Origin of the sequence: Ruegeria profundi (assembly GCF_001507545.1) — a bacterium.
Classification (GTDB): domain Bacteria; phylum Pseudomonadota; class Alphaproteobacteria; order Rhodobacterales; family Rhodobacteraceae; genus Ruegeria; species Ruegeria profundi.
In genome coordinates, this window is record NZ_LQBP01000002.1 from 402,118 (window position 1) to 459,788 (window position 57,671).

At 56.3% G+C, this 57,671-nt stretch carries 49 protein-coding genes, 3 pseudogenes and 1 riboswitch (2 of these 53 only partly in view); of the genes and pseudogenes, 27 read left to right on the plus strand and 25 right to left on the minus strand.

Annotated elements, in window-relative coordinates; all coding sequences use genetic code 11:
- The 3 genes from AVO44_RS05320 to AVO44_RS05330 all read right to left on the minus strand — a co-directional run.
- Positions 1–252, minus strand: partial view of a DUF3141 domain-containing protein gene (locus AVO44_RS05320; RefSeq protein ID WP_068333621.1) — the 5' end (the start) only. 2,172 nt of this gene lie to the left of the window's left edge; the window shows 252 of its 2,424 coding nt (coding positions 1–252); it begins with the start codon at positions 250–252; its stop codon lies beyond the left edge, outside the window.
- Between the two features lie 11 nt (positions 253–263).
- Positions 264–1,028 (minus strand): enoyl-ACP reductase FabI, encoded by a 765-nt coding sequence (gene fabI / locus AVO44_RS05325; protein WP_068333624.1) that lies wholly within the window; start codon positions 1,026–1,028, stop codon positions 264–266.
- Between the two features lie 214 nt (positions 1,029–1,242).
- Positions 1,243–2,172 carry a GlxA family transcriptional regulator gene (locus AVO44_RS05330; RefSeq protein WP_068334053.1) on the minus strand — a complete coding sequence of 310 codons (930 nt, stop codon included), beginning with the start codon at positions 2,170–2,172 and terminating at the stop codon, positions 1,243–1,245.
- A gap of 96 nt (positions 2,173–2,268) precedes the next feature.
- Here AVO44_RS05330 and AVO44_RS05335 point away from each other — a divergent pair, with 96 nt between their 5' ends.
- The 3 genes from AVO44_RS05335 to AVO44_RS05345 are packed head-to-tail and all read left to right on the plus strand — an operon-like array spanning position 2,269 to position 6,230.
- Positions 2,269–3,429 carry an acyl-CoA dehydrogenase family protein gene (locus AVO44_RS05335; protein WP_068333627.1) on the plus strand — a complete coding sequence of 387 codons (1,161 nt, stop codon included), beginning with the start codon at positions 2,269–2,271 and terminating at the stop codon, positions 3,427–3,429.
- 2 nt (positions 3,430–3,431) lie between these two features.
- Positions 3,432–5,447: an acetate--CoA ligase family protein gene (locus AVO44_RS05340; RefSeq protein WP_068333629.1), complete on the plus strand. Its 2,016-nt coding sequence runs from the start codon at positions 3,432–3,434 to the stop codon at positions 5,445–5,447.
- A 3-nt stretch (positions 5,448–5,450) separates the two neighbouring features.
- Positions 5,451–6,230 carry a carnitinyl-CoA dehydratase gene (locus tag AVO44_RS05345; RefSeq protein WP_068333631.1) on the plus strand — a complete coding sequence of 260 codons (780 nt, stop codon included), beginning with the start codon at positions 5,451–5,453 and terminating at the stop codon, positions 6,228–6,230.
- Positions 6,231–6,234: 4 nt separating this feature from the next.
- On the opposite strand, the gene AVO44_RS05350 is transcribed toward AVO44_RS05345, so the two are convergent.
- From AVO44_RS05350 to AVO44_RS05365, 4 genes are all read right to left on the minus strand, one after another.
- Positions 6,235–7,476, minus strand: coding sequence for an acyl-CoA dehydrogenase family protein (locus tag AVO44_RS05350; RefSeq protein WP_068333635.1), 1,242 nt, complete (start codon positions 7,474–7,476; stop codon positions 6,235–6,237).
- Positions 7,477–7,680: 204 nt separating this feature from the next.
- Positions 7,681–8,349, minus strand: coding sequence for a PAQR family membrane homeostasis protein TrhA (trhA, locus tag AVO44_RS05355; RefSeq protein WP_068333638.1), 669 nt, complete (start codon positions 8,347–8,349; stop codon positions 7,681–7,683).
- A gap of 245 nt (positions 8,350–8,594) precedes the next feature.
- On the minus strand, positions 8,595–9,560 hold the full coding sequence (locus AVO44_RS05360; RefSeq protein WP_099045648.1) for a pyridoxamine 5'-phosphate oxidase family protein: 966 nt from the start codon (positions 9,558–9,560) through the stop codon (positions 8,595–8,597).
- Between the two features lie 67 nt (positions 9,561–9,627).
- A complete protein-coding gene (locus AVO44_RS05365) occupies positions 9,628–10,251 on the minus strand; it encodes a glutathione S-transferase family protein (RefSeq protein WP_068333642.1) in 624 nt (207 codons plus the stop codon).
- A gap of 125 nt (positions 10,252–10,376) precedes the next feature.
- Here AVO44_RS05365 and AVO44_RS05370 point away from each other — a divergent pair, with 125 nt between their 5' ends.
- The 3 genes from AVO44_RS05370 to AVO44_RS05380 all read left to right on the plus strand — a co-directional run bounded on the left by AVO44_RS05370 (position 10,377) and on the right by AVO44_RS05380 (position 14,027).
- Complete coding sequence (locus AVO44_RS05370) at positions 10,377–11,264, plus strand: LysR family transcriptional regulator (protein ID WP_068333644.1); 888 nt, start codon at positions 10,377–10,379, stop codon at positions 11,262–11,264.
- Between the two features lie 138 nt (positions 11,265–11,402).
- Positions 11,403–11,606, plus strand: a riboswitch (cobalamin riboswitch).
- 82 nt (positions 11,607–11,688) lie between these two features.
- On the plus strand, positions 11,689–12,942 hold the full coding sequence (locus tag AVO44_RS05375; protein ID WP_082677394.1) for an aromatic ring-hydroxylating oxygenase subunit alpha: 1,254 nt from the start codon (positions 11,689–11,691) through the stop codon (positions 12,940–12,942).
- A 5-nt stretch (positions 12,943–12,947) separates the two neighbouring features.
- Entirely contained in the window at positions 12,948–14,027 is a 1,080-nt protein-coding gene (locus AVO44_RS05380) for an FAD-binding oxidoreductase (RefSeq protein WP_068333647.1), read from the plus strand.
- Between the two features lie 220 nt (positions 14,028–14,247).
- Here AVO44_RS05380 and dld read toward each other — a convergent pair whose 3' ends face one another.
- Both dld and AVO44_RS05390 read right to left on the minus strand, forming a co-directional pair.
- The gene (dld, locus tag AVO44_RS05385) at positions 14,248–15,945 is read right to left on the minus strand and encodes a D-lactate dehydrogenase (protein ID WP_068333649.1); all 1,698 of its coding nucleotides are present in this window, start codon (positions 15,943–15,945) and stop codon (positions 14,248–14,250) included.
- 18 nt (positions 15,946–15,963) lie between these two features.
- The gene (locus tag AVO44_RS05390; protein WP_068333652.1) at positions 15,964–17,115 is read right to left on the minus strand and encodes an alpha-hydroxy acid oxidase; all 1,152 of its coding nucleotides are present in this window, start codon (positions 17,113–17,115) and stop codon (positions 15,964–15,966) included.
- A 371-nt stretch (positions 17,116–17,486) separates the two neighbouring features.
- On the opposite strand from AVO44_RS05390, the gene AVO44_RS05395 reads away from it, so the two are divergent.
- Together AVO44_RS05395 and AVO44_RS05400 are read left to right on the plus strand one after the other, a co-directional pair.
- Entirely contained in the window at positions 17,487–18,899 is a 1,413-nt protein-coding gene (locus tag AVO44_RS05395) for a GMC oxidoreductase (RefSeq protein ID WP_068333655.1), read from the plus strand.
- Positions 18,896–19,351, plus strand: a complete 456-nt coding sequence (locus AVO44_RS05400; protein ID WP_068333657.1) for a hypothetical protein — start codon at positions 18,896–18,898, stop codon at positions 19,349–19,351. Before AVO44_RS05395 ends, AVO44_RS05400 begins: the two co-directional genes overlap by 4 nt.
- Positions 19,352–19,729: 378 nt before the next feature.
- On the opposite strand, the gene AVO44_RS05405 is transcribed toward AVO44_RS05400, so the two are convergent.
- Entirely contained in the window at positions 19,730–20,623 is an 894-nt protein-coding gene (locus AVO44_RS05405) for a MurR/RpiR family transcriptional regulator (protein WP_068333660.1), read from the minus strand.
- A gap of 59 nt (positions 20,624–20,682) precedes the next feature.
- On the opposite strand from AVO44_RS05405, the gene AVO44_RS21235 reads away from it, so the two are divergent.
- Both AVO44_RS21235 and AVO44_RS05415 read left to right on the plus strand, forming a co-directional pair.
- Positions 20,683–20,919 (plus strand): hypothetical protein, encoded by a 237-nt coding sequence (locus AVO44_RS21235; RefSeq protein ID WP_068333663.1) that lies wholly within the window; start codon positions 20,683–20,685, stop codon positions 20,917–20,919.
- Entirely contained in the window at positions 20,916–22,226 is a 1,311-nt protein-coding gene (locus AVO44_RS05415) for a cyanophycinase (protein ID WP_157769931.1), read from the plus strand. The genes AVO44_RS21235 and AVO44_RS05415 overlap by 4 nt, the downstream gene beginning before the upstream one ends.
- A gap of 147 nt (positions 22,227–22,373) precedes the next feature.
- On the opposite strand, the gene AVO44_RS05420 is transcribed toward AVO44_RS05415, so the two are convergent.
- A complete protein-coding gene (locus AVO44_RS05420; protein ID WP_068333666.1) occupies positions 22,374–23,156 on the minus strand; it encodes an IclR family transcriptional regulator in 783 nt (260 codons plus the stop codon).
- Between the two features lie 168 nt (positions 23,157–23,324).
- Between AVO44_RS05420 and AVO44_RS05425 the strand changes: the two genes are divergently transcribed.
- From AVO44_RS05425 to AVO44_RS21730, 10 genes are all read left to right on the plus strand, one after another.
- Complete coding sequence (locus tag AVO44_RS05425; RefSeq protein ID WP_068333669.1) at positions 23,325–24,464, plus strand: TAXI family TRAP transporter solute-binding subunit; 1,140 nt, start codon at positions 23,325–23,327, stop codon at positions 24,462–24,464.
- 97 nt (positions 24,465–24,561) lie between these two features.
- Positions 24,562–26,520: a TRAP transporter permease gene (locus AVO44_RS05430; protein ID WP_068333671.1), complete on the plus strand. Its 1,959-nt coding sequence runs from the start codon at positions 24,562–24,564 to the stop codon at positions 26,518–26,520.
- Complete coding sequence (locus tag AVO44_RS05435) at positions 26,520–28,013, plus strand: class I adenylate-forming enzyme family protein (protein ID WP_068333676.1); 1,494 nt, start codon at positions 26,520–26,522, stop codon at positions 28,011–28,013. Before AVO44_RS05430 ends, AVO44_RS05435 begins: the two co-directional genes overlap by 1 nt.
- A 39-nt stretch (positions 28,014–28,052) precedes the next feature.
- Positions 28,053–29,237, plus strand: coding sequence for an acyl-CoA dehydrogenase family protein (locus tag AVO44_RS05440; protein ID WP_068333678.1), 1,185 nt, complete (start codon positions 28,053–28,055; stop codon positions 29,235–29,237).
- A gap of 3 nt (positions 29,238–29,240) precedes the next feature.
- A complete protein-coding gene (locus AVO44_RS05445) occupies positions 29,241–30,320 on the plus strand; it encodes an acyl-CoA dehydrogenase family protein (RefSeq protein WP_068333681.1) in 1,080 nt (359 codons plus the stop codon).
- On the plus strand, positions 30,317–30,703 hold the full coding sequence (locus AVO44_RS05450; protein WP_068333684.1) for a PaaI family thioesterase: 387 nt from the start codon (positions 30,317–30,319) through the stop codon (positions 30,701–30,703). Before AVO44_RS05445 ends, AVO44_RS05450 begins: the two co-directional genes overlap by 4 nt.
- 40 nt (positions 30,704–30,743) lie before the next feature.
- Positions 30,744–32,831, plus strand: a complete 2,088-nt coding sequence (locus AVO44_RS05455; RefSeq protein ID WP_068333687.1) for a 3-hydroxyacyl-CoA dehydrogenase NAD-binding domain-containing protein — start codon at positions 30,744–30,746, stop codon at positions 32,829–32,831.
- A 10-nt stretch (positions 32,832–32,841) separates the two neighbouring features.
- Positions 32,842–34,020, plus strand: a complete 1,179-nt coding sequence (locus tag AVO44_RS05460; RefSeq protein ID WP_068333690.1) for an acetyl-CoA C-acyltransferase — start codon at positions 32,842–32,844, stop codon at positions 34,018–34,020.
- Positions 34,021–34,400: 380 nt separating this feature from the next.
- Positions 34,401–34,673, plus strand: coding sequence for a hypothetical protein (locus tag AVO44_RS21725; RefSeq protein ID WP_068333693.1), 273 nt, complete (start codon positions 34,401–34,403; stop codon positions 34,671–34,673).
- Positions 34,670–35,089 carry a LysR substrate-binding domain-containing protein gene (locus tag AVO44_RS21730; protein WP_068333695.1) on the plus strand — a complete coding sequence of 140 codons (420 nt, stop codon included), beginning with the start codon at positions 34,670–34,672 and terminating at the stop codon, positions 35,087–35,089. Before AVO44_RS21725 ends, AVO44_RS21730 begins: the two co-directional genes overlap by 4 nt.
- A 116-nt stretch (positions 35,090–35,205) precedes the next feature.
- Here AVO44_RS21730 and AVO44_RS05475 read toward each other — a convergent pair whose 3' ends face one another.
- The 7 genes from AVO44_RS05475 to AVO44_RS05505 form a co-directional block, all read right to left on the minus strand.
- The gene (locus AVO44_RS05475; protein ID WP_068333698.1) at positions 35,206–35,760 is read right to left on the minus strand and encodes a hypothetical protein; all 555 of its coding nucleotides are present in this window, start codon (positions 35,758–35,760) and stop codon (positions 35,206–35,208) included.
- A 196-nt stretch (positions 35,761–35,956) separates the two neighbouring features.
- Positions 35,957–36,862 (minus strand): sugar kinase, encoded by a 906-nt coding sequence (locus AVO44_RS05480; protein ID WP_082677397.1) that lies wholly within the window; start codon positions 36,860–36,862, stop codon positions 35,957–35,959.
- Entirely contained in the window at positions 36,859–37,914 is a 1,056-nt protein-coding gene (locus tag AVO44_RS05485) for an L-idonate 5-dehydrogenase (protein ID WP_068333701.1), read from the minus strand. Before AVO44_RS05485 ends, AVO44_RS05480 begins: the two co-directional genes overlap by 4 nt.
- Before the next feature lie 8 nt (positions 37,915–37,922).
- Entirely contained in the window at positions 37,923–39,200 is a 1,278-nt protein-coding gene (locus AVO44_RS05490; RefSeq protein ID WP_068333704.1) for a TRAP transporter large permease, read from the minus strand.
- Positions 39,200–39,676 carry a TRAP transporter small permease gene (locus tag AVO44_RS05495; RefSeq protein ID WP_233421927.1) on the minus strand — a complete coding sequence of 159 codons (477 nt, stop codon included), beginning with the start codon at positions 39,674–39,676 and terminating at the stop codon, positions 39,200–39,202. Before AVO44_RS05495 ends, AVO44_RS05490 begins: the two co-directional genes overlap by 1 nt.
- Before the next feature lie 88 nt (positions 39,677–39,764).
- A complete protein-coding gene (locus tag AVO44_RS05500; RefSeq protein WP_068333710.1) occupies positions 39,765–40,742 on the minus strand; it encodes a TRAP transporter substrate-binding protein in 978 nt (325 codons plus the stop codon).
- Positions 40,743–40,762: 20 nt separating this feature from the next.
- Positions 40,763–41,491 (minus strand): GntR family transcriptional regulator, encoded by a 729-nt coding sequence (locus AVO44_RS05505; protein WP_068333712.1) that lies wholly within the window; start codon positions 41,489–41,491, stop codon positions 40,763–40,765.
- Between the two features lie 98 nt (positions 41,492–41,589).
- On the opposite strand from AVO44_RS05505, the gene uxuA reads away from it, so the two are divergent.
- The 4 genes from uxuA (at position 41,590) to AVO44_RS05530 (ending at position 47,075) form a co-directional block, all read left to right on the plus strand.
- On the plus strand, positions 41,590–42,798 hold the full coding sequence (gene uxuA, locus AVO44_RS05510; protein WP_068334063.1) for a mannonate dehydratase: 1,209 nt from the start codon (positions 41,590–41,592) through the stop codon (positions 42,796–42,798).
- Positions 42,782–44,266, plus strand: a complete 1,485-nt coding sequence (locus tag AVO44_RS05515) for a mannitol dehydrogenase family protein (protein ID WP_082677398.1) — start codon at positions 42,782–42,784, stop codon at positions 44,264–44,266. The genes uxuA and AVO44_RS05515 overlap by 17 nt, the downstream gene beginning before the upstream one ends.
- Positions 44,267–44,864: 598 nt before the next feature.
- Positions 44,865–45,278 carry a universal stress protein gene (locus tag AVO44_RS05525; RefSeq protein WP_068334067.1) on the plus strand — a complete coding sequence of 138 codons (414 nt, stop codon included), beginning with the start codon at positions 44,865–44,867 and terminating at the stop codon, positions 45,276–45,278.
- Positions 45,279–45,323: 45 nt separating this feature from the next.
- Positions 45,324–47,075, plus strand: a complete 1,752-nt coding sequence (locus AVO44_RS05530; RefSeq protein ID WP_068333718.1) for a BCCT family transporter — start codon at positions 45,324–45,326, stop codon at positions 47,073–47,075.
- 666 nt (positions 47,076–47,741) lie between these two features.
- Here the strand turns inward: AVO44_RS05530 and AVO44_RS05535 are convergent.
- The 5 genes and pseudogenes from AVO44_RS05535 to AVO44_RS05555 form a co-directional block, all read right to left on the minus strand.
- The gene (locus AVO44_RS05535; protein WP_068333721.1) at positions 47,742–48,074 is read right to left on the minus strand and encodes a GYD domain-containing protein; all 333 of its coding nucleotides are present in this window, start codon (positions 48,072–48,074) and stop codon (positions 47,742–47,744) included.
- Between the two features lie 438 nt (positions 48,075–48,512).
- Positions 48,513–49,478, minus strand: a pseudogene (locus tag AVO44_RS21525) (AMP-binding enzyme).
- A gap of 37 nt (positions 49,479–49,515) precedes the next feature.
- Entirely contained in the window at positions 49,516–49,965 is a 450-nt protein-coding gene (locus AVO44_RS05545; RefSeq protein WP_068333724.1) for an OsmC family protein, read from the minus strand.
- Positions 49,966–49,993: 28 nt separating this feature from the next.
- The gene (locus AVO44_RS05550; RefSeq protein ID WP_068333727.1) at positions 49,994–51,136 is read right to left on the minus strand and encodes a glycine cleavage T C-terminal barrel domain-containing protein; all 1,143 of its coding nucleotides are present in this window, start codon (positions 51,134–51,136) and stop codon (positions 49,994–49,996) included.
- Between the two features lie 499 nt (positions 51,137–51,635).
- Positions 51,636–51,875, minus strand: a pseudogene (locus AVO44_RS05555) (transposase); the annotation flags it as partial.
- A 404-nt stretch (positions 51,876–52,279) separates the two neighbouring features.
- Between AVO44_RS05555 and AVO44_RS05565 the strand changes: the two are divergent.
- The 3 genes and pseudogenes from AVO44_RS05565 to AVO44_RS05575 form a co-directional block, all read left to right on the plus strand.
- On the plus strand, positions 52,280–53,464 hold the full coding sequence (locus tag AVO44_RS05565; protein WP_068333737.1) for a M24 family metallopeptidase: 1,185 nt from the start codon (positions 52,280–52,282) through the stop codon (positions 53,462–53,464).
- Between the two features lie 3 nt (positions 53,465–53,467).
- Positions 53,468–54,625 (plus strand): acetylornithine deacetylase, encoded by a 1,158-nt coding sequence (argE, locus tag AVO44_RS05570; RefSeq protein WP_068333740.1) that lies wholly within the window; start codon positions 53,468–53,470, stop codon positions 54,623–54,625.
- A 374-nt stretch (positions 54,626–54,999) separates the two neighbouring features.
- Positions 55,000–55,428 (plus strand): annotated as a pseudogene (locus AVO44_RS05575) (GntR family transcriptional regulator); the annotation flags it as partial.
- Positions 55,429–56,195: 767 nt separating this feature from the next.
- Here AVO44_RS05575 and AVO44_RS05580 read toward each other — a convergent pair.
- Both AVO44_RS05580 and AVO44_RS05585 read right to left on the minus strand, forming a co-directional pair.
- On the minus strand, positions 56,196–56,963 hold the full coding sequence (locus tag AVO44_RS05580) for a citryl-CoA lyase (protein ID WP_068333745.1): 768 nt from the start codon (positions 56,961–56,963) through the stop codon (positions 56,196–56,198).
- Positions 56,960–57,671, minus strand: partial view of a CaiB/BaiF CoA transferase family protein gene (locus tag AVO44_RS05585; protein WP_068333748.1) — the 3' portion only. 473 nt of this gene lie beyond the right edge of the window; 712 of the gene's 1,185 nt are visible here — the last part of the coding sequence; the start codon falls outside the window, past its right edge; it ends in the stop codon at positions 56,960–56,962. The genes AVO44_RS05580 and AVO44_RS05585 overlap by 4 nt, the downstream gene beginning before the upstream one ends.

A 57,671-nucleotide genomic window follows, 5' to 3' on the forward strand; every position in this document is an offset into this window, starting at 1 on the left:
AACCGAAGCCGAGCTTGCGATACGGTGTGAGACATCTGTTAAGCCTTCCATCAAATCCCGCGACCGCGCGGCATGGGTTTCGGTCATCCTTGCCGATTGCAACTGGGCCGATCGGGCCAAAAGGTTCCATTGGACACGTGACCGATCCGTTAGACGGGCCGCAATATCAGCCGTTCGGTCAGTTACTTCGGCCGCGCTTTCAACCATTTCAGAGCCAAGTTTAAACGAGGTCTTCTGTGCATTGGAAATCATGAGCCTCTCCTCTACCCGACGATGTTGTAACCGCCGTCAATCAGGTGAATACCGCCGGTGACATTGAACGCCTCGGGGCTGGCAAGGAATGCGGCGTAAGCCCCGACATCCTCGATCGTCGCCAGATGATGGGTCGGTGCCCGCGCGGCGGCATCATCCAGAAGGGCGTCAAAGTCGGATAAACCCGAGGCAGCCCGTGTCCGGAGCGGTCCGGGTGACAGCGCGTGAACGGATATTCCTTTGGCCCCCAACTCGCTTGCGGCATAGCGTACCGACGCCTCGAGCGCGGCCTTCACTGGACCCATTATGTTGTAGTTTTCGATGACGCGGGAGGCCCCAAGAAACGACACAGTCATGCACGTACCGCCCTGCCCCATCAGCGGTTCTGCCAGTCGTATCATCCGCAGGAAGGAATGCACCGAGATATCCATGGCCAGCGCAAACCCCTTAGGTGACGTGTCGATGACACGCCCATGCAGATCGTCGCGCGAGGCAAATGCGATTGAATGCACCAGCGTATCCAGCCGACCCCAACGATGGGTGATCTCGTCAAACAGAGCCTTTGCTTGGTCCGGGTCACGCACGTCCAGCGGCATTACAATCGGCGCGCCGATCTGTTCGGCAAGTACCCGCACATGAGGCTCGGCCTTTTCGTTCAGAAAAGTCAACGCGACTTCTGCCCCCTGCGCGTGCAAGGCGCGCGCAATTCCCCACGCGATGGACTGGTCGTTGGCGACGCCCAAGACGACAGCTTTCTTGCCTTCCAGCCTGAACATTCCACCCGTCCTCTGCAGTTTTCTGCGTCGCAGCATAGCTTGTTTCACAATGATACTCAATTTTATTGCTGCAACGCCGCATAGCAGCGAAATGTAACATGTAAATTTGGACAGATGGTCTAACGACAATTAGCATCGGTTCATTACAGACGGGCACGTTTATTAAACTAAACTCCTGACCCAGCCCTCCGATCCAGCACCAAACCTTCGCCGCCTACATCGCGTTTGGCAGACCTTTGCGAAATGTGGTCGGGGTCCGGCCAAACTCCGCCTTGAAGGCCCGCGTCATCGCGCTGGCATTCTCGTACCCGCAGCGGCCTGCGATTTCCGCAATGGATTGCTCGGTCTCTTCTGTCAGCTTTCGCGCAAGGTTCAATCGCAACCGCCGGTACAAAGCTTGCGGCGTGGTGCGCAGCTCGGCCCGAACCCGCATCTCAATCCGTTTTTGAGAACAGCCGATTTTTCGGGCAAGGCTTGCAATCGACAAAGGCGTCTCAAGGTTGTTCTGCATAACCGCCAGCGCGCGGTTTACTAGGGTGTCTTCGGATTTCAATGGAAGAACATAACGGTCTGCGGCGTTGCGGCTCATCAGCAGATGCGCGACTTCCATCGGCAGCAGCGGGCCATGGTCCCGGCGTATAAGGGCCAGAGCCAGATCAAAAGCCGCCATCGCGCCCGTACAGGTCAAGCGGTTGTCGTCGATGACAAAACGTTCTTGCACGGCATCAACCGATGGAAAGGCTTCTTCAAACCGCATCAACTCATCCCAATGGATTGTCGCGCGGTGATCATCAAGAAGGCCCGCGCGCGCCAGCAGCCAGCTTCCTGTGTCCAGCCCGGCCAATTGCGTATGGCGCCGGGCAGCCGCAAGCAACGCCCGAACAGTTTCCCGCGTGTCCAGTGCCAAGTAACCGTAGGAGGGCATAACAACCAGCACATCACCACTCTGATCGCGCAAGGTCCCATGCGGTGAAACTTCCAACCCGCTGGAACTTTGGACCGGACCACCGTCCAGAGAACAGTAGTGCCACGAATACAATCTCTGCCGCGACAATGTGTTTGCGGCACGCAGCGGTTCAACCAAGTTTGCAAGGCAATGGTTCGAGAAGCCGTCAAAAAGCAAGATGTTGTAGCGGCAATTCATTTTTTCCAACTCTGCACGGAAATCGACCAATACTGCATGTCGTCAGCTTGAGCTTTGACGTTTCATTCGTCAACCACAAACCCAGGAAGATGCGCTATGCAGTTTGGTCTGTCAGAAGAACAGGAAATGATCGTTTCGACGGTCCGTAGTTTCGTCGAAAATGAAATCTACCCCCACGAAGACGCTGTTGAGCGCAGCGGACAGGTTCCGCATGAACTGGGGGAACAGATCAAGCAGAAATGTATCGATCTAGGCTTTTATGCCTGCAACTTTCCCGAAGACGTCGGGGGGGCGGGGCTGTCCCATCTAGATTTTACGTTGGTCGAACGTGAATTGGGACGCGGATCTATGGCGCTGACGCATTTCTTTGGCCGCCCGCAGAACATCCTGATGGCTTGCAACGAAGAGCAGCGGGAACGCTATCTTCTACCCGCAGTGCGGGGTGAGAAGATGGACGCCCTCGCCATGACCGAACCGGATGCAGGATCGGATGTGCGCGGAATGAAATGTCAGGCTGTGCGCGATGGCGGCGACTGGGTCGTAAACGGCTCAAAGCACTTTATCTCGGGCGCCGAGCACGCAGACTTCTTTATCGTCTTCATTGCAACCGGCGTAGACGAAACTCCGAAAGGCCCGAAAAAGCGGATCACAACCTTTCTGGTGGATCGCGGCACGCCGGGGTTCGAAGTGCGCGAGGGGTATAACTCGGTCAGCCACAAGGGCTACAAGAATTACATCCTTTATTTCGATAATTGCCGCCTGCCCGATGCGCAGGTCCTGGGCGAGGTCGATGGCGGCTTTGCTGTGATGAACGAATGGCTTTACGCCACGCGCCTGACAGTTGCGGCCTTTTCGGTCGGGCGCGCGCGTCGCTGCTTTGACTATGCGCTGAACTATGCCGCCGAACGCAAGCAATTCGGCCAGCCGATTGGCAAGTTTCAGGGCGTCGGGTTCCAAATTGCCGACATGATCACCGAGATTGACGCGGCTGATTGGCTGACGCTGTCCGCGGCATGGCGTTTGGATCAGAAACTGCCTGCAAACCGTGAAATCGCCTCGGCCAAGCTTTATGCCTCAGAGATGTTGGCACGGGTGACAGACACGACGCTGCAAATCTTTGGCGGCATGGGTTTGATGGATGACTTCCCGATCGAACGGTTCTGGCGTGATGCGAGGGTTGAACGCATATGGGATGGGACCAGCGAAATTCAGCGCCATATCATCAGCCGTGATCTTCTGCGTCCGTTGGGCGCCTGAACATGAGCAAAGACTTAACCCGGCTGCTGCGCCCAAATTCCATCGCTGTAATCGGCGGCGGGGCATGGTGTCAGCAAGTCATCTTACAAGCTGAACGATTGGGATATGCCGGTCAAATCTGGCCGGTTCATCCCAAGGCACCTGATATCGGGGGGCACGCGGTGTTCACCCGTCTCGAAGACCTGCCCGAAGCCCCGGATGCCGTGTTCATCGGCATCAACCGGCACGCCACAATCGAGGCGGTGCACGCACTGTCAGCCATGGGCGCTGGTGGGGCCGTCTGTTTCGCCTCGGGCTTTTCCGAGGCGGTGGCCGAAGACACCACGGGCGGTGACCTGCAGGATCAGCTGATTGCCGCCGCGGGGGACATGCCCATTCTCGGCCCGAACTGCTATGGCTTTATCAACGCGCTGGACGGGGCACTGTTGTGGCCGGATCAGCATGGCGCAACACGGGTGGACAAGGGCGTCGCGGTCCTGACCCAAAGCTCGAACATCTCGATCAATCTGACCATGCAGAAACGCGCCCTGCCCATAGCTTATATGGTCGCCTGCGGAAACATGGCACAGACCAGCCAGGCTGAGATCGCATCAGCCCTGATCGACGACCCGCGCGTGACAGCCGTTGGTCTCCATATCGAAGGCTTCAAAAATATTCGCGAATGGGAGGCACTGGCTGCAAAGGCGTATCAGAAAGGTGTGCCACTGGTTGCCCTCAAAGTTGGCGCGTCAGAGCAGGCGAAAGCCGCTACCGTTTCACATACTGCGTCGCTGGCAGGCAGCGATGCAGGCGCGCAGGCTTTGTTGGATCGGTTGGGAATACCGCGTGTGACGGCCCTCCCCGACTTTTTGGAAACGTTGAAACTGCTGCATTGCTACGGCCCTCTGCCAGGTGGCAACATTGCCTCGATCAGCTGTTCCGGGGGTGAGGCCAGCCTGATTGCAGATATGGCTGTCGGCAGCGGCCTGACGTTTCCAAGCCTGAACAATGATCAACGAACCCAACTGCGCGCGGCACTTGGGCCAATGGTTGCGTTAAATAACCCGCTGGACTATCACACTTATATCTGGCGTGACGAAGGTGCGATGGCGCAGGCATGGGCCGGAATGACGGGCGACAACGTTGATCTGACCGTATCTATTGTTGACTATCCCACCACCGACCCTTCGGATTGGGTTTGCACAACGCGGGCTGCCCTTAATGTACACGCCAGCACGGGCGCGCGATTTGCAATTGCCGCCACACTGCCAGAACTCCTGCCCGAAGACATCGCGCAGGAGTTAATGGCCGGGGGCGTCGTTCCCTTGATGGGATTGCGCGAGGCTCTGTCCGCGATCCGCGCCGCCAGCCAGGTTTCTGCACCAGTAGACGACCCCGTTTGCCTTCCGGGCAGGGCCAAGGCATCCACCACTCTGACCGAGGGCGAGGCAAAGCAGGCACTGGCGGCATTTGGGTTATCAGTCCCGCGCAGCCAAACGGTGCGCAGCCCGGCAGCGGCTTTAGCCTCTGCGCAAGAGATGACGGCGCCTTTTGCTATCAAAGGCGTTGGGCTTGCCCACAAATCCGAGCATGGCGCGGTGCGCCTGGGGGTCTCCGCCAAGGATGTCACGGATGTGGTCGCCGATATTGGAACGGATGAGGTTCTGATCGAAGAAATGGTCACTGGCACCGTGGCCGAAGTTCTGGTTGGAATTGTCCGCGACCCGGCACACGGATTTGTCCTGACCCTTGGGGCGGGCGGTGTCCTGACAGAGGTGCTGCGCGATACCGTGTCTTTGTTGGTTCCCAGTTCGGCGAGCGCGATCCGAGCGGCCCTGACAAAGTTGAACATTGCGCCTGTTCTGGCGGGCTATCGCGGTCAACCCGCGGCTGATATGGATGCAATCGTTGCTGCAGTGCAGGCCATTCAAGCCTATGCCATTGAAAATGCCGACACGCTTGCCGAGCTTGAGATTAACCCGCTTCTTTGCACGCCGGACAAGGCCGTCGCAGTGGATGCACTCATTAGAAAGGCCTGAGAAATGGACCCGATCAAAACCCGGCGTGACGGCGCCATTCTAGAGGTCACGCTGGATCGACCGAAAGCCAATGCCATTGATTTGGCGACCAGCCGCATCATGGGAGATGTCTTTGCCGAGTTCCGCGATGACCCGGAACTGCGCGTTGCCATCCTGACCGGTGCGGGTGACAAATTCTTCTGCCCGGGTTGGGATCTGAAAGCCGCCGCCGATGGCGATGCGGTCGATGGTGATTATGGTGTCGGTGGATTCGGCGGTCTGCAGGAACTGCGCGACCTGAACAAACCGGTTATTGCGGCGGTCAATGGTATCGCTTGCGGCGGCGGCCTTGAACTGGCTTTGTCTGCTGACATGATCCTTGCCGCAGAGCACGCCACCTTTGCCCTGCCCGAAATCCGCTCAGGCACGGTTGCCGACGCGGCCAGCGTCAAACTGCCCAAGCGCATCCCCTATCACATCGCAATGGAGCTGCTGCTGACCGGGCGCTGGTTCGACGCGGAGGAAGCCAATCGGTGGGGGCTGGTGAACGAAATCATCGCCGCTGATCAACTGATCGACCGCGCGTGGGAGGTGGCCCGTCTTTTGGCCTCGGGTCCCCCACTGGTCTACGCGGCGATCAAGGAAATCGTCCGCGACGCCGAGGATGCCAAGTTCCAAGATACCATGAACCGCATCACCAAACGGCAGTTGCGCACGGTCGATGCCCTGTATGCCAGCGAAGACCAGACGGAAGGGGCGCGCGCCTTTGCGGAAAAGCGCGACCCGGTCTGGAAAGGCAAGTAATCGATCAGCGTTGCGGCGGTGTTAGCCACTGTGCCGACATGCCATAGTTGGTGCTTTTCAGTTCTTGTTTCGCAATGGCTTGCAAGTGCACCTCATCCGGCCCGTCGGCATAGCGCAGCGCCCGTGCCCATGTATAGCTATCGGCCAATGGCGTATCGGGTGTCATCCCCATGGCACCAAATACCTGCATCGCGCGGTCAGTGACGGTCGCGTGTACATTGGGTGCGACAACCTTGATCAGCGAAATCTCACGCCGCGCCGCTTTGGCGCCCACCTGATCTATTTTCCAGGCGGCCTGTAACGTCAACAAACGGGCCTGTTCGATCTCAAGCCGCGATTTCGCGATCCATTCGCGGATCACGCCCTGTTCCGAGAGTTTCTTGCCAAAGGCCGTCCGCTCTTGCGCCCGTTCAACCATAAGCGACAGCGCCATTTCCGCCGCCCCGATCGAACGCATACAGTGGTGAATGCGGCCCGGACCAAGCCGCGCCTGCGCCAAGGCAAAGCCGCTGCCTTCTTTGTCCAACAGATTCCCGGCAGGTACGCGTACGTCCTTGAACAACAGCTCGGCGTGACCTTCGGGGTCATGCATGTTCAGGATTGTTGGGTTGCGGATAATCTCAAGACCCGGCGTATCCCGTGGAACAATGACCATGCTTTGTTGTTTGTGGCGGTCGGCGCTGGGATCGGTCTTGCCCATCACAATGAACATCTTGGTATTCGGATGGCAGGCATTAGTGATAAACCACTTGCGGCCATTGATAACGTACTCATCCCCCTCGCGCCGGATCGAGGTCGTGATATTAGTCGCGTCCGAGCTGGCCACATCGGGTTCCGTCATCGCAAAAGACGACCGAATTTCACCGTTCAGCAGCGGCACCAACCAATCTGCGCGCTGCTCGGGCGTTGCGAACATATGCAACAATTCCATGTTGCCAGTATCGGGCGCATTACAGTTGAACACTTCTGACGACCAGCTGACCTGACCCATCAGTTCGGCCAAGGGCGCATATTCCAGATTGGTCAATCGCGTACCGGGCTCATCATCGCGCAGCGACGGCAAGAATAGATTCCACAGCCCCTCGGACCGCGCCAAAGCCTTCAGCTCCTCCATGAAGGAAACAGGGAAGATACCCTCTTCGATCTGTTCTTTGTGATCGCGGATGCGCGGATAGATATGCGCTTCCATAAAACCTTTGAGCTGGTCGCGGATTTCCACGGCGCGCTGTGATGGGGCAAAATCCATGACGGTCCCTTTTCAGACTGGTGCAACAAGACGTTAGCTTGCCGGTACCCTAGCCGCGTCCCTTGCTTTTGTGAAATCGACTTATGCAATCTCAGGCTAAAAAATTACATGGAATCACTGTGTCGGGAAAAACCCTTTGAGTTCCAAGGTTTTATTTCCGCAGTTTTTGAATGAGAGAGCCAAGCGAGTACACAAAATCGCTTTTCAGGAAATCGTGTGTGGCACCCAGACGATCCGAACAAAGATCGCAAGAAAGAACAGCACGCTACCCGTCAAAACGAACACATGCCAAATAGTGTTATGAAACGGCAACCGCTCCAGCAAGTAAAACCCAACGCCCGCTGTATACACAACGCCACCCGCGATGATCAACCAGACTACCGTGGGTGAAAGCTCGGCCAGCATGGTTTGCCCGGCCCAGACAATCGCCCATCCCATCATCAGGTATAGAAACAAGCCAAACCACCGGAAACGGCTTGGGTCGATCAGCTTTAACACCGAACCGATCGTTGCCGAAGACCATAAACCGACCAACAGCCCCGGAGTTTGCCCTGCTGATAGCAGAACAAACGGCGTGTAGGTGCCAGCAATCTTCACGTAGATGCCCGAGTGATCAAGGCGCCGCAACACATCAGACCATCGATCGCTTTCCACCATGTTATAAAGCGCCGAAAACGTCAGCATCATAACCAGTGTCGCGCCATATATCGAGACGCCCAAAACAGCCTCGGGCTCGGTCCTGAGAAAGGCGGTGATCGTGATCAGAACCGGCACGGCCATAAGCGCCAACGCCACGCCTAATATGTGCACAACCCCGTCGCTGACACGTTCTGCGCGGGTATAGGCCGGACGGATGTCTGTGAAACGCCACATACTTTAAAAGTAGGCCCGGAAACCGACGCGGGCAAGTTCAACGCGGGTGAATACAGGAAATCGGATTTTTTACCTGCTTGGTCAAACCTGACTGTCTGGACCAGTTTCTTTTTCCAGAGCAGTTCACAGATGCGGTCCCCGATTGCCGAGGTCATCGAAGTCAGCGTGCGAATTGCCGGGATAGACATACTTGAAACGCCCTATCCGCAGGCGTGACATAGCTGGATCGTTCGGCCAAAAGCCGTCTAGATCGCCTTCCAGCTATCCCCCATCAGGCTGTAGGGTGAAAACTCAAGGAACTCCGCCCGGAACGGCAGCGCGTCATAGATGCGCAGCCCATGGTCCAGATGAAACCGCCAGCCCCTGTTTGCACCTTTAAAGCCCGCGATATCGGGGTGGCCATCGGCCAAAACCTCTACAGTGCCCGTCAGCATCAGGGTATCTCCGGTCTGATAGTCCGGAAACAGCAGACCTGCCTTTGGGTTCAATAGAAAATTGCCCAGAGTATTGAAAAAGTTGTTGCCGGCAAAGTCCGGCACCAGCAAGCTGTTGCCCTCAACCTTGACGAACCCGGCCCGTCCACCCCGGTGCGAGACATCAACGCCTGCCTGATCCGGCGTGTTTGCGTGGCTTGCGACATAGAATGAATTGGCACCTGCAATCGTATCCCGCGCCTTCGCATCCAATTCAACAAAGCGGTCGTTTGCAGGGCGGTCTATGACGGCCTTTGGATCGCGGACGAACGAAACGTCATGCGTTTGAATATATTTTGGGCAATTGCCGAAGGACTGAACCACATCCAGCGAAAACCCATGATCCCCGACCGTACCCACAGTCGCGGTGGCTCGGTTGCGACGGCGTGTGGACAGCTCAATCCCAAGAACACCGATCGGTGCTCCGGCCTGTAATGCGGCATTGAGCGGGTCGTCCGCCAAGGGTCGCGCATCAAGGTCCAGGCGTCTTTCGTGTGGCGTCTGTATGAACCCCGAACGGCCCGAGATCATTGACGCCCACGGCCAGCCATCGGCGTCGACGCTGCCTAGGACCAGAAAGGGAAGCTTGCCAAAGAACTCTCGATGCTGGTCGGGCATGAACGGACGAATGAACTTGCGACCGAATTCCTCGATCCTGTCGCGCCTACCGACGCGGGACTGCATCTCACGCTCGCCAGCATGAAAAGGCGATGTCATTTCAGTGGCTTGATCGTTCATGGCAGACCTCTTGTGTTGTGGGATTGAAGGCCAGTCGCGGGTGCGACTGGCCAATTGCATAGCAGGATCAGGCTGCGTTCAAGCCAACTGCGGTGCTTGGCATGGGGACAAATCCATCCAGCGCCTCGACATTGGCCAGAAGGCGACGCACATTCGCATAAGGCTCAAGCGAGATGCCACCCTCGGGCGCGTGTGCTGTGTAGCTGTAGATTGCAACATCCGCGATGGTTGGCGCATCACCGACCAGCCAGTCGCGGCCCTCCAAGTGGTCATCCAGCTTTTTCAGAACATTGGCCGCAGTGGCGTGGGTAAAGTCCATGTTCAAGGGTGCGTTGAACACGTTGATCAGACGCGCTGCGGCAGGGCCGAACGCAATCTCACCCGCAGCGAGGGTCAAAAACTTCTGCACCTCGGCTTCACCGGCAGGATCAGAAGGCAGGTAGGAAGGCGCGTATTTTCGTGCCAGGTAGACCAGAATGGCGTTGCTGTCGCTTACAACCACGTCGCCGTCTTGCAATACGGGCACCTGACCCGCCGGGTTGAGCGCCAAGAACGGCTCGCGCTTGTGCTCACCACCAGCAAGATCCACGTCGATAACGTCGTGTTTAATCCCGGCAAGGTTGGCGAACAGACGGACCCGGTGCGAGTGACCGGACAGAGGGAAGCTGTGAATTTGGATCGTTTCGGACATCTGGAAACTCTTTCTCTGATTGAGGGGTTAGGCTGTTGATCAGCATCTGTGCCACAGACATAGTTTGCTTTCACTTGGGCGATAATATACCAATTTGGTGAATTACTATGAACGTGGCGTAGACAATGGATACGATTCAAGGCATGCGAGCTTTTGCGGCGGTGGCAGCACATTCGTCATTTACAGAAGCCGCAAAACAGATCGGTATCAGCACCAAACTGACCAGCAAATATGTTGGCCAGTTGGAGGATCGTTTGAATGCGCAGCTTTTCAACCGGACCACGCGAAGCGTCACCCTGACCGATACTGGGCGATCTTACTACGAACGCTGTCTGCCCCTGCTAGAGCAGTTCGATGAACTGGAAAGCCTTGTCCAAAAACGCCAGACAGAATTGGCGGGGCGCATACGGATTACTGCGCCGACGGGCTTTGGTTCGGCTGAATTGATCCATCTGCTGAAACCTTTTCAGACCGAGCATCCAAAGGTCTCGATTGAACTGCACCTGTCAGATCATCATGTTTCGATGGTTGAAGAAGGCTTCGATCTGGCCATTCGGTTCGGCGTTTTGAAGGAGTCGAACCTTGTCGCACGCAAGCTGACGGACATGCGGATTGTATGCTGCGTATCACCCGAATACCTGGCACTGCACGGGACACCTAAAGAACCGGCAGCACTGGCAACCCATAATTGCCTGCTTCAGACCACCGGCAGCTTTTCTGACCACTGGGCGTTCAAAGCAAAAGGTCGAGAATACACGGTTCCGGTTTCGGGCAACTTCCGCGCAAACTCACCGCGTGCGGTTGCACATATGGCTGCGGATGGACTGGGGATCGGGCGGATTCCGCTTTATACGGCGCAGTCCTTTTTGGACACAGGAAAACTGCAACTTCTATTCGAAGAGCAAGAGGCTTTATCGCTGGGCCTTTACGCGGCCTACCCGCAAAACCGCCACCTGACCGCACGTATTCGTGCGTTGATCGACCATCTTGCGGCGCAGTTTCGCGGGGTTTGAAAACGGCGTTTCGATTGTAACCCTTCGCATCGGTACTCAAATCGCACCGTAGGCAGACATTTTCACCAAGCAGTTCACCGGCGTGTCTGTTTCAGAACGGAAAATGTCGCAAGTATTTCAGCGCCGGATTGGGCTTGAAATAACTTACGGCCACGAGGTGCCGCCATTTGATTCTCAGGTGGCGGAGAATTGGGAAGCCGGTGCAAATCCGGCACTGCCCCCGCAACGGTAACGAAGGTCAGGCTCAGCAATCAACCACTGGGAGGAGGATCCCGGGAAGGTGCTGAGACCGGGCGCAAGCCCCTTCCAAGTCCGGAAACCAGCCTCGCTGATATGTCAAACTGCGGGTGGCGGTGGGGGCACGGGTTTCGGACGCGATCCTCACGCGCCTCCGGACTGGTCCCTCTTGTCATCTGCCCAAGCAATGCCGCGGGGCGCGGCAGGAGAGCCCGAAGTGAACAGAATTCAAAGCCTGTTGGCGCGTCGAAATCCGGCTTATGCCCTGGAACAGGCATTCTACACCGACCCCGAGATTTTTCGGACCGACCTTGAAACAATCCACTACCGCGACTGGCTGTTTGCCATTCCGGCATGTGAATTGGTCAAAGCAGGCGACTATGTCACCTATAACGTCGGTGCCTATCGCGTGATCATCGTGCGCGGTGCAGACAATCAAATCCGGGCGTTTCATAACACGTGCCGTCATCGCGGCTCGGTGATCTGCAAAGCGTCCAAGGGCAATACGCCCAAGCTGGTCTGCCCCTACCATCAGTGGACTTATGAACTTGACGGCTCTTTGCTGTGGGCGCGCGACATGGGTGCTGATTTCGACCCCAAGCAGCATGGCTTAAAGACAGTGCACTGCCGCGAGCTGGCCGGTCTGGTCTATATTTGTCTGGCAGAGGACGCGCCGGACTTTGATACGTTCGCCAATATCGCAGGAGCCTATCTCGAGCCACATGACCTGGGCAATGCCAAGGTGGCTTTCGAAAGCTCGATAATCGAGAACGGGAACTGGAAGCTGGTTTGGGAGAACAATCGTGAGTGTTACCACTGCGGAGGGAACCACCCCGCGCTGTGCCGCACTTTCCCCGATGATCCGACCGTAACCGGCATCGAGGGGGGCGCTCTGCCAGCGCATTTGCAGACCCATTTCGACCGCTGCGAAGCCGCAGGGCTGCCGTCACAATTTTACCTGCACGAGGATGGGCAGTACCGTCTGGCCCGGATGCCCCTGAAGGAAGGGGCCCAGAGTTACACGATGGATGGCAAATCCGCCGTGCGCCGCTGGTTGGGCCGATCACCCTTTGCTGATGCGGGATCGTTGTTGAAATTCCATTATCCGACCACGTGGAACCATTTTCTGGCGGACCATTCCATCGTTTTCCGCGTGACACCAATCAGCGCCACGGAAACCGAAGTCACGACGAAATGGCTTGTTCATAAGGATGCCGTCGAAGGCGTGGACTATGACCTGAAACGCCTGACCGAAGTTTGGGAAGCGACCAATGATGAAGACCGCCGGGTGGTTGAGGATAACCAGCAGGGTATCAACAGTCCGGCCTATGTGCCCGGTCCCTATTCTGCGAAACAGGAATCCGGCGTTTTACAGTTTGTCGATTGGTATTGCGCAACTCTGACGCGCCGATTGATCCCTGACGCTGTAGCTGCGGAGTGACGGTTATGGACGTTGTGACCTCGGCAGCAGCCGTCTGGCAGGACAGTGAAAGTTTGGAATGCGTCTCGGTCGTGCCCGAAATGCCAAATACTGCCAGCTTTACATTTAGGGCCCCTTCTGGCGCCCTTTTCAGCTACGAGCCCGGACAATTCCTGACGCTGGAAATTCCGGCACCGGGTCAGCCGGGCGGCGTTGTTCATCGCACCTATACAATCTCGTCATCGCCTTCACGACCCAGATCGATCACGATTACGGCCAAGGCGCAGTCCGACAGCATCGGCACGCGCTGGATGCTGGACAACCTGCAACCCGGCATGCGGATCAAAGCCATTGGCCCGGCAGGTTTGTTCACGAATGCCAAGAGTTCCTCTGGCAAATACCTGTTCATCTCGGCCGGTTCAGGCATCACACCCTTGATGTCGATGACAACCTGTATGTGGGATGAAGGGCGCGCGCTGGACGTTGTGTTCATCAATTGCGCCAAACGGCCGTCAGAAATCATCTTTCGCCAGCGGTTAGAGCAAATGGCCAGCCGGACACATGGGCTAAACTTGAAATTTGTCGTCGAGGAACCCGACCCGTACCGCCCCTGGACCGGGTATCAAGGCCAGTTTAACCAGCTGATGCTGGGTCTGATGGCACCGGACTATCTGGACCGCGAGGTTTATTGCTGCGGCCCCGAGCCTTTTATGCAAGCCGTGCGCGATGCGCTGGCCGGTCTGGGCTATGACATGGAAAACTACCACCAAGAGAGTTTCGGCGCACCTGTAGAGACCGAGGCGCAGCAACCGGAACTGGATGATGTTGTTCCCGACGACGACACCAGTGCCGAAATTCTTTTCGCAAGCTCAGGCGTCACGGCGAAGGTGGCCGAAACCGATACGGTTCTGGCGGCTGCACGGTCTGTTGGTCTGAATATCCCATCAGGCTGTACGTTCGGTGTATGTGGAACTTGCAAGGTCAAAAAGCTTAAGGGTGACGTCCACATGGTCCACAATGGCGGCATTTCAGAAGGTGATATTGAGGCCGGGTACATTCTGGCCTGCTGCTCGAACCCGATCGGAAAGGTCGAAGTCGAAGTCTGACAAACAATAGTAGCGCGGGCGTCTTGAGACGCCTCCGCCAATTGGCGTTGCCCGAACTGTGAATACCGCCTGAGAGCGGGATCGCCCGCAACACGCCAGCTCTGCGACTGCATTCCCAAGCCGAAGCTGGTGCGCGGGTTACAACCACTGCTGCGTTCATCACCTGTGTTACGGATGCACTGCGAACAGCTTAACGTGCGCCCAATTCACGCGAAAACGCTTACGCAGCGTTTTCTTCGCCGTAATTGCGCGCCTTGGACATTTTACCAATCCCCGGGTTGAACGAATTGGTCGGATCGCACCGTTTGTAATGGGCCGCCAGATCGGGCTTGGCCTCGTACAGGTGGCCAACATTATGTTCTGCCGGGTATTCCGCTCCGCGTTCATCCAGAATTTTGAGCATAGCAGCCTTGATCTTTTTAGGGTCACATCCCTTTTTGACGATATAATCCTGATGCATCACATGGCACATCAGGTGGCCGTAGTAGACTTTGCCCAAAAGCTGATCCGTGATCTCGGCGGGCAGAGTTTCGAACCAGTCACGATCATTGCGGCGCAGCGCGATATCCAGCGCCAGGATCTCTTCGACCTCAGCCGCATGAACATGGCCATACCGCACGGCGGCACCAGCGGCGGCAAACCGATGCAATCCAGCAATCTTGGCTTCGCGCGGCGTGCAGGTGACAAACTTTGCACCGCGGTTTTCGAAGAAACCGGGCAGAAACCCAGATGCCTCTTCGATACCGCCATCGTGCATTTTCAGGATGAGGTGGTGTTCGTACTTGTCACGAAACTCATGCAGGAATTTCGGCAGATGCTCGGGCCATAGACGCGAGGCAATCTGCATGAATTTGTCCGTAAACCCTCGGGTCAAGGCGAACTTGTTCAGACGCGAGTCCACCGCGCCCTTTAATGCAAAAAACATCGGAAGCCGGTCGGTTCCCAGCTTGTCGATCATCACCAGCGTGTCCTTGCCGTATTTCGCGGCGATGTCGAAACACTCGCGGTGTACGTATTCGGCTGAAACCGGCAAGGTTTCGAAGTTTTTCAGGATGTGACGCCGCAATTCTGTCAGGTCAGCGGGATCGTTTGTTCCGATGTAGAAAACCTGCTCGCGGTCATAGGTCGGGAATGTGTCAAGCCGGACTGCGAAAACCGCCAGCTTGCCCGCGCAGCCGGACGCCTCAAACAACAGGCGATCATCGTTGTTATAGCGCGAAGGTGTATCCGCATCGACATCTCGCAAGATCGTGGTGTAATCCGGGTCCGAGGCATTGCGGCCCTCGGGCGTGGGGGCGTTCTTGTCGAAATCTCCAGCTTCAAGCCGCGTCAGGATTTCCTCGGGAGAGTTGCCCAGATCCAGACCCAGATGGTTCACCAGCGTCAGTTCGCCCTCTGCGGTAATCTGGGCGAACAATGCAAGCTCGGTATAGCTGGGGCCGCGTTCGCATAGTGAGCCGCCCGAGTTGTTGCAAACCCCGCCCAGAATCGAAGCGCCGATGCTGGACGAGCCGATCACGGAATGAGGTGTCCGCCCCAACGGGCGCAGCTGCTTTTCCAGCTCAAACAGTGACGCGCCCGGAAAACTAAGCACCTGCTGCCCACCTTGCAAAAGGTGCAAAGCATTCATTCGGCTCACGTTGATTAAAACAACGTCGCGGTCATAACCGCCTTTGGGTGTGGACCCTTCTGTCAGGCCGGTATTTGAGGCTTGCATGATGACGATCTTGTCGGCTGCGACACAGGCCTGCAGCACCTTCCACTGTTCCAGCAGGCCACCGGGTTGAACGACACACAGCGCCTGACCCGCGCCCGAGCGAAAGCCGCGCCGGAACCTTTCTGTGGCGCGCTCTCCCGTCAGGACGTGGCGCGATCCGACGATCGAGCGAAAGAGTTTGATCAATGCGTCATTGGTCATTTCGGCTCTTGCCTCTGACTAGGTTGTTCGAAAGCGGATATTTTCGCGGCTCAGTTGGTCGACGCTGGTGACGCCCATAAGTTTCATGTCGCGTTCAATCTCGGCACGCATCAGACCCAAGGCCCGCTCTACCCCCGCCTGACCTGCCGCAGCCAAAGGATAAAGATAATGCCGCCCAACGCCAACTGCTTTGGCCCCAAGCGACAGTGCTTTCAGAACATGGGTTCCGCGTTGCACACCGCTGTCCATCATCACGTCCAGCTTATCACCAACCGCGTCCACGATCTCGGACAGTTGATCAAAAGGCGTGCGTGACCCGTCAAGCTGACGGCCACCGTGGTTTGAAAGGATGATACCGGTGCACCCAATCTCGGCTGCACGCTTGGCATCTTCGACAGTCATGACACCCTTCAGGCAAAACTGTCCATCCCAATCGCGCACCATCTGGGCCACATCATCCCAGTTCATCGACGGGTCCAGCATATCGGTAAAATACCCACCAATAGAACTGGCACCACCGCCCATATCCACATGCTCTTCCAACTGCGGCAGGCGGAATTTCTCATGCGTTACGTAGTTGATCCCCCACATCGGCTTGATCGCAAACTGAATCATGCCGCCCAGCGTAAGGCGGAACGGGATCGAGAAGCCGGTGCGTAGGTCACGCTCGCGATTTCCACCAGTGATACTGTCGACGGTCAGCATCATGACCTCGACCCCGGCCTCTTTCGCGCGTTGCATCATGGCCGCGTTCAAACCGCGATCCTTGTGGAAATAGAATTGATAGACCTGCGGGTTCTTGTGTTTTTGCCGAAGTTCCTCAAGCGAGACTGTACCCAACGAGGAGACGCCGAACATAGTCCCGTACTTCTCGGCCGCTGCCGCAACGGCGCGCTCCCCCTGATGGTGGAACAGGCGTTGCAATGCTGTGGGCGAGCAATAGACCGGCATATCCAGTTTCTGCCCCATCACGGTAACGGACATGTCCACATCCGACACCCCACGCAAGACGGAAGGCAAGAGATCGCAGCGTTCAAACGCGTTGGTATTTTCGCGGTATGTCACCTCATCATCCGCGCCACCGTCGATATAGTTGAAAATTGGCCCCGGCAGCCGCTGCTTGGCCAGTCGCCGAAAGTCGTGGAAGTTATGGCATTGGCTCAGACGCATATTTCACGCTCCGTAACAGGCGACCCAAGGCAGCCGACTGGCAAGGAATGGCAAGAGAAGGGCCAACGCCAAACCGACCAACTGCGGCACCACCAAGGGTATGACGCGTTTTTGCACACGCATCAACTTGATCCGGTGCTGGCAGAGGCATTTCACCAATAGTGACACAAAGCGAACCGGCCGCGCTTGCGACTTGATCCGTTGCTGTAAAAGTCTGAGACAACAATCTGCGCGGCGTCAGTCAATTGTCTCGTAAAAATTCGACATATCAGTGTGATTTGACAAACCACAGTTGCAGGGTAGGCTGGTGTCACGAAGGCCGTTGTACGATTGATTTTGTTTTGCGCCTCTTCAGAGGCTTGGGTGTATAGATGAATCGCATTGAACTTGCGGAGGTCGCGTCCCGCGAATGGGATGTGATCGTTGTCGGTAGCAGTTTTGCTGCAATGTTTTTTGCACATGCTTTGCCGCTGGATTTGGACGTGCTTGTCATTGAAAAAGGTGCGTTTCGTTCTCACGAAGCGCAGCTTCGGGATGGCTGGGGCGCCAGGGAAACAATCGCGCAACGCAACACTTCGGGTTTTGAAAAAAAATGGCTGAGTTTTTCAGTCTTCGGCGGAAATTCCAACTATTGGCATGGGGACACGCCGCGATTTCACCCAGATGATTTCCAGATGAATTCACTGTTTGGCGTCGGGATGGACTGGCCATTCGGTTACGATGATCTTAGCCCTTATTATGAGCGGGCCGAAACTTTGATGGAGGTTGCTGGCGGCAAATCAAACCACATTATACCGCGCGCCAATCCGCATCCCTATCCGCCGCATCCAATGTCCCGTTCCGACAAGGTTCTGCGGAATTACAGCCCGTCGTGGGTTCCGCTGCCGACCGCGCGCGCGAGTGGTGGAACGCGGCCAAATTGTTGCGCGAACGGCGTATGCCGTATTTGCCCGGCAGGCGCAAAGTTCACGATCCTGAACGGTTTTGATCAGCTTGCACATCCGCGGGCCAGCTACGTCTTGGAAACAGAGTTCCGGGAGTTGGTGATCGAAGGTGGTCGGGCAACATATGGCATATTGCGTGGACCAAACGAGCAAGAGATCAAGGTCAAAGGCAGCATGTTCGCGCTGGGGGCCAATGCCATCTTCAACACTGCCATTCTGCTACGCTCCGGTGTGACGTCACCGGCGCTGGGACGGTATCTGCATGAGGAAGCCTCTCAGAGGGTGGTTGTCGATACGGCCACGATCAAGAACTACTTTGGCGGCACCTCTGAAACCAGCCACGGATATCATTTCTATCACGACACCGACCGATCGGAAGCCGCCGCTGTGCTGATCGAAAGCACGAACGCGATGCCCGACATTCGCGAAGAAGTCGGCAAATGGACCAACAGGTTGGTTCTGACCCTTGCGGCCGAGGATTTGCCTCTTGCCGAAAACAGGGTTCTACTTGAAAATGACGTTCCGGTCGTCGAGTGGACGGGCCACCATCCTTATGCATACAAGGGATTGCAGCGCGCGTTGGAGGGTCTGCCGGGCATCATTCCGGACACTCTCGACGGTATGACAGTCAGCGGCATTTTACCCAGCCAGGCCCACATCCAGGGCACGCACCGCATCAGTACCGACCCTGCAGAAGGGGTCGTGGATGAATATCTAAAGCTGCACGAGGCTCCGAACGTCTTTGCTTTGGGCGCCGGGGCGTTTCCGACCTGCTCACCGGCAAATCCGTCCCTGACTCTGTCTGCATTATCCTTACGCGCGGCGGAGGTAGTACGATGATAATTTCAAGACGTAGCGCATTGCTTGGAGGCGTATGTCTGGCAACCGTGATCGGCGGGCTTCGGTTTGCCCTTCAACCGGGCGCGATCAAAGCCCACGCGCAGCAGGTCATCGCGCGCGTTTATGGCCCGGAAATCGCCGAAAAGCCTGCAACTGAGGAGTTCACAAGCGCCTATGAGAGCTTTTTGATCAACAAGGGTATGCCCGGTCACGTTGCCAATGCAATCTTCAACCTGAAGGGGGGAAATCTTCCCTACGTGGATGACGAAAAGGCGAAACTGGATAGAAGTATTGTTGTCAAATTCGCGACCTCAACCAATGTCGTGCTTTCAACTGAGACCGGATCTGACCTGGAGTTTTTCGGAATTTTCCACCCAATCACGAATAGCTGCATCAATCAATTGTCACACAATGGACTGGTCTGGGCAGAACCGATCGCACAATCCGGGTGAGCTCCGCCAGATTGCGGGATGCTCGGTCAAGGCCATATCTACGCGGTACTGTCGAGAAGGTTCGACAGTATCCGCCACATCGACAAGAAACGGTGGAACAATCGGACTGCAAGCAAATATGCAGCGTTGAAAGGACTACCGAGTATCTTCGGAGTTTTCGTCCCCTAAACTCCGCCGCATAAACTCCGCATGTCCTTGGGGCCATCCGCACAGTCAAGAACCACCTTATCCACAACATGAAAACAGACGCTCAGGAAGAGATCGAGCTTATGTACAAAACGTTCGCTCTGGCCGCATGAAACCTATGAAATCGGAAACCACGCGACCAGAACGCGTTCACGTAATTGTCCGGATTAGTCAAAGCTTGGCTTTTTGGTTCTACCCCGAGACAAAGCACGCCAATGCTGTCGCAAGCTTTTCTGACCGCTTGATGTTTTCCACGTCAGAAATGATGAACTCGCTGACCAATGCCTCGATCAGGGCCAGGCCCGGCAACGATGAGGAGGACAGGACAGGGTGTGCGGCTGGGGCGAGAAGCAGCTCGCTGCAGTGCGGAACAATCGGGGCCACCCTTGCGTCGGTCAGGCCCAAAACACGCGCGCCGTTTTCCTTGCAATACCGCGTTAATGGCACAACGTCTGCGGAATACCGGGGGAAGGTGATCGCAATCAGAAGATCAGACTCTGAAACTGCCACAAGCCGGGCTGCGGCGGCCTCGGTTCCGCCAAGGTCGACCACGCTGTGCACGCCTTCACGATAGGGTTGCAGCCCGAGACTGAGTATCGCAGCCAGATGTGCGCTCAGACCAAATCCCATCACCCAGACCTGCCGCGCATCTGCGATCAACTTGCACGCGGTAGAAATGGCACGAAGCATCTCGGCATCAGTTAGCAACTGCATTTGCGCATGGGCCGAGGCCAGGCTTTCGCCAGCTGCCCCCGGACCCGGACCCGGCGCGCTAAACCTAAGCCCAAGCTTCGACACCGGTACGATCAGCTCATGCACGGCTTCAGCGACTTGGGCGCGAAACTGGGCATAGCCGTCGACGCCAATCTCCTTCACATAACGGCTGATCGTCGCGGCCGAGATTCCTGTCGCCGCCGACAAATCTTCGATACCGCGCGTCGCAACAAAGACCGGATCTTGAAGGATCAGGTCCGACAGCCGACGCTGCGACGCCGACCCTTCGGTCTTTAGCACCGTGATGCGCCGCCCGATTTCAGACTCTGCGAACTTCTGGTCAGCAGAGACCGACCAGGCTTGAGTTGACATTTTTTCTTTCATTTTGTATTCGATGAAAAATAATCAATCATACTATAAACCAGCGACCAATGGCACTCAAGAGCCGACGCCTGGTGGATGCGTACCGTAGTGGTGCCATCAAACAGGGCCTCAAACACGTAATCAAGACAATGGGCACCCGCCATGCGTATGCAATGGCGCTCTGGCAGGGGTTAGCGGACGTAACGCCTGCGCCCGTTGTCACAACGGGGTCACTTTGGGCGCGGGACGACTGGAACCATCGCCGCCGGGCGTATCCCGGCTACTTAAGGGAGAGAAGACCGTGACAACTACCATAAATATCATCCAGATGACCGGCCCTATGGCGCGTCGCAGCATTCTGGCAGTCGGCCTGGCCGCAACTGCGGCCCTGGCTTGGATGCCTGCTGCGCCTGCCTTGGCCGATAGCAATTCTGGCGGCGGTCTTTTACTTGTCGGCGGCGCGCTCCGCGCATCCAACACGGCCGTTTACGAGCGTTTCATTTCGATGGCCGGTGGCGTTGATACTGCACGTATCGGAGTGATCCCGGCCGCATCGGGCAAGCCTTATCGCAACGCTCGCAAATTCCTGGATGAGATGGCCGCGTTGGGTATTTCCGAGGACCGGCTGACCCTTTTGCCAATTTCCGTCAAAGACGACAGCAAAACTGACGAGGACGAATCAACTTGGGTAGACAATGGCGACAACCCAGAGGTCGTGGCCCAGATAGACGGGCTAAGCGCGATCTGGATGATCGGCGGGGACCAGATGCGTTTGCGCCAAACGCTTCTGAACGCCGAAGGCAAAGCACGACCCGCGGCCGAGGCGATGTCACGCGTTCTGGCACGCGGCGGTGTGATCGGCGGCACCAGCGCTGGCGCGGCGATCATGAGCCAGGCTATGATCGCCTCGGGCGACAGCTATTCCGCGCTAACGGTGGGTTTCGCCGATACCTACGGGTCATCCGCGGAACAGGATTATGGCCCGGTCTGGCTTGATACCGGTCTTGGCATCTTTGAACATGGCGTGATTGACCAGCATTTCGACCGCCAAGCCCGCTATGGCCGTCTGGTTGCAACCACCTACAAGCACCGCGACACCACACCGCTTGGGTTCGGGATCGAGGAGAACACCGCACTTGTCGTGACCGGCAACACCGCCGAAGTGCTCGGCAGCGGCGGAGTGCACGTGATCGATGTGCGCGGCGCTGAGCGCAGCGAGGATGGCAGCTATAACAACGTCCGCGTCAGCTTTTTCCAACAGGGCGACGGCTGGACCTTTGGCGAAGGCTTTGTGAACACCTCCGGGAAATACGATACAATTGGTGGCGACGAGTATTTCCAGACCCCCGATCCGGCCGTCTCTGGCGTTTTCAGCCGCAACGCCACGCTGAAGCACTTTGTCTCTTATGACCTGGTAGACAACGCCTCAGCCAGCGAAGTCGTGACGTACCTGTTCAACCCACGGATTTCCGACAAAGGGTTCGAGCTGCGCTTTAGCCAGGACGAGAGCACCAAGGGCTATTGGAAGGCGCTGGATGGACAGGCCGACAGTTATGCCTACACCAATGTGCGTCTCGACATCACGCCGGTCACGGTCGCGATCTCAAAGTAACCACGCAGGACCCCGGAGGCTAATTCCCGTCGCGCCGGGGTCCATCCCAAACCTTTTCGGGTTCGGCAGATCACTATGAAACAAGTCGGCTTTGCTGCACACGCCAAATGACGCTCTCAGCGCGTTGCCAGTAGCAGACGCGCGATGCTATTTGGACGAAAGCTGCTTACCCGCCACCATTAGCCGTTCCGCGTAGTCATTCTCCAACTCTTCGGGTGAGACAAGGAAAGACGGCCCACCGACGTTGAGGCCGTAGATCGTCGAGCCATCCAGCGACGTCACAGGAACCGCGATTGCGTTGATCTCTTTCTTCCAGTCGCCAAAGCTGCGCACATAGCCAAGTGTTTCATAGTCGCCTACGGCAATATCGACACTCGCCTGGATGCGGGCCTTTTGCTCCGGGAACTCCGCAGCCCCTAACGAAACAGCCGCTGCCCTTGCGTCTGGCTCAAGGCGGGCAAGTATGGCCCGTCCAACAGCCGAGTAAAAAAGAGGCAACCGCGCGCCGACATAAAGCGACAATGTCACCGCTTGGGTAGACTTTTGCGTTGCAACATAAATCGCTCGGTTTCCCACCTGCTCTGCCAGAGCAACGGTGACGTAGGGGTTGGGCCCGACGCTCAGCGCTTCCATTTCAGGCAGATAAAGTTCGCTGACACTCATGGCGGAAAGCGCACTGAATCCCAGTTGCAACACCTTTGCGCCCAGCCGGTATTCCCCGGACTCAGGGTTACGAACCAAATGGCCGGTTCGGGTCAAAGTGTGTGTAAGCCGCGACACGGTAGGTTTCGCGAGGCCTGATCGCGTGGCCAAAGCCGAATTCGAGAGATAACGGCTTTGGCCATCAAAGGCGGAGAGTATATCCAGCCCGCGCGCCAAGGCGGTCACAAATTGCCGATCAGTTTCAGCGTCGCCCTCAAATTTCTCCATACAACTTTTCTCCCAAATAATCGCGCCATCATTTCGCTATGCGAACCATATGTCAACATTTAGGCGCTGTTCATTTGTGCATCAGCAAAAAACATTGACTGAATTGTCATTTTGCGAAAGATACGTTCGCATAGCGGACCCAGTTCGCGCTCGAGGAGGATCAATTCTATGAAGTTTCTGACTGCCGTGGCCGCCGCCGCATTATTGGGTGTATCTTCAGCCGCAAGTGCTGCTGATCTGGATCTGCCGAAGCAGCTTTCCTGGACGGCCTACGGCACGGGAACCGCTGGCTACAATCAAGCTGTTGCCATTGGCGCTGCCCTGCAAACCGCCACCGGTACCAACCTTCGAATCTTGCCGGGGAAGAACGACGTGTCGCGGACAGAACCGTTGCGTCAGGGCCGGGTGCAATTCTCAGCCACAGGCGTAGGCGGCAGCTTCATGGCGCAAGAGGGCGTCTTCCAGTTTGGCGAGCAGAAATGGGGCCCGCAGCCCATACGCGTATTATTAGCCAACTCCGGTGGTGCCATTAACCTTACGGTAGGAGTTGCAGGTGACTTGGGAATTCAGGAATTCTCTGACCTCAAGGGCAAGCGTGTTGCCTGGGTTACCGGAGCGCCGGCGCTCAACGCAAACACGACGGCTTATCTGGCCTACGCCGGTCTGACTTGGGATGACGTCGAGCGCGTAGATTTCGGTAGCTACTCCGCATCCTCGAAAGGCTTGATCGAAGGTCAGGTTGATGCCGCTTTTGCTTCAACCAATTCGGGACCCGCTTACGAAGCGGCTTCTTCACCGCGCGGACTATTTTGGCCTGAAATTGATGAGAACAACACAGAGGGTCTTGCGCGCATGCAAGAAATCGCGCCGTTTTTCCAAACGAACACGGCCAAAGTTGGCGCGAATATCGACGGAACCGACGGTCACAAGGGCGCTGCGTATGCGTACCCGGTTCTCGTAACTACGGACGCGCAAGAAGATGCTCTCGTCTACAACATGACGAAAGCAATGATCGCCCTTTACCCAGAGTATGACGGTAAAGCGCCAGGCATCGGTGGCTGGTCCATCGACAACCAGAACTTCGAATGGGTTGTTCCATATCACGAAGGTTCCATCCGCCTTTTCAAAGAGCTGGGTGTATGGACCGACGCGGCCCAGGCGCATAACGACGAACTCCTGCGCCGGCAACAAGTTCTGCAAGACGCGTGGAACGAGTTGAAGGAAACAGGCGCTGACGACTGGACAACCGCGTGGGAAACCAAGCGTCGCGAAGCACTCAAAGCAGCCGGACTTCAAGTCGTTTTCTAATCGATCAGACTGTATCTGCCTGGCCCGACAGAAAAGCTGGGCCGGGCTAAAACAATTCTCTGCGGCGCGCTGAACGTGCCGACAAAAAGGTCTTGTTATGCAAGAACTCGAAAACGAAGCCGGAATAGCTGAAACCTACGATACCGGGCGCAATCTGGCGCTGATCATCGGCACAACTGGCGCAATTCTTCTTGTCGTTCACCAGTTGTTCAACATTCAGCTGTTCGGGATCGTTCTTTTGGATGGCAGGTATCTTGCCCTTCTCGCAGCCATCTTCCTGTCGCTGAGTTTTCTTGTCTTCAATCGTCGCGGAGAGCGCCTTGGGCCGGTCGCCTTTTATGACTGGATTCTTGCGACCCTCGCTCTTGCCAGCGGTGTCTATCTGGCTTGCGTGGCAAAGCTCAATCTGTCCGAAGGCTGGGAATACGCAGCCCCCCAAACAGCCCAATGGGTCGCCTATGTGTTCTTTGCCCTGGTCTTGGAAGCCACACGCCGAGCCGGGGGAAAAGTCCTGTTCGCAATCGTGGCCCTCTTTTCGCTTTACCCAACCTTCGCAGGACATGTGCCAGATCCGTTTTCCGGATTTCAGAGTACATTATCGGAAGCGATTGCCTATCACGTCTATTCCTCTGAAAGCATCTTTGGCATTCCTATGCGCGCGTTTGGGGGTGTGGTGATCGGCTTCATAATCTTTGGCGCCGTGCTTCAACACACGGGCGGCGGGCAGTTCTTCAACGATCTCGCCCTTGCCCTTGTCGGCCGATACCGCGGTGGTGCCGCTAAGGTTTCGATCTTTGCCAGCGGGTTCATGGGTTCGATGTCTGGCAGTGTGATTTCCAACATCCTGACAACTGGCGCGGTATCGATCCCGGCAATGCGTCGTACTGGCTTCTCAGCGAAGACAGCCGCAGCGACCGAGGCCTGCGCCTCGACAGGCGGTGTTTTAATGCCACCGATCATGGGTGCGACCGCCTTTGTCATGGCCTCTTTCCTGTCGATGCCTTATGTCGAGATCGCCATTGCCGCCGCGATACCATCCCTGCTGTTTTACTTTGGGCTTTTTGTTCAGATTGACGCCTATTCCGCACGCCTCGGTCTGCGCGGCATGTCCGGGCCCGATCTGCCTCGACTAAATGCAACCTTGCGGGAAGGTTGGCCCTATGTGCTGGTATTTGCAGTTTTGATCTTCATGATGGTCGTGCTGCGCCAGGAAACTGCTGCACCTTTCTATGCGACTGTTCTGCTGCTGATCGTCAACCAGATTTTCCCCCGTCACCGTCTTACGGTAGCTGGCCTGATTGACGTTCTGAAACAGGTCGGAACCGGTTTGACCGAATTGACGGCAATCATTCTTGGCGTCGGATTGATTGTCGGCTCTTTCTCGGCCACCGGCCTTGCAGGTACGTTGGTCAACGAACTGCTGGCCCTCGCGGGAGATAACGTCTTTATCCTGTTGATCGCCGGTGCCATGACAGCCTTTGTCTTTGGCATGGGTATGACGGTAACCGCCTGCTATATTTTCCTGGCTGTGGTTCTTGCCCCAGCACTGGAGGCTGGCGGCCTCAACATACTCGCTGTGCACCTTTTCATTCTTTATTGGGGCATGGTCAGCTACATCACACCTCCTGTGGCGCTTGGCGCCTATGCTGCGGCGACCATGGCGGGCACCAGTGCGATGAAGGCCGGATTGGAGGCCATGCGACTGGGTGGAGTTATCTACATCGCGCCGTTTTTCTTCGTGCTCAATCCTGCGCTCGTTGCGCAATCCCCGGCGATCGAAGTCTTTATCGCTGTAACCTGCGCCCTTTTGGGTCTGGCTTTGATCTGCATGGCGCTTCAGGGTTACGTTATCTTTTTAGGACCGCTTTCCGGCGCAGGCGAGTTTCCGTTGCGCATTGTCCTTTTTGTTGCGGGGTTTTTGATTGCCCTGCCAGAAATGGACTATGTGGGTATACCCTTCGGACCAAGCCTGATTGCTGGTATCCTCCTTGCGTTCCCACCCCTTTTCGTGGCCCTGCGGCGGCGCAGCACAGAGTTTGCAGGAGAAAACACCTGATGAACCGGATCCACGAAATCCTGACTGCGGCGGATCAAAACGCTATTGCCCTATCGGATTATGACGGTCGAGCCTACACATATGGCGAACTCAATGAGATGAGCCAGCAGGCTGCTGAACGCCTGATGGACCATGGCGTGCGTGCCGGAGACCGGGTGCTGCTTATCAGCGAAAACTGCGCGGCCTACCTTGTAGCGATCTTTGCGCTGAGCCGCCTTGATGCTTGGACGGTGCTGGTCAATGCACGCCTAACGGATACTGAAATCCTGCGACTTTCTGAACTGAGCGAGGCACGCTGTGCTCTGTTTACGCCGGATGCATCGCCAGCATCCGCGGCGCACGCTGATCGTATGGGCCGGGTTGATCTAAAACCTCTGGCTTGTGGCTCGCTTACTGTATCCGCTATCCGCGACGCACCGGTCGAGCCCGTCGAGCCTGACCGTTCGCAAACCGCGATCCTGATCTATACGACCGGCACCGTGGGTGAGCCAAAAGGCGTGATGCTGACTCATGGGAACCTTTTATTTGTATCCCAACTTTCTGCCGACGCCCGTCGACTTACGCCAACAGATGTGATGCTGGCGGTGTTGCCGGGCACGCATATCTTTGGGCTTTCTTCTGTTTTTCTTGGTGCTGTTCGTGGCGGGACGCGCCTGATCGTGCGCCCCCGTTTTGACGTGGATGATGTGATTGAGCAGTTGAAGACGGCGACGCTTTTCCCTGCCGTTCCCCAGATCTTTGCCGCAATCAACAAGCGTCTGCGCGAGCAGAAGGTCGAAAAAGCCGATCACAACCTGCGCTACATTTATGCTGGTGGTGCGCCTTTGGACATGGCGCTGAAAACGCAGACCGAGGACCTTTTTGGCCTGCCGCTCCACAATGGTTACGGGCTTTCGGAATGTTCACCAAGCGTGGCGCTTACACTGATGGACGCACCGCGCAATGACAGCGCCGTAGGCCCCCCGCTGCCGGGTGTTGAAGTCCGCCTTGAAAACCCAAATGACGACGGGGTCGGCGAACTATGTGTTCGCGGCGAAAACGTCATGAAAGGCTATTTCCGCAATCCTGAAGCCACACGCAAAGCCATGACAGACGACGGCTTTTTCCGCACCGGAGATCTGGCCAAGCAAGAGGAAGACGGCACACTGCATATCGTGGGCCGCGCGAAAGAGTTGATCATTCACTCTGGCTTTAACGTCTACCCGCCAGAGGTCGAGGCCGTATTGGCCGCGCATCCCGCCGTAACTTTAGCCGCAGTTGTGGGCCGCGCCCACGACAGAAACGAGGACGTGATCGGCTTTGTCAGCGCGCATGCAAAAGTATCTGAATCAGAGCTGCGTGATTGGGCCCGGGAACGCATGGCAGCCTATAAGGTGCCGGCGCGCGTGATCGTCTCTGATGCCCTGCCGCAAGCTGCCACGGGCAAAATCATTAAGCACAAACTGTTGTCGTACTTTGCCGATGTCTTGGACCGCGCACCCAATGCGGAGTGAATTTCAAAGCCAACGGACAGTGGCGCGAAAGGACATGAAATGAACCTGGATTACTCAGATACGGAACAAGCCTTTCAGGCCGAAGTTCGCGCCTTTCTGGCAGAAAACTTGCCGAATGATCTCGTTGCAAAAACGAGCTCGGGCCGAGAGCTGACAAAAGAGGATATTGAGCGGTGGCACGCGATCCTGAACGCGCGCGGTTGGCTCGCGGCGACTTGGCCAGAAGAATATGGCGGCACCGGCTGGACCGTTGTTGAACGCCACATCTTTGCGGAAGAATGCGCCCTTGCTGGTGCGCCACGTCTGCTGTCTTTTGGGCTTGCGATGCTGGGCCCTGTTCTGATCCGCTATGGCACAGACGAACAGAAGGCCGAATATCTTCCCCGTATTCTGGATGGCCGCGATTGGTGGTGTCAGGGCTTTTCCGAGCCGGGTGCCGGTTCGGACCTGGCAAGCCTAAAAACCCGCGCCGAGCGTGATGGCGATCATTACGTGATCAATGGTCAGAAAACATGGACAACCCTTGGTCAACACGCCAACCGCATCTTCTGCCTTGTGCGCACATCGCAAACGGCTAAGCCTCAGGAAGGGATCAGCTTTGTCCTTGTTGACCTGGACACGCCCGGCATCGAAATGCGCCCGATCCGTCTGATCGACGGTAGCCACGAGGTGAACGAGGTCTTTTTTACCGACGTGCGCGTCCCTGTCGCGAATATCGTCGGCGCGGAAAACGAAGGCTGGACAGTGGCGAAATACCTGCTGACCCACGAGCGTACCAACATAGCCGGTGTCGGCTTTTCGGCGCGTGATCTGGACCGCTATCATCAGATGGCAACTGATGTGCGTCGCGATGGCGTGTCTTTAGCAGAGCACCCGCTTTATGCGGCACAAGCAGTCGAACTTGAGGCTGATCTGGAAGCTTTGCGCGTGGCCAATCTGCGCGCCCTTGCGCGGACGCGGGATAGCGCAGCAAGCGGTATCGACAGTTCGCTGATGAAAATCCGCGGTACTCAGGTACGCCAAGGCATCCTGAGCCTCTATCGCTCGGCCCTTGGCCATGCGGCTGCGCCAGATGCAGAAAGCCTGTCAGACAATCAGATCGCCCTGCCACCCGAAGCCACCCGCGCAGCCCCCGTTTATTTCAACAACAGAAAGCTGTCGATCTACGGCGGCTCTAATGAGATTCAGCGCAATATCGTCGCAAAGACACTGTTCAGGGACTAACCGATGAATTTTGAACGCAGCGAAGATCACGCCATGCTGGCCGATATGTTCGGCCGGTTCTTGCAAGAAACCAGCACACCAGAGCGGCGCAACGACACGGCCTGGACAGCGCCTTTCTTTGATCAAACAGCCTGGTCGGAAATGGTTAAACTGGGGATACTCGGCGCATTTGTTTCAGAAGACCTTGGCGGATTGGGTGGCTCCGCCGAAGATGTTTCGGTGGTCTTTGAGGAAATTGGCCGTGCACTCAGTACCGATCCTTATCTGGGTACTCTTATGGGTCTGCGTCTTTTGGCCGAAAGCGGCGAAACCGATCTTGTCAAGCAGATCATGGCCGGTGCCCGCCGACCCGCCTTTGCTGTTTTTGAGCCGGAAATCTCGCAGGATCTTTCCCTAATCGGCACGGTCGCAGACGAAGATGGCAAGCTGACTGGCCGCAAATCCTCGGTTTACGGCGCACCGGGTGCCGACCTTTTGTTGATTGCTGCCCGAAACGATCAGGGTCTTGGCCTGTACCTGATAGAAGACGTCACTTCTGTTCAAGTTCTCGCAGCACCTATGCAGGATGGTGGCGGTATCGCTGACCTGCTGCTTGAAGGAACCCAGGCAAGGCCTCTAAAAGCAGCCAGCGAAGAACGTATCGAAGATGTGCTGGACTTGGGTCGCATCGCGCTTTGTGCCGAGGCCGTGGGCGCGATGGATGCACTTGTCTCAATGACAACAGACTACCTGAAGCAGCGCAAACAATTTGGCCGTAACATTGCCTCGTTTCAAGCCTTGCAACATCGTATTGTGGATATGACCATGTGGGTGGAACAAGCCCGGTCGATCACAATCCGTGCCGTTGCAAGCTATGGGACCGGAGATCAGCGTCGCCATACATCGATGGCAAAAAACCTGATTGGGCGCGCGGCCGAACTCTGCGCCGAAGAGGCTATTCAGCTACACGGCGGCATCGGTATGACGTGGGAATACCCGGGCGCGCACTACGCGAAACGCCTGATCATGCTGGATCACCAACTCGGTGGGCGTCACGATCACGCAATGCGTCTGATTGCCATGAAAAAAGAGAATGCGGCATGAACACAGATGACGAGTCCGCCGCACAAAGCTTTGTTGGCTATGAATCCAGCGTCTTCGGCGAAGGCAGCGGTATCTGCGCGCTGAACATTGGACCGCAACACCTTAACAGAGTGAACGTTTTGCATGGCGGTTTCGTAGCCATGCTTCTGGATAATGGGTGCGGTCTGGCCGTTCGAAATGACAGCGGCGATCCCGATCGCGCGGTTCTCACCATGTCGCTGTCGGTGAATTACATTGCCCCTGCACGCTCTGGCCGGGTGGTTGCCACGGGCAATGTCACAGGTGGTGGCAAAAGCACCAAGTTTGCTTCGGCTGAACTGCGAACCGAGGATGGCACTTTGCTGGCGACGGCGTCGGGTGTTTTCAAACTGCTGCGAGAGTAAAACATTTTCACGCCATTGCGGCACATCAACAGGACACACCATGACCTCTGTTGTCTCTTATGACATTCAGGACGGTATCGCCGTCATTTCAATCGATAACCCCCCGGTGAATGCGCTTTCACAGCCCGTGCGTGCCGAGTTGCAGTTACTGGCGCGAAAAGCGTCCGATGAAGCGGCCGTTCAAGCCATTGTTGTGGCTTGCGCGGGCCGCACCTTTGTTGCCGGCGCTGACATTCGCGAATTTGGTAAGCCTCCCGTTGAGCCGTTGCTCCCGGATGTCATCAACGCGTTAGAGGCCATTCCCAAACCAACCGTTGCAGCCCTGCACGGTACGGCCCTTGGTGGCGGTCTGGAATTGGCGCTTGGGTGTCATTATCGCGTCGCCACCGCAAAGGCACGCTTTGCCCTGTCCGAAGTGACGTTGGGCCTTCTGCCCGGCGCTGGTGGCACCCAGCGACTACCACGCCTTGTTTCGTTTGAGACGGCGATCGAAATGATCACAACCGGCAAGCAGATTGGCGCTAAGGAAGCCGCCGCGCTTGGGCTTGTCGACCTCGTCACCGACGCGACAGATGTGACCGCCGCAGCCATCGCATTTGCAAAAGACCTGGTGAAGGATGGCAAAGGCCCGCGCCCCGTCTCGGCCCTGGACGTGACACGCCATGATCCGTCAGTCTTTGATACTGCGCGCGCCAAACTGAGCAAAACCCGTGCGGGGCAGCTTGCCCCCCTCGCCTGCGTAGATGCATTGGAGGCTGCGGCGAAACTGCCCTTTGCCGAAGGTCTCAGTGCGGAACGCAAGCTATTCCGAAAAATGATGGAAACGGATCAGAGAAGCGCACTGATCCATGCTTTCTTTTCGGAACGCAAAGTTGCAAAACTGCCGGACCTCGAAGGCGTTGACCCCCGGAACGTGGCACAGATCGGCGTGGTTGGTGGCGGCACTATGGGTGCCGGTATCGCAACCTCAGCCCTTCTCGCGGGTCTTAATGTCACTCTGATCGAACGAGATACCGAGAGCGCTGAACGCGCGCATCAGACTGTCGCGCGCACGCTGGAAGGTTCTGTAAAGCGTGGCAAGATTGATCGGGCGACGTTTGAAACGCTGATGTCCGAACGGTTCCGCGCTGAAAGCGACTATGCGGCCCTGTCTGAAACAGATCTGGTGATCGAAGCCGTTTTTGAAAGCATGGAGGTGAAGAAAGATGTCTTCACCCAGCTTGATCGTATTTGCAAACCGGGCGCTGTACTTGCCAGCAACACCTCGTACCTCGATATTAACGAAATCGCCCAAGTGACAAGCCGCCCGCAGGATGTCATTGGCCTTCACTTCTTTTCTCCGGCTCATGTGATGAAACTGCTAGAAGTTGTCGTCGCAGACCAAACGTCGCCAGTGGTCACCGCGACAGGCTTTGCCCTTGCAAAGACAATGCGCAAGATCGCAGTACGGGCGGGGGTCTGCGATGGGTTTATCGGCAATCGGATTTTGTCGCATTACCGAAAAGCCGTTGATGGCACCGTACTGGCAGGTGCAAGCCCATTTGCCGTTGATCGTGCCTTGAGGGAATTTGGCCTCGCCATGGGACCCTTTGCCGTAAGTGACCTTGCAGGTTTGGACATCGGCTGGGCCACGCGCAAACGCCTCGCCCCTACACGCGACCCGCGCGAGACCTATACCGAATTTGCCGATCGCATCTGCGAAGCAGGTCGTTTTGGCCGCAAGACCGGCCGTGGGTTCTATATCTACGGTGAGGGCGGTCCAACACCTGACCCTGAAGTAGACGTCATCATTGCGGAGGAACGTAAGGCCAAGGGCATCACGCCGCGCAAGCTGGGTGACGGCGAAATTGTGGATCGCTTTATGGCGGCGATGGTGAACGAAGCAGCACGCGTTGTCGCAGAAGGCATCGCCCGGCGTCCACTTGATGTGGACGTCGTCTTGCTCAATGGTTATGGGTTCCCCCGCTGGCGTGGCGGTCCTATGCACTATGCCGATGCTGTTGGCCCGGCAAAAATCCTTGAAGACATCCAAAGGTTTGCGAAAGAAGATGCGTTCCTTTGGCAACCTGCCCCCCTACTGGAAAAGCTTGCCTCCGAAGGCAAACTTTTTTCTAGCCTGAACGACTAAGGACATTTCCATGAAACAAGCAGTCATCGTCTCAACCGCCCGGACCGGTCTTGCAAAATCTTATCGTGGCGCCTTTAACGAAACCCACGGTGCGACCATGGCCGGCCACGCAATCGAGCATGCGGTAAAACGTGCAGGCGTCAATCCTGACCTTCTGGAAGATGCGTTCATCGGCTGCGGCTACCCCGAAGGCTGGACTGGCAGCAACATCGCGCGGCAATCCGTTGTCCGTGCGGGTTTGCCTGTAACCGTGGCCGCCACAACAATTAACCGTTTCTGTTCGTCGGGTTTGCAGGCCGTGGCGATGGCCTCTCATGCTATCGTTCAGGAAGGTGTACCAGCCGCAATTGCGGGCGGTGTGGAAAGCATCAGCCAGATGCCACCGTCCAGACCACCGCAAGCGCAGGAAAGCTGGATCGTCGAAAACAAGCCCGAGCTTTATTTCAACATGATCCAGACTGCCGACATCGTTGCCAAGCGCTATAACGTCAGCCGTGATGCGCAAGATGCGTTGGCCTTGGAAAGTCAGAAACGCACCGCTGCCGCGCAAGCCGCGGGAAAGCTGGAGGATGAGATCGTGCCGATCACTGTCACCCAGGCCTTTAAAGACAAGGAAACAGGCGAGGTCACCCGCAAGGATGTGACCTTCAGTATGGATGATTGCAACCGTCCAAATACCACGCTCGAGGGTCTTGCAGGTCTCGCTCCCGTGCGCGGCGAAGGCAACTTCGTCACAGCGGGCAACGCGTCTCAGCTGTCTGATGGCGCGTCTGCGCTTGTTGTGATGGACGCCGACGTGGCCGCTCGCGAAGGCATTGAACCGCTTGGCGCGTTCAAGGGATTTGCCGTTGCTGGATGCGAACCCGATGAAATGGGTATTGGCCCTGTCTTTGCCGTGCCGCGCCTTCTGGAGCGTCATGGCCTGAAGGTGAGCGACATAGACCTCTGGGAATTGAACGAAGCCTTCGCAAGCCAAGCGCTGTATTGTCGGGACCGCCTGGGAATCGACCCGGAAATTTGCAATGTTAACGGTGGCTCAATCTCTATCGGTCACCCTTTTGGCATGACCGGAGCCCGCATGACAGGCCACCTGATGATCGAAGGCAGACGTCGCGGTGCGAAGTTGGGCATTGTCACTATGTGCATCGGTGGCGGTCAAGGCGCTGCCGGGTTGTTCGAGATTTTCTGAACGGGCATTTCTGGCGGACTGTTGCACTGTTCCGCCGTAAGACTCTGGTCCGAGCAAGAAAGGCCTCAAATGACCCGTTAGCCCGCGTTCCAAAGTCAGCGTTTTCCGGCTGATGTCTACTTCGGGCGCGGGCAGACCATTCTGAAACATCGGGAAAAGATCAAACGGAGGACAATCGTATCCAGGCGCTTGCTTCACTGCAAATCCGCAGCATAGTCGGACCAATCGGATGGGCCGCAGCTTGTCGTCGAAGCTAATCGTAAAGGCGAACAGTGCACCGGCCGGAACCGCTGGCAGCATCAGAGGCAGGGTGAAAACCCGGTCATCGGGAAGCGTTTCTGCAAGTCACCTTACCGCTATCGCTGACCGATGCAGGCCGCTTGCTTTATCGTGAAGCTGTCGAGATCAACGAATCCGTGTTGCGTCTCTCGACCTTGCTACGAGACTTGACGGACGATGTTCAGGGCAACATGAAGATCGCAGTTGCCAGCCACGTCGTGTGCCCCGTGCTCGATGACGCTCTGGCCCGTTTTCATGCAAACCATCCCGCTGCAACTTTCTCACTCGAAGTACATTCCAGCGCCGATGCCATTGCCGAGGTCGCGGTGAAACAGACCGCCTCCTGGATGTACTGCAACCGGTCGCTGTCATGAGGGCTCGAGCCGAATTGGGGCAGAAGATCACCGGCGTCTCAAGCCATTTGGAAGAAGTCCGGCGCATGATTATGGCCGGTCTTGGTATCGGCCCTCTCCCCCTGCGCGTTGCGGCCCGGGATGTCCGCGATCAGCAACTTTGGCAGGTTTTTCCTTACGAAGGTCTGCCCGCCATCGACGTTCACGTTGTCTGGAACCCGGCCACGGTCAAAAACCGAGCTGAGGAATTGCTGCTGCAGGAAATCCTGACCGCAATTGAAACAACAGCGCGGGTGAGTTGCCACGTTAAGCGTCGTTCGATTGCTCCTGTTTTTATTTGGACGTGGGTGGCATCGATGAATTCATCGTCCATCAGCTATAAGAGGCACCGGTTTCCTTCTCAGATCATTGCGCAGGCGGTGCAGCCCCATATCTGACCATGTCAGCAGTTCCGTGTCTGGCTTCCCTGATCACGAAAAAAGTCGGCGTATCGAATCCGGACACGAACTAACTCATACCTTTTCTGACCAGGCGTCTTCGACGAAAAGAACGTCTATTCGATCAGGTCGCGAAGCCGGGATTGCTGCTGAAAATCTGCCCACGCACCGTCGAAGCCGTCCAACGGCCAATTCAGCTTACGAGACACACCATGCCTGTCGCGAAAGTCAAACAGAAAAGCACCGCCTTGTCTCATCTGACCGATCAAGTCATCGGCGTCATCTTCGTAGAAATCACACCCAAGCCCGGTGAGGCATCCGGGCCAACGAGTGCGCCAAACGGCCTCTCCTGCCCGCTCGATGCGAAACCCGTTGGGATGGAAAAAAGTCCCTGGCTCTATTCCAAATTCAACCTTGTATCCTGTGTCTTCCGGAACAATGAAGATAAATTGACCCGCGAAGTTTGGACGTGGCGAGAAGACGTCGACCCATCTTATGTAACATCGTTGAACAAGCTCGCCATATTCTACCCGCTCGTCACATATTGAGTTCCAAATGCCAAATCTGGCGTGATGCGTACCCTTCCAGTTGCTTGCAGTGTCATTACCCTGCAAGTCCTGAGCAGATGTCGCGGTGGCTGCCAACAGCAGTATGGCCAAGAGCTTTTTCATGCGTGTTAGGTGTCGTTGCGCGTCCAAATTATCAATTCACGATCATGAGAGGGCGTATCGCGAATTATCTCGCGCGTAATTGCCTTTTATTTCAATGACTTAAACGACTACACAAACAGTCGAATTCAATTTCATCGATCCAGCGGCCACCGCCATCTTCCGCATCCGGACACACCGCCAGCCGCAAAGCCTAATATCAAACCGGAATTATCGCACCTCGAAAACCAATAATTCTGCGCGCCAATTCGTGACCCTGATCAAGCGCCTCTGACTGGGACCGCCCCGACAGTTTTGCAGCCAGATAACCCCCGTTAAATCCGTCGCCAGCTGCTGTAGTATCCACTACGGTTCTCGCTGGTTCAAAGGAGGATGTGGTCGTGACTTCGTTGATGGATTTTGGCCCCAAGACACCCCGTTTCAACGCACCAACACAGCCCGTATAGCCGCTAAACCGGGTGAGGACTTCAGCCTCGTCTTTCTCGTGAAATACGGCCAACTCATCATCCACCGAAGGCAGGGCAAAGTCGCATCGGCGCCACGATGCCCCGATTATTTCGCGTGCTGCATGTTCCGACTCCCAGAGCTTGGGGCGATAGTTCGAGTCGAAGGCAAGAAGCCCCCCGCGCGCGCGATAGCTGTCAATCCAGTCCAGAAGGCAAAGCCGGACGTTCTGCGGCAGGATGGCCAGAGTAATCGCGGACAGGTAGATAAGATCGAACCCTGCAAGCATGTCAAAGCGTGGCTCTGCCTCTGCCTGAAACAACTGCCGTGCTGCTGAGTTCTGTCGCCAGTACTGAAAACTCCGCTCACCTGCTTCATCGGTGCTGATCGCATAAACTCCGGGGAGTTTATTTCTCAACTGTGTCAATCGAGACGTGTCGATGTTCTGCTCGGCTATGAACTTGACAATGTCATCGGACAGGCGGTCATCCCCCAGAAGGCTGACAAAACTCACGCTATGGTTCTCGGGCAACATACGACGCAGGTAGATCGCTGTGTTGAGAACATCCCCTGCCACCCCGACCTGCGCCGGCCCGGGGACCGTGGACACTTGCAATTCAAGCATCACCTCACCGACACATGCAATTTTCATGCCGCTCATAACTTGCGATCCTTTTTGAACGTAAGGTGGACTTTTATGGCCTGAGTTCTGTCCCCGGCAAGATCGAATGCCGCAGTGGCATCTTCGATGTTGAAGGATCGGCTAATTATTGGTTCGACGTTGATTTCACCACTGTCAATCAGCCGCACGGCCTCGGCAAATTCGGGATGAAACCGATGGGTGCCGACCATTCGGATTTCTTTGCTTACGATTACGTTCAGGGGCAGGCTGACCTCTCCGGCGACGCCAACCAATATCATGGTTCCACGTGGTCTGAGCATGGTCAATGCAGCGGCAATGGCAGCAGGCGATCCGGTACATTCGAACACCACGTCAAACTGCCCTTTGTTCTGGCGGAAAGGCTCCAATGCCTCGGGTCGATCGGCAACGTTGATTGTTTCAGACGCACCCAGCTTTTTTGCGACTGACAGAGGAAAATCGTGAAGGTCCGTCACGATCAAGTCGCGCGGATTTTTTCGAGCAACAACCGAAGTCATCAGTGCACCGATCGGCCCCGATCCGGTAATCAAAACGGTTTTTCCGCGAAGACAATCGGCCTGTGCCTCGGCATGAAGACATACAGCAAGAGGTTCCGTACAAGCGGCCTGATTCACGGGTATCGGATTGGTGAAGCGGTGCACGCGCGAGGCGGGTACAGTCAGGATTTCGCGAAACATCCCCTGCTCGTGCGGCATTCGGTATGCAGAGCCCATGAACTGCATTTCTGTACAGTGGTTGAACTCGTCCCTTTTGCAAAAGCCGCATTGCCCACATGGAAGGCTAGGGTTGATCGCAACCAGATCACCTGTGGCAAACCCGGTCACGTTCATCCCGACCTGCGTCACGTGACCGGCCGCCTCATGGCCGACGATGATCGGTTCCCGCACCCTGATCTGACCAATACCCCCGTCGTGATAGTAGTGCAGATCGGAACCGCAAATTCCCCCGGCGCCAACCGCGACCTGCACATCGTCCGGCCCGAGGTCAGGAACGGTCTGACTCTCAATCCTCAGGTCATGGGCCGCATGTAGCCGACAAATTCGCGTTTCCATGATGCACCTTATGGAAGGATCTGATTAGGCAACCAAGTTGCCAGTGCCGGGATGTAAGACACCATCAGCAGGACGATCAGGTTGCTGAGAAGGAACGGAAAGATTGCACGCACCACCGGCGTCAGGGGCAATTTGGCGATTCCGGCGCATACAAACAGGCACACGCCAACCGGCGGGGTCGTCAAGCCGATCATAAGATTTAGGACCGCGAATGTCGCAAAGTGCAAAGGTTCGATACCGACAGCAGTGGCCAGCGACAGCAGAGGTACAAACAGGATGATCAGCGCGGCAATCGTCTCCATGAACATACCAACGAACAGCAGGAGGATGTTGATAATCAGAATAACCAGAATGGGGTTTTCAGTAATCGTCAGTACGCCAGATGCAATAGCTTGCGGGATGCGTTCCGAAACGAGGATCCACCCGAACACATTGGCAAATCCGACCAGCGCCAGAATGGCCGCGGCAGAGATTGCGCTGTCCGATATGATCTTGGGCACCAGCCGCACCGGCAGCTCACGATAGACAAAAGCGCCGACAACAAAGGCATAGACACTTGCAACAATGGCGGTTTCCGTTGGTGTCGCAATGCCACTGAGCAGCCCATAGAGAATGATGCCGGTCATTGCGAGGGCCCAGAATGCACCGCCAAACGCTTTTCCGATTTCACTAAAGCCCTGCCACTCTTGCCGTGGAAAGTTTTTGCGCACGGAAATGATGTAGCACGTTGCCATCATACCCAGACCCATCAGAACACCCGGGATCGCCCCGGCAAGGAACATCTTGCCGACTGAAATACCGGACAAGGCACCGACGATGATCATCGGGACACTCGGCGGAATGATGGGGCCTACGGTTGAAGACGCGGCTGTGACCGCAGCCGAAAAATCAGCCGGGTATCCAGCCTTTTTCATGCCGGGGATCATTACGCCACCGATTGAGGCCGCGTCCGCTACCGCTGTACCCGTGATCCCCCCGAACAGCATGGACGCACCGATATTGGTCAGGCCCAGACCGCCGCGTATCCATCCAACGAGTGCATTTGCAAACCGAATGATGCGTTCGGTAATCCCGCCGTTGTTCATCAGGTTTCCGGCAAGAATAAAGCCCGGGATGCTAAGCAGAACAAAGACATCCATGCCCGCATAGATTTTTTGTGGCACTACAACCAGCGGAATATCCGCAAGCAACAGATAGGCCATCGAGGACAAGCCAAGTGTGATGGCGACGGGAATGCCCACCATCAGTCCGACTACGAAAACCGCGAATAGGACAAAGACTTCCATTATTGTTCTGCTCCACTGGCGCTTTGGGGCCGGTATTCGATTTTTGCCCAATCAAGGACGAAGCGCAGGGCAGCAAAAGCCGCGAGGAGGCCCAAAAGTAGCAAGACGCTGAAGTGCACAAACTCCATAGGCAGCGCCAAGGCAGGAGAGCTTTGCAATGTGCCAATCTTTACGTACTTCACAGCACCGGGAATTAGGATGATGCTGAGAATGGCCGTCGCAGCAGATGCCAGCATCCTCAGCTTTCTGGGCAGATCTCCGGGAAGTGCATCGCAAATGACATCGACGTTCACCAAATCTCCGGTCATCAGTGCAACACCGGTACCAAATGCAGTCAGGTAAATAAGGGCAAAGCGGGTCAGCTCTTCGGTCCAGACGGGCGAGTTGCCGATGGTGCGGCCGATGACCTGAGTGAGCACCGCGATGATCAAAACCGAAAAGGCGACGAGCGCGCCGATCCTGCATATCAATGTCATAGAGTGATGGACACGCTTCATCACGGCCTTTCCCCTTTAAAAACATCTGCCGCTGATCAAACCAGCGGCAGATGGGTTTGCTGATGACTTAGTTCTGGCTGTTGAACAACTCTTCAACGATCGGCTTGATCTCATCGTTGACATTGGCCAGCACGGCGTCTTTTGCCTTTGCCGCATAGGCCGCGCCGTCGACCTCGACGAAGGTCATGCCGTTTGCCTCAAGATACGCCCGGTCGTCCGCCAGGCTGGTGTCCAGCAATCCGCGCTCATAAGCCTGCGCACGCGCGGCTGCCTCCATCACATGGGCCTGATCCTCTTCGCTGAGCGATTGCCAGGTGGATTCCGCAATTGTCAGATAGATCCATGAACGGACATGCTGCGTCAGGTTCACATGGCTTTGGACTTCGTTGAAGTTAGCCGAGCGGATCAGGGCAAGGGGGTTTTCCTGCGATCCGATGGTGCCGTTTTGAAGGGAAGTAAAGACTTCCGAAAACGCCATTGGGGTCGGGTTGGCGCCAAGAGCACTCCAGACGTCGACAAACAGCGGAACGTTGGGAACGCGCATTTTCTGGCCATTCAGGTCATCGGGATGCGCGATCGGACGGTTCGAGGTCAGGTTGCGAGGGCCGCGCGCGAAATAGGCGATTGGGCGGATCTGAGCCTTTTCGACGATCTGCGCTTCGATCTGATCACCGATCTCACCGCTGGCGACCTCATCCATGTGTTCGGTCGAGGCATAGGCATACGGAACCGCTAACAACGCGGCCATCGGCGCCCAGTTCTGCAGGCTTTCACCGGTGATTGTCATATCAACCGTGCCCAGCTGCATGCCGTTGATCAGGTCGATTTCCTTGCCCAGTGATTCATTGGGAAAGATTTCCACGGCAATGCGCCCGTCGGTGAGCGTATTGAGCTCATCGCCGAATTTGACAGCAGCAAGGTGCCAGGCGTTTTGCTCGTTTGCCAGATGGCCGAGTTTCAGCGTGACTTCCTGCGCAGAAGCCACCCCGCCGATGAGTTGAGACAGCAGCCCTGCGACCACCAGGTTTTTGAGCCTAAACACCATTTTTTCCTCCGTTTTGGTGACTATGCGTCAATCAGTTCGGGGTCGAACCGATCAAAGAATTCTTTGTTCTCGCGAACAATTTTCGGCAGATCATTGATCAACCTCCGCAGGTGCTTGCGCATGGCGGCTGAGGCCTGCGTTGCATCCTGACGTTCGATCTGATCCACTATTTTCCCGTGCTCTTCGACCAGTTGCTCGGCTGGGAATTGCCCAAGACTGAGGAAGCGCACACGGTCCATTTGACTGTTGAGCCCTTCCAGGAACTTCCAAGCGATTTCTTTTCCAGCTGCTTCCGCCAAGGTTCGGTGAAACTTCGTATCTTCGTTGATGAAATCCGGGCGCGATGTTTTGGCGACCTTCAACTGGTTCTTCAGCTGACTGCGAAGGTCTTTGATCAACGCCCTGTCGGCTGAGCCCGCCAACTCCGAGACAATGTCAGCCTCGACTGCCTCACGCACGAACCTGGATTGCAACACAGTCGGAAAGTCGATCTTTGTGACCTGCGTCTTTCTCTGCGGCCGCACAATCACAAGACCTTCCTCCGAAAGCTTTATGAAGGTCTCACGCACAGGTTGGCGGCTGATTTCATAGTGCCGCGCAAGCTCTGGCTCAGATAGTTTGGAGCCCGGCGGCAGATCGTTCTTGATGATCCGTTCGCGCAATATCCGATAGATCTGCGGTGTTATCGCCGCGTCGCGATCGAAAGCATCATTGATAACGACTTCATGCACCACGTTGTCCTCCTGCATGTTGTTTCTCGTAAACTTCCATACAAGTCAACAAGAATGTTGACAGACTTTCCCGGATGGCAGAAAAAGCAAACGCAAGAATTCGGGAGGAAGGCACAATGCAAGAGACTTGGAGATGGTTCGGTCCACAGGATCAGGTCTCTTTAAGCGATGTCACACAGGCAGGCGCATCTGGGATTGTCACAGCCCTTCACCACATACCGCCCGGTGTGATCTGGCCACTGTCTGAAATAACCGAGCGCCGGGACTATATTGCGGAAAACTCGGTACGTTCTCAGCGTCCGCTTAAATGGTCAGTTGTTGAAAGCCTGCCGGTTTCAGAGGATATCAAAAGGCAAACAGGCAGTTGGCGCGAGCATGTCGAACACTACAAAACCAGCCTTGAAAACATTGCTTTAGCCGGTATCGAGGTCATTTGTTACAATTTCATGCCGCTTCTCGACTGGACCAGAACGGACCTTGCATATGAGGTGGACACAGGCGCCACCTGCATGAGGTTCGATCTTGTCGACTTCATCATGTTTGACGTCTTCATATTGAAGCGCCACGGTGCGTCTGAAGGACATGATGACGAGCTTGTCACAGAAGCACACCATCGGTTCCAGTCGACAAACGAGACATACAAAAAGCGCCTCGTTGACAATATCGTTTGCGGGTTGCCAGGCGCTGCAGAGCATTTCAGCCTTGATGATATAAAAGAGCAGCTGGCGATTTACGCAGCTTTCAATCACGATCAATTGGCGCGCAATCAAACTGATTTTCTTGAAGAAGTCGCACCAGTTGCCCAGAAACTGGGGCTGCGGCTCTGTTGCCACCCCGATGATCCACCAGTGCCGTTGTTGGGCCTGCCCCGGATCATGTCGACAGAAGCCGATTACAAACGGCTCATCGAAGCGGTAGATATTCCCGCCAACGGGATCACGCTCTGCTCGGGCTCATTGGGGGCCCGGTCCGACAATGATCTGCCGGGCATGATGGATCGATTGGGTGACAGGGTTCATTTCCTGCATCTTCGCAACGTCCGCCGCGAGCATGATGGCGTGTTTGGATCATTTCACGAATCCGAACATCTGAGTGGTGATGTCGACATGCCCAGTTTGGTTGCCGCGATCCTTCGCGAAGAAAACCGCCGCAAATCTGCTGACCGCGCCGACCATTCGATTCCGTTTCGGCCTGATCATGGTCAGGACATTCTGGATGATCTGACGCGCAAGGCTCAACCGGGTTACCCGGCGATCGGACGCCTCAAGGGTCTTGCAGAGCTGCGAGGTTTGATTGATGGATTGTCATATGAAAGCGGCCGATGACCAGCGCTTAAGTGGGCGTTCACTTTCAAACATTTGTCGCAACGTGGGACGCCCCGGGTATGATCCCACCGCGCACGGAACGGGGATTGTCCACATAGGGCTTGGGGCGTTCCATCGCGCACATCAAGCGGCATATACTGACACCGCGCTGGCAGCATCTGGTGGGGACTGGCGCATTGCTGCAATCAGTATGCGCTCAACTGAAACCGCGCAGAAGTTGGCCGAACAAGACGGTTTCTATACTCTGATTGAAAAATCACCGGGTCAAAGCTGTGCTCGGATCATTGGTAGTATTTCCACGGCTTTTGCACTGCGAATTCAACGTGCCCAAATCATGGCGCTGTTGACATCCCCGGAGGTCAAAATCGTCAGCCTGACCGTGACGGAAAAAGGGTATTGCTATTACACACGCGATAATAGGCTGGATTTGGACAACGCAACGATCCGTCACGATCTTGCCGAGTTCGACCAACCGATCAGCGTTCCGGGTCTTATCGTCAAATCTCTGAGTGAACGCCGCAATCTGGGATTGAAAGGGTTCACTCTGCTCTGTTGTGACAACCTTCCCAACAATGGTGAAATCACAAGACATGTTGTGCTGGACTTCTCTGACAGGATTGACCCGCATCTTTCGAACTGGATCAAAAACAATGTGACCTTCCCATCAACGATGGTGGATAGAATAACGCCCGAAACAACGGATGACTTTGTCGAAGAAGCAACGAAAACCGTGGGAGTTTTTGATGCGGTTCCTGTACAGACAGAGCCATTCAGCCAGTGGGTGATAGAAGACGACTTCAAATATGATCGCCCTGCCTGGGATGCCGCCGGAGCGATTTTTGTCGAAGACGTTGCTCCGTATGAAAAGATGAAGCTGCGAATGCTTAACGGATCGCACTCGCTTTTGGCCTACGCCGGACATGTGGCTGGGATAAAAACCGTCAGCGAATGTATGAGTACCCCAGAGCTTCGCGAACTTGTGCAACTCCATTTGGCCGCGGTCAGCACGAAATTAACGCCACTGGCCGGGGTTAACTATACAGCCTACTCACACAAGTTGATCGAACGCTTCGAGAACCCCGACATCCAGCATGCGACCTACCAGATCGCGATGGATGGCAGCATGAAAATGCCTCAACGTATTTTTGAACCCGCAGAAGAAGCGTTGGTAGAAGGCGCATCCATCCAGACCTACGCATTCACGACAGCGGTCTGGTTCCGATACCTACTGGGAAAAAGCGAAAACGGAAATCGCTATAGTCTTCGTGATCCGAGAGAGCGGGAAATCCATGAACTATTGGCGGGAAAAAAAGACGCAAGGGCAATCTTCGGTGCTTTGAAAATGGCAGACGGTTTGTTGCCCCAAAAGCTGTTCGCGAATGAAACATGGGCAAAAACAGTCATCGATAGTCTCGACCAAATCTTGACTGATGGGGTTCTTCGATCTGCAGCCTCCGCTGTTGCATGAAAGCCACCTCAAGGTCTGGTAGCGGGGTGGTCGAGGAAAGGGAAATGCCATTGGAGGGTGGAACATCAGCTCGTCTTGGACGTCTCGGTTGGCATCAATGGCCTGCAACAGCCAATGTTTCACTCCGTTGATCGAAACGACGAACTTGTCCATGTACCATATGACAGCTGGCCGGAGACGATAGCACCGGATACAAGCCGCGAACTTGGGGGCCGAACCAGATCACCCAGGGACGGATAGACTTGCGGCTGATGGTGGCGCCGCGTTCGGTCCGAAAGTTTTCGACATCCGCCGTGCTTAGTGCAAACCGATGATATGTCGACACCGAGTAAGCGACTTCTTCACGGGCAAACCAAAACCCTTCAGACGTGGCGTGCAACGATCATTTCCCAGTACCGACGACCTCAGAGACTCCCTTACGACGGCGCAGCGCAGGCGCAGGTGATCTGGATGCTTCGCTTTGCAAATGAAGGCCAATTTGTTACACAGATGAAAACGAGGCGGCATTTCAGGGCCGCGTTCTGCTAGCATCACCGTGACGGTGTACGTGTTCCCCCCCCCTGAAATGACCGGCTCTGGGCAAAGGAGGGACTTTCTATTGTTTAAGCACATCATGGTGCCGGTCGACCTTGCGCATCCTGACGCGTTGCAGTCTGCGCTGAAGGTCGCGGCAGATCTGGCCGGGCACTACAGCGCGCGAGTGTCGTATGTCGGTGTTACGGGTCCCCAACCAAGTTCGGTGGCCCATAACCCAGAGGAGTTCGGCGCGAAGCTTGCTGACTTCGCCGCGGCTCAGAAGGCCAAGCATGGAATTTCGGAGACGGCTGCACACGCCGTCACGTCGCACGACCCGGCCGTCGAGATCGACCATGTGCTCGAAAGGGCAGTAAGCGATCTCGATGCCGACCTCGTCATCATGGCCTCGCACATTCCGCGCCATTTCGACCTCGGCTCTCACGGTGGACGGGTCGCTTCGCACACGAGCGCATCGGTGATGCTAGTGCGCGCATGACGCCGAACCGACGCCGCAACAAACGCCAGAACAGGGAACGTAACGATGACCGACCAAAATTATACCGAAGACGTCGACGCCCAGGGCATACCCTCCCCTGAGGGCGACCATCACCTTATCAAGACGGACTACGACATCGGGCAAGACAACGTGGAAGGCAATGTCGGGCCCATCCCGTTTGACATCCACAACCCGGTCTTCGCGATCTCGGGACTTGTGGTGATGGCCTTCGTTTTCTTCACTCTCGCTCTGCCGGATTTTGCCGGTACGGCCTTTTCGGCCATGTTCTCTTTCGTGACTCAGACCTTCGATTGGTTCTTCCTGTCGGTAGGTAACCTCGTCGTTCTGTTCTGCCTCGCGCTGATCGTGCTACCCCTCGGATCGGTAAGGCTGGGAGGTGCTGACGCGACCCCTGATTATGGCTATGTCGGGTGGTTCGCGATGCTTTTTGCAGCTGGTATGGGCATCGGGCTGATGTTCTATGGCGTAAGCGAGCCGATGAGTCACTTCGCCTCGTCCCTTGGAGGGACAACTATTGGCGAGGACGGTTTGCGAACCGACTGGGCTCCGCTCGGCGGCGCGGCCGGGAACGAGGCCGAGGCGGTGCGCCTTGGCATGGCCGCGACGATCTACCATTGGGGCCTGCACCCTTGGGCCATGTATGCCGTGGTTGCGCTTGCCCTGGCGCTTTTCACCTACAACAAGGGGCTGCCACTGACGATCCGCTCGGCCTTCTACCCGATTTTTGGGGACCGGGTCTGGGGCTGGACGGGCCATATCATCGATACGCTTGCGGTGTTCGCAACTCTTTTCGGACTCGCAACGTCACTCGGCTTCGGCGCAACGCAGGCGGCGAATGGGCTTACGGTCCTCTACGGCTCTGGTGTCGCGGAGGAGGGAACGCGGAGCTTCTTGGGGCTGCCTTTCGGCAACACAGAAGACTCGGGGACGATTGATAGCGGCGCACTGCTCGTGATTCTGATCACCGCAATCACCATCGTGGCACTGATCTCTGTCATCCGCGGTCTCGACGGCGGGGTCAAACGCCTGTCCGAGATCAACATGGGGCTTGCCGTACTTCTCTTGCTTTTTGTGCTGCTGGTCGGCCCCACATTGGCGCTTATCTCGGGCTTCTTCTCGTCGCTGGGCGCATATTTTGAGTATCTGCCAGCGTTGATGAACCCGTTCGGACGCGAGGACACGAACTTTGTCCAAGGCTGGACGGCCTTCTACTGGGCGTGGTGGATTTCCTGGTCGCCCTTTGTCGGAATGTTCATCGCGCGCGTCAGCCGTGGTCGCACGGTGCGAGAGTTCATCATCTGCGTTCTGCTGATCCCGTCACTCGTCTGCGTCCTGTGGATGAGCGTTTTCGGCGGTACGGCAATCCAGCAGTTTCTCGTGGACGGCTACGAAGGTGTCGTAAACGCACCGCTGGAACTGAAGCTCTTCGAGATGCTGTCGCAGCTTCCGCTGGCATCCATCACTTCGCTTGTGGGTATCGTTCTCGTGATCGTGTTCTTTGTCACCTCATCGGACTCAGGCAGCCTCGTGATTGATACGATCACGGCAGGAGGCAAGATCGACGCGCCTGTGCCACAACGGGTGTTCTGGTGCACCTTCGAGGGCGCGGTCGCCATCGTGCTGCTGCTTTCGGCAGGGGGATTGGCCTCGCTGCAATCCATGGTGATCTCCACCGGCTTGCCGTTTGCGGTCGTTCTTGTGCTTCTGTGCGTCTGCATCGTCATGGGATTGCGCACGGAACGTGCAGCGGTCATGGCACCCTCATCGGCGAAGTAGAACGCCAAGCCCGTTTGGCCGGTGAAATTTAATGCCGTAGCTCTTGGAGCGCCGCCGAAAGTCAATCGGCGGCGTTTCCGTTTTCAACGACTGAGACCGCAACCTATCAGCGCGGCAACGACCGAACGGCGTAAGCTTGATCGCAGAATGGCGCTGCAGTGGTGAACGTGGACGGACACCGTTATCGAGAATAGAACAGCGTTCAGTCCAAATTCTGGGCTGGCCGGCTCGTGTTGCAGGAAGCTATGTCGCAAATCAACGAAAATAGGGGGTTATGGTGATGACAGGGCATCTCGTGTCGGGCGACGCTTCAGAAAAACCTGGCAACGGTATGCACTTCACGTTGATCGGACCGCGTGGGCGGGGGGATCGAGACGGCAGGAATCTGGTCTGCCGAACAGGGTGAAGGCGTGGAAGACGGTGATGGCGAGAACGGCACCTGAGGGTTCCTCTGCGATTTCGGTCAAGGCAATCCGCGATGCCACGACAGCTTTGGGCTGCTTTGTCCACATGATATACCTTGGCTTTTCGAAAAGTTGGGTCTGCTACTCACGCCTAAGCAGTCAACGGACAGAAGGACGCGGATGATTGCGTTGAGCCCTTAGCGGTCGAACACACATTGCTTCAGTTTGGCGGTTGAAGCGACCGGCCGGCAAACGGATGAGATCAGCTTCCGGGCGCTTGGTATTTTCCAACGATGTCGTTGGCGGTATTCGCCATTTCTGCGAACTCCGCTGAAGTCCAGGCCTGCACAGTTTCCACGTCGCTGATGGAACCAGAATGCACTGCGACCATAATTGCGGATACCGCGCTTTCCATATCCGCCCCTTCAGTAATCATAACAAAATCGTTGCGACCTGTTGTTAGGTAGTAAGAGAGAATTTTGGCGTCAACGGCATCGGTAAGAGCCTTCAAAGCGGGCATGCGGTCTTCCGGTTTCGCCATCAACCCGTCAACACCAGACTTGGTCAAGCGACCCGTTGTTATGAACTTTGGCATGAGTATTCCCCCCGATGTTACAGGGCTGACAAGGTATCATATCGGCTACTGTTATGCACCATGAGAGTCATCGCACTAAGTCTTCTTGCTGAGCCAAACGGCGCAATCAGCAAGGCTTTAGCAGGTAAAAAGATTGCCTATACATCCAAGATGGCGTTCTTTTGTTCGATCTAATGGTTCTACATCAATGCGAACGGCTGCTCTTTCTAACACAACAAACATTCCGTAGACTTTTCCGAACGCCTACCCCGGACCAAAACTACCGAACGCCACGTGGGACACGAACGGGAGGAACCCGTTCTAAGCTGCCATTGACCGAACTGACGTCGACCCCAAAAAGCCGTTTTTACTTCTATAGCGTGCGATACCGCTGCCTGTCATTTCGGACGTTGGCTGCATTTTTAAAGCAACCCGCCGGCTTACGTGCGGCGCCTCTGGTCAGGACGCAATTTTCTTTGCCTGTTCGCGCAAAGCAAATTTCTGGATCTTCCCGGTCGAGGTCCTTGGTATCGACATGAACACAAACCTGCCGGGAACCTTGAAGGGCGCCAGACAGCCGCGACACCAGCTGCGCAGAATCTCTGCATCGGCCTCCTGCCCCTTGGCCAATTCAACAAATGCACAGGGGGTTTCGCCCCATTTCTCGTGCGGCATTGCCACCACGGCAGCCACCTCAACCGACGGGTGGCGGTAAAGCGCCTCCTCGACCTCGATAGAGGAGATATTCTCGCCGCCCGAGATAATTATGTCCTTTGACCTGTCTTTGAGCTGAATTTAGCCGTCGGGATGCATGACCCCCAGATCGCCGGAGTGGAACCAGCCACCGGCAATGGCTTCCTCGGTGGCCTTGGGATTGCGGAAATAGCCCTTCATCACGACGTTTCCGCGAAACATCACCTCGCCCATAGTCTGGCCGTCGCGCGGCACCGACTGCATGGTTTCCGGGTCCATCACGTCCAACTGCTCCAGCGGGAGGTAGCGTACGCCTTGGCGCGCCTTCAGCGCGGCTTGCTCGGCGGGCGGCAGATCGGCCCAGCTGCGATGCCAGTCATTGACCACCGCAGGACCATAGGTTTCGGTCAGCCCGTACAGATGGGTCACCTCAAAGCCTGCGGCTTTCATATCCTCCGGCGCTGATGTCAACAGCGACATCACCTTGGCAAAACAGGCTCGTCCGCCGTCAGCAGCCACGCGTCCAGCAGTCATCTTCTTGAGGTCATGACCCGCGCAATAGGCCGGGCCGTTTGCCGCCAGAACTACAACGCGCACCTGCGGGTTTTCTCCCGCTTCGGCAAAGGCTTCAGACAGAACCGCCAGCATTGCCTCGGAAAGCGCGTTGCGGCGTTTTATGTCGTTCAGGGTCAGGCGCAGGATGCCAGCGGCATCCAGATCGCGCAGCAGGATGCCGCTTTCTTACACGGATCAGATTCTTTGATGGAGATTACTTGATGTTGATTTCGACCGTGTCCGCCAACGTGTTGGCGATGAAGCAGTAGCGATGGGCGCGGTGTTGCATCTCGGCCAGCTGCGCGTCGCTGACGTTGAAGCCGGTGTCAAAGCGCACCACGGGGTGCAGGTCGATCCGGATGACGGACATCTGACCCTTGGGGTTCTTGCCCAGATGTGCCTCGGCGTAGTCGTGGTAGCTGGCCACCGGCCAGCCAGCCTTGGCGCAGAGCGCGAGGAAGGTCATCATGTGGCAGCTCGACAGGGCCGAAGCCAGTGCCTGTTCGGGGTTGGTGTTGGCCGGATCTCCGCCCCAACCGGGGGCGGAGTCCACTTCTACCTCGTGGCTGTCGTTGAACTGAACCCTGTGCGCGTTGGAGTATTTGCCGGTTTGCAGGACGGGTTCGGCGCGGTGCCAGTGCAGTTGGATCGAAAGATCGGACATGGTTCAGTGCTCTTCTTTCCGGACGCTCTCAGGCGGCGGCGATTTTCTTTTTCGGGTCGTAGAAGGGGAATTCGACCATGGTGGCGCGGGTCGGGCCCGACTTAGTCACCACTTCCACATCCGAGCCGAGAACGGCGTGATCCACAGACACCATGGCCAGCGCGATGTTCTGTTTCAGGCGCGGCGAATAGATGGCGGACGTCACCTTGCCGATGGTCTCGTCACCGTTGTTGATCGCCCAGAACGTTGTGTTCGGCCCCTCCAGCGGATTGCAGTCGATGATCAGACCCACCTGTCTGCGGCGTACGCCTTCCTCTTTGATACGGCGCAGCGCGGCCTTGCCGATGAAATCGGCCTCGGTGTCGAGATTGACCAGCCGGTCAAGGCCCAATTCGAACGGGTTGGTGTGGATGTCGGCATCGGCGTGATAGGACAACATTCCGCCTTCGATCCGGCGGATCGAAGAGGTGTGGCCGGGCTTGAGGCCGAATTCCATGCCCGCGGCCATGATCCGCTCCCACAGCGCGTCGCCATGGGTGCTGTCGCGCAGGTAAAGCTCGTAACCCAGTTCGCTTGACCAACCTGTGCGGGACACGACAAGCGGAATGCCGTCAAGGTCGACCTCGCGCAGCCAGTAATACTTTAGATCCATTATGTCGTCGCCAAAAAGCACACGCATGATTTCGCCCGACTTCGGCCCCTGCAACTGCAGCGGCGAGACATCGGGTTCGACGATGGTAACTTCCATGCCGGAATTCACCGCGACGCCCTGAGCCCAAAGCAGGATGTCGCTGTCTGCCAGCGAGATCCAGAAATGATTTTCCGCAAGGCGCAGCAGGATCGGATCGTTCAGGATGCCGCCTTCGGCATTGGTGATCAGGATGTATTTGCACTGGCCAATCGCCATCTTCGACAGGTCGCGCGGGGTCAGCATCTGCACGAATTTTGCCGCATCCGGGCCGGTGATCTCCACCTGACGCTCGACCGCTACGTCGCACAGGATCGCGTCATTCACGAGATTCCAGAAGTTCTGCTCTGGATCGCCGAAATCGCGCGGGATGTACATGTGATTGTACACCGAGAACCCCTTGGCGCCCCAGCGGACGGTCGCGTCAAAATAAGGGGATTTGCGGATCTGTGTACCGAAACCGAAATCGTCTGATTGCATCATGTCTTTCACCCTTTGCACCGGTGGCCCCATCAGCGGCAGACCACTTTAACTGGGTGCAGGATTACCCGTACACGCAGACTGAAAGCGGACTGATAAAAAGCCTCAGACAGACCGAACGGACTAATTTTCATCAGGCTTGCAGACCGCTCAGACGATTTTGGACAACTACCGGACACGACCGCCCGGCCAGAGAGATTCGGGGGTCGGATTTGACTTGGCGCGTCACAATGCAGGTCATCTAGCTGCCAATCCCCAGTTTGGTCGCCAACACTGTTTCCAGCACCGCCTGAAAGGCGGCCAGACTTGATGTGAATACCCAAGGGACGCACTCCAAGCCACCGCCTCATCGCTTGGCGAGTGACCGCAGATTCGGACGGTGAAACGGATTTTCTAGTCCTAAGTCTTAATGGAATTCGTGGTGTAAAGCAGTCCGCACACCTCGGGTTAGCTTTGTTACACAAGCCAGATTGTGAGTGTACTCCCGATTTCACGGAGGGACTTAACCTACGGTCTCTGCGACTGGTATGCCAGGGTTGGTATACCAATTGAGCACGGCAATAAGGACCTGGTATTTTGCGGCCCGCACAGCTTCGTTTCGCGCGATAGCTCCTGCTGTGGTTGGCTTCCAAAGTTTGGCATTTTTTCGCGGCGGGATGATTGCAGCGGCATCCCGTGCGGTAATCACATTGTGGCATTTGTGCGTGTTATAAGCCCCATCAGCGATAACCTTGGCAATTTTTGGGATCAAACCAGATCGATAGGGAACCGCGCTGCTTCAGCGCCGTGTTGTACGAAGGCCTGTTCCTGGTCTTGTACTTCGCAAGGGCCGATCTGCTCATGACCGCCAGCTACCACGCTGGATTCACACAGGGAATCCCTCGCGCCATTTGCGCAACGAAGCCCGATGCGTCTGCGATCATAGGTTCGCGCAGACCCATTCAGTGGTTTTACATTTGTTCACAACATCATGTGGAAAAATTCATATCATCTGCAAGAATGTGAAACCATACAAGTGTTTTGCAGTTTGACATGGGCAAACTTGCGAACAATCGTGCGTCTGAGTTCGAAAAGTACTTGTTTGTATAGAAGCTGGTTAATGGGACCAAAACAGGTGTTTTGCCAGCTCCAACTTTCGAGGATATCATGCCCATTGAACACGCCCCTTTCAGCAAAGCGGAATATGACCGACGGATCGCCAAGACCCGCAAGGCGATGGCTGCGGCGGGTATCGACGTGCTGTTTGTTACCGATCCCTCAAACCAGGCCTGGCTGACCGGGTATGACGGCTGGTCCTTTTATGTGCATCAAGGTGTGATTCTGGGCATGGAAGGCGAGCCGATCTGGTGGGGACGCCATATGGATGCATTGGGCGGGTTACGCACATGCTGGATGTCCAAGGACAATATCCGCGGCTACGCGGACCACTACGTTCAATCAACCATTCGCCATCCCATGCAGGACTTGGCTGGCCACATCCGCGCGTTCGGGTTGGACGCGGCCCGGATAGGGGTTGAGATGGAGAACTATTACTATTCTGCAAAAGCTCATGACGTATTGGGTAAGGAATTGCCCGACGCAACGCTGGTGGATGCGACGGCATTGGTAAACTGGCAGCGTCTGATCAAGTCTGATGAAGAGATTGCCTTTATTCGGAAGGCGGCCCGGATATCTGAAAAAATCGTCCAAACGGCCATTGATCGCGCCGCGCCGGGAGTACGCAAGAATGATCTTGTTGCAGATATTTTCCATGCCGGAATTACCGGGGTCGGGGATGATTGGGGTGATTACCCGGCCATAGTCCCTTTGACACCCTCGGGGCTGGATGCCACAGCCGCTCACCTGACATGGAATGGCGCGCCGATGAAGAAAGGCGAGGCAACGTTTTTCGAGCTTTCGGGATGCTATCGACGCTATCACGCTCCGCTTTGCCGCACTGTATATCTCGGCACTCCGCCACAGGAAATGCGGGACGCCGAACAGGCACAGATCGAAGGGATCTCGGCAGGTTTGGAAGCCGCACGGGCTGGCAACCGGACCAGCGATATCGCGAACGCCTTTCTGGATGTTCTTGCCCGTCACGGTATCGAACGCGAGGGGCGCATGGGGTATCCGATCGGCCTGAGCTATCCGCCGGATTGGGGCGAGCGGACAGCATCGATCCGCACCGAAGACAAGACCATTCTTCAACCGGGGATGGTGTTCCATTTCATGCCGGCGCTGTGGATGGATAGCTGGGGGCTGGAAACAACAGAAACTATTCTTATCATCGAAAACGGTCCCGCCGAAGCCCTATGCAATGTCGAGCGTAAGCTCTTTGTAAAGGACTAAGCCTTGAGCGTCCTTGAAGATACCAAGATCCTGCTGGGGGAGCTGATCAGCTTTCCTACTGTGTCGTCAGACAGCAATCTTGACATGATCAAACACCTCGCGGATCGGCTATCCGCCTGTGGGGTTGAGGTTGAGATATGGCATAACGAGACGGGTACCAAAGCCAATCTTTTTGCCACGCTGGGACCAAAGCGCGATGGCGGCATCGTGCTGTCGGGACATTCCGATGTTGTGCCAGTTACTGATCAGGACTGGTCCTCTGACCCGTTCGAGATGGAGGAGCGCGACGGCAAGTGGTACGGGCGCGGCACCTGCGATATGAAAGGTTTTATCGCTGCTGCCGTGGCCATGGCCCCACATTACGCGCAGCTTGATCTGCAGCGCCCGGTGCATTTCGCTTTTACCTATGACGAGGAAGTCGGCTGCTTCGGTGCCCGTGCGCTGGCCGACACGCTGCGCGAGAAGGACATCAATCCCGCCGTGGCGATCATCGGTGAGCCCACCTCAATGCGGATCATCGAAGGGCACAAGGGCTGTTATGAATACACCACTCATTTCATCGGGCTTGAGGGGCATGGCTCTGGCCCCGACCGCGGTGTGAATGCGGTGGAATATGCGGTGCGCTATGTCTCGAGGCTGCTGGAATTGAAGATGGATTTGCAACAGCGGGCACCGGCCAATTCGCGGTTCGAGCCGCCCTGGACCACGATAAACACCGGCGCGCTGGTGGGGGGAGTTGCCCATAACGTGATCCCCGGCAAGGCGCGTGTGGAATGGGAAATGAGGCCCGTGCAGAAGAGCGATGCGGATTACGTCAAGGACGAGCTGCACAAGTTCTGCGCCAACACACTGATCCCGGCCATGCAGGCCGTCCATCCCGATGCAGCTATCGAGACCGAGGTGATCGGCGAGGTCGACGGACTGGAACCTATGGATGACAACAAGGCCCGAGATCTGGTGATGGAACTGACCGGTGCCAACGGAACCGATGTGGCGCCTTTCGGCACCGAGGCGGGCATTTTCCAGGATTTGGGCATGAGTGTTGTTGTCTGCGGCCCTGGCTCAATCGAGCAGGCACATAAACCGGATGAATACGTCTCCGAAGATCAGATGGCCCAGTGCCTCGACATGCTCGGACGGCTGTCCGCGAAACTAATTTAGCCGATGACCTCGTCGCGCGCGACCTCAATGTGCGGGACGGGCGTGCCGGTTCTGTCTGTGCTGATCTGGGCGGGCGGTTAAAGCTTTGCCGAGCTGGATTTGCATTATATCGAACCGTTGACCGTGCTGGCGATACGCTCTGGCCTGGTTGATCCTGAAAGAGCCCGTCACCTGGCACATCGCCTTCGGCTTTGTTCTCTGTCTCGCAGGGGTCTGTATTGTGCGGCAATCCAAGGTCTGACATTGTGAAAATTCCCAAACCAATCAACTCCGATTTCAAGGCGCGCGACCGGTTCGAGCGCATGCACCATGAAATCCGCAACCGGATTTGCCTGCTGGACTAGGCCCCTTGAACGCGCCGGACGGAAACGGAGCTAGCCGAAGAGTTCGACGTATCCCGCACGCCACTCAGGCGCGTACGGGTGCGCCTTGAAGGCGAGGGGTTACTGATATCGGTGCAAGGGGTCGGCACCTTCGTAACCGATTCCGAGATCGATGAGTTGGAACGGACCTATCGACTACGTATGGAACTTGCGGAACTGACTAGCATTCTTTCACCACGAGTGCCCGACACTGCTTTCATGGTAGAATTCCGGGCCATGTCTGTCAGATCAAAGGCTTTGAAAGACGCGCCCGAGCCTCGCGCATTTGCACAGCTCAAACTGGACTTCTTCCTTACGCTTCTGAAACTCGCCAACACCGAACCATTGCGCGAGATTGACGACACGCAAGCCGCAGCACTGATACAGCGGGCTCACATCTCGATCAGCTACACTCGCATGCGACAGGGGCAATTGCTATGAAGTACGGCGATCCTTTTGTGGTGTGGTCGCGTTTAATTCCGACGCTTCAAGAAATACGGATGCTCGGATTTCAAGCGGTTTGAGTGGCCGCATTCCAGACGTCACATGCCTTGAGGCGGTGATATCGGATTGTTACGGCTGAACGGCGACGCGCAGGGAACCAGAAGCAACTCTGAATGGCTGAATGGGTGGAAACAAGCCTCTGCAAACCTCCTGTAGACCGATGGCCCTGCATCGTCCGTTCCCGCTTTCGGAAGGAAAGATGGCTGTTTTCAACCCGGTTACTGGGGCCTTCGTGCGACCGATGATCCAGACCCGAGGCGATTTCCCGCTGACCAACTGCATCTGTGTAGATGCCCGCAGGCTCGAATTGAAGCGAACATAGAGCCACACCATGTGCGCGATGATCTGAGGAGGAAACCAGTGACGCGTGAAGCTGACGGATGATGAATTTATCGATGCCACCGACGACCAGATTTAAACAGAAGCATCCCAACGACGCTTTCCTGGAATTGAACCGGTCTGGTATGACAGACGAAGACGTCGCGGCGGCGACAGGATCGAAGTGGCACGTATGATCTGCAAGGACCTGCTCATACCCGGACTCTGTCCTTTCAAGCAATTCGCTGAGCTGGCCAACTAACCCAGGAAACAAAGCTGAGAACGTTTGGCTTGCTCAAAACTATGCAACAAGGCCCTTAAATTCAGCTGCTTAAAGGCGGTTCAAGACACTAAATTGCGATTTCCCTGCCTTCGACAAGCAAAGCCTAGTCGCCGATATAGGTCCAACGATACCCGGGCGGCGTTGGACCTTTGTTGCGTCCGCCTTCCTGACACTGTTCCCACGCATGGGCCAGAATACCAACCGAACGCGACAGGCAGAACAACCCTCGTGCAAGGGGTGGTGCAAACCCAAGCTCTGCATAGATAACCGCAGTTGCACCGTCGATATTCATCGGGATCGGGCGGGCTTTGCGCTTTGAAAGAGCGGTCTCAACGTCCTGTGCAATGCGCAGATAGTTACCTTCGCAGGCTCCGTTTCCAACAGCCTCGCGTACCAACTCCATCAGGCGCGGCGCGCGCGGATCGGTCGGCGTGTGGAACCTGTGCCCAAAGCCAGGGATGATTTTGCCACGCTGCTCAATCCAGTTATCCAACGCTGCGTCGATGCCATCCGCGTGCGCCTGGATGTGGTGGTACAATTCAACGGCCTGTTCGCCTGCCCCGCCATGCACATCGCCAAGCATGTTCACAGCACTGGCCATGGCGTTGTTAAGAGGCAGCCCACAGGTGACAGCCATTCGCGCGGCGGCAATGGAAGGAGCTTGGGGGCCGTGATCAACTGCCGATACCAAAGCCGCCTCGAACAACCGGGCTTGTGCCGATGTGGGACGGTCGCCGCGCACCATCAACCAGATCATTTCTGGAAAAGTCACATTTCCGATCAGGTCTTGAATCGGGTGGCCACGCAGGTGGATCTTACCTGGCTCCATGTCGATGATGGCAGTACGCCACCAGTCGGAAACGTCGCTCATAGTATACCCTCATCTTCAAGTGTTTTGATCTCGCGCTCGGTCAGTCCGAGCTCGGCCCAGATCGCGTTGTTGTCGGCCCCCAGTTCAGGCGGCGGCGTTTGCGGCATGGGCCGGAACCCATTGGCCACAACCGGGCTGCCTGTCAGGCATAATTCCTCACCCGCCACTTGCAAGGCACCAACCAATCCACGACCCGCCAGTTGTTCATCCGCCAAAGCATCCGCCACGCTGAGCACCGGGCCGGCGGGTACGCTGATGGCATTCAACTCTGGCACCCACTCAGCAGCAGGACGGGTGCGCAGGACATCTTCCAACTCGGCCCGCAGGCGGTGCCGGTTACGCTTGCGGTCTTCGCGCGTTGTGTAGTCAGGGTGCGACAGCAAATCGTCGCGCCCCAAATATCGCGCCAATGCCTGCCATTGTTCATCCCGATTGGCGGCGATGTTGATGGGGTTGTCTGCGGTGGCAAAAGTGCCAGAGGGGGCCGAAGTGGTGTTTTCATTGCCATGGGCAGCCGGAATTACGCCCCCGATCAGGAAGTTCGAAACCACCCAGCCCATCGTGGAGATCACCGCCTCGGTCATTGAGATATCCAGGAAAGTGCCACGCGGCTTAGCGTTAAGGGCTGAAGCAATGGCAAAGGCCGCTGTCAGCCCACCCACCGTGTCCGCTAGAGGGTAACCAACACGGTTCGGTGCAGTGTCAGCC

Excerpts from the sequence above, each read along its gene's own strand:
- fabI (WP_068333624.1), bottom strand. The coding sequence starts at position 1,028 with ATGTTCAGGCTGGAAGGCAAGAAAGCTGTCGTCTTGGGCGTCGCCAAC.
- AVO44_RS05330 (WP_068334053.1), bottom strand. The coding sequence starts at position 2,172 with ATGAATTGCCGCTACAACATCTTGCTTTTTGACGGCTTCTCGAACCAT.
- AVO44_RS05335 (WP_068333627.1), top strand. The coding sequence starts at position 2,269 with ATGCAGTTTGGTCTGTCAGAAGAACAGGAAATGATCGTTTCGACGGTC.
- AVO44_RS05340 (WP_068333629.1), top strand. The coding sequence starts at position 3,432 with ATGAGCAAAGACTTAACCCGGCTGCTGCGCCCAAATTCCATCGCTGTA.
- AVO44_RS05345 (WP_068333631.1), top strand. The coding sequence starts at position 5,451 with ATGGACCCGATCAAAACCCGGCGTGACGGCGCCATTCTAGAGGTCACG.
- AVO44_RS05350 (WP_068333635.1), bottom strand. The coding sequence starts at position 7,476 with ATGGATTTTGCCCCATCACAGCGCGCCGTGGAAATCCGCGACCAGCTC.
- trhA (WP_068333638.1), bottom strand. The coding sequence starts at position 8,349 with ATGTGGCGTTTCACAGACATCCGTCCGGCCTATACCCGCGCAGAACGT.
- AVO44_RS05360 (WP_099045648.1), bottom strand. The coding sequence starts at position 9,560 with ATGAACGATCAAGCCACTGAAATGACATCGCCTTTTCATGCTGGCGAG.
- AVO44_RS05365 (WP_068333642.1), bottom strand. The coding sequence starts at position 10,251 with ATGTCCGAAACGATCCAAATTCACAGCTTCCCTCTGTCCGGTCACTCG.
- AVO44_RS05370 (WP_068333644.1), top strand. The coding sequence starts at position 10,377 with ATGGATACGATTCAAGGCATGCGAGCTTTTGCGGCGGTGGCAGCACAT.
- AVO44_RS05375 (WP_082677394.1), top strand. The coding sequence starts at position 11,689 with ATGCCGCGGGGCGCGGCAGGAGAGCCCGAAGTGAACAGAATTCAAAGC.
- AVO44_RS05380 (WP_068333647.1), top strand. The coding sequence starts at position 12,948 with ATGGACGTTGTGACCTCGGCAGCAGCCGTCTGGCAGGACAGTGAAAGT.
- dld (WP_068333649.1), bottom strand. The coding sequence starts at position 15,945 with ATGACCAATGACGCATTGATCAAACTCTTTCGCTCGATCGTCGGATCG.
- AVO44_RS05390 (WP_068333652.1), bottom strand. The coding sequence starts at position 17,115 with ATGCGTCTGAGCCAATGCCATAACTTCCACGACTTTCGGCGACTGGCC.
- AVO44_RS05395 (WP_068333655.1), top strand. The coding sequence starts at position 17,487 with ATGAATCGCATTGAACTTGCGGAGGTCGCGTCCCGCGAATGGGATGTG.
- AVO44_RS05400 (WP_068333657.1), top strand. The coding sequence starts at position 18,896 with ATGATAATTTCAAGACGTAGCGCATTGCTTGGAGGCGTATGTCTGGCA.
- AVO44_RS05405 (WP_068333660.1), bottom strand. The coding sequence starts at position 20,623 with ATGTCAACTCAAGCCTGGTCGGTCTCTGCTGACCAGAAGTTCGCAGAG.
- AVO44_RS21235 (WP_068333663.1), top strand. The coding sequence starts at position 20,683 with ATGGCACTCAAGAGCCGACGCCTGGTGGATGCGTACCGTAGTGGTGCC.
- AVO44_RS05420 (WP_068333666.1), bottom strand. The coding sequence starts at position 23,156 with ATGGAGAAATTTGAGGGCGACGCTGAAACTGATCGGCAATTTGTGACC.
- AVO44_RS05425 (WP_068333669.1), top strand. The coding sequence starts at position 23,325 with ATGAAGTTTCTGACTGCCGTGGCCGCCGCCGCATTATTGGGTGTATCT.
- AVO44_RS05430 (WP_068333671.1), top strand. The coding sequence starts at position 24,562 with ATGCAAGAACTCGAAAACGAAGCCGGAATAGCTGAAACCTACGATACC.
- AVO44_RS05435 (WP_068333676.1), top strand. The coding sequence starts at position 26,520 with ATGAACCGGATCCACGAAATCCTGACTGCGGCGGATCAAAACGCTATT.
- AVO44_RS05440 (WP_068333678.1), top strand. The coding sequence starts at position 28,053 with ATGAACCTGGATTACTCAGATACGGAACAAGCCTTTCAGGCCGAAGTT.
- AVO44_RS05445 (WP_068333681.1), top strand. The coding sequence starts at position 29,241 with ATGAATTTTGAACGCAGCGAAGATCACGCCATGCTGGCCGATATGTTC.
- AVO44_RS05450 (WP_068333684.1), top strand. The coding sequence starts at position 30,317 with ATGAACACAGATGACGAGTCCGCCGCACAAAGCTTTGTTGGCTATGAA.
- AVO44_RS05455 (WP_068333687.1), top strand. The coding sequence starts at position 30,744 with ATGACCTCTGTTGTCTCTTATGACATTCAGGACGGTATCGCCGTCATT.
- AVO44_RS05460 (WP_068333690.1), top strand. The coding sequence starts at position 32,842 with ATGAAACAAGCAGTCATCGTCTCAACCGCCCGGACCGGTCTTGCAAAA.
- AVO44_RS21730 (WP_068333695.1), top strand. The coding sequence starts at position 34,670 with ATGAGGGCTCGAGCCGAATTGGGGCAGAAGATCACCGGCGTCTCAAGC.
- AVO44_RS05475 (WP_068333698.1), bottom strand. The coding sequence starts at position 35,760 with ATGAAAAAGCTCTTGGCCATACTGCTGTTGGCAGCCACCGCGACATCT.
- AVO44_RS05480 (WP_082677397.1), bottom strand. The coding sequence starts at position 36,862 with ATGAGCGGCATGAAAATTGCATGTGTCGGTGAGGTGATGCTTGAATTG.
- AVO44_RS05485 (WP_068333701.1), bottom strand. The coding sequence starts at position 37,914 with ATGGAAACGCGAATTTGTCGGCTACATGCGGCCCATGACCTGAGGATT.
- AVO44_RS05490 (WP_068333704.1), bottom strand. The coding sequence starts at position 39,200 with ATGGAAGTCTTTGTCCTATTCGCGGTTTTCGTAGTCGGACTGATGGTG.
- AVO44_RS05495 (WP_233421927.1), bottom strand. The coding sequence starts at position 39,676 with ATGACATTGATATGCAGGATCGGCGCGCTCGTCGCCTTTTCGGTTTTG.
- AVO44_RS05500 (WP_068333710.1), bottom strand. The coding sequence starts at position 40,742 with ATGGTGTTTAGGCTCAAAAACCTGGTGGTCGCAGGGCTGCTGTCTCAA.
- AVO44_RS05505 (WP_068333712.1), bottom strand. The coding sequence starts at position 41,491 with ATGCAGGAGGACAACGTGGTGCATGAAGTCGTTATCAATGATGCTTTC.
- uxuA (WP_068334063.1), top strand. The coding sequence starts at position 41,590 with ATGCAAGAGACTTGGAGATGGTTCGGTCCACAGGATCAGGTCTCTTTA.
- AVO44_RS05515 (WP_082677398.1), top strand. The coding sequence starts at position 42,782 with ATGAAAGCGGCCGATGACCAGCGCTTAAGTGGGCGTTCACTTTCAAAC.
- AVO44_RS05530 (WP_068333718.1), top strand. The coding sequence starts at position 45,324 with ATGACCGACCAAAATTATACCGAAGACGTCGACGCCCAGGGCATACCC.
- AVO44_RS05535 (WP_068333721.1), bottom strand. The coding sequence starts at position 48,074 with ATGCCAAAGTTCATAACAACGGGTCGCTTGACCAAGTCTGGTGTTGAC.
- AVO44_RS05545 (WP_068333724.1), bottom strand. The coding sequence starts at position 49,965 with ATGTCCGATCTTTCGATCCAACTGCACTGGCACCGCGCCGAACCCGTC.
- AVO44_RS05550 (WP_068333727.1), bottom strand. The coding sequence starts at position 51,136 with ATGATGCAATCAGACGATTTCGGTTTCGGTACACAGATCCGCAAATCC.
- AVO44_RS05565 (WP_068333737.1), top strand. The coding sequence starts at position 52,280 with ATGCCCATTGAACACGCCCCTTTCAGCAAAGCGGAATATGACCGACGG.
- AVO44_RS05580 (WP_068333745.1), bottom strand. The coding sequence starts at position 56,963 with ATGAGCGACGTTTCCGACTGGTGGCGTACTGCCATCATCGACATGGAG.